The sequence below is a fragment of the Microbacterium timonense genome (genome assembly GCF_900292075.1).
Classification (GTDB): Bacteria; Actinomycetota; Actinomycetes; order Actinomycetales; family Microbacteriaceae; genus Microbacterium; species Microbacterium timonense.
This window is the reverse complement of record NZ_OLMV01000007.1, coordinates 115,344-173,014: the sequence shown is the minus strand read 5'-3', so window position 1 is coordinate 173,014 and position 57,671 is coordinate 115,344. Positions and strand designations below refer to the sequence as shown.

At 72.6% G+C, this 57,671-nt stretch carries 29 protein-coding genes (2 of these 29 cut by a window edge); 13 read left to right on the top strand and 16 right to left on the bottom strand.

Annotated features, from left to right (window positions below; genetic code table 11):
- Positions 1-378, top strand: the final stretch of a protein-coding gene (locus tag C9992_RS16550; protein WP_106816734.1) for an NCS2 family permease. Its footprint begins 1,128 nt before the window's first position; only the last 378 of its 1,506 coding nucleotides appear in the window; its start codon lies beyond the left edge, outside the window; its stop codon occupies positions 376-378.
- 557 nt (positions 379-935) lie between these two features.
- Here C9992_RS16550 and C9992_RS16545 read toward each other — a convergent pair.
- Positions 936-1,679 (bottom strand): formylglycine-generating enzyme family protein, encoded by a 744-nt coding sequence (locus C9992_RS16545; RefSeq protein WP_106816733.1) that lies wholly within the window; start codon positions 1,677-1,679, stop codon positions 936-938.
- Complete coding sequence (locus C9992_RS16540; protein WP_106816732.1) at positions 1,676-2,116, bottom strand: nitroreductase family deazaflavin-dependent oxidoreductase; 441 nt, start codon at positions 2,114-2,116, stop codon at positions 1,676-1,678. Before C9992_RS16540 ends, C9992_RS16545 begins: the two co-directional genes overlap by 4 nt.
- Before the next feature lie 57 nt (positions 2,117-2,173).
- Between C9992_RS16540 and C9992_RS16535 the strand changes: the two genes are divergently transcribed.
- Positions 2,174-2,410 carry a tautomerase family protein gene (locus C9992_RS16535; RefSeq protein ID WP_106816731.1) on the top strand — a complete coding sequence of 79 codons (237 nt, stop codon included), beginning with the start codon at positions 2,174-2,176 and terminating at the stop codon, positions 2,408-2,410.
- 103 nt (positions 2,411-2,513) lie between these two features.
- On the opposite strand, the gene C9992_RS18140 is transcribed toward C9992_RS16535, so the two are convergent.
- The 4 genes from C9992_RS18140 to C9992_RS16515 form a co-directional block, all read right to left on the bottom strand.
- A complete protein-coding gene (locus C9992_RS18140) occupies positions 2,514-32,786 on the bottom strand; it encodes a hypothetical protein (protein WP_160150916.1) in 30,273 nt (10,090 codons plus the stop codon).
- A 314-nt stretch (positions 32,787-33,100) separates the two neighbouring features.
- Positions 33,101-34,003, bottom strand: coding sequence for a succinate--CoA ligase subunit alpha (sucD, locus tag C9992_RS16525; RefSeq protein ID WP_106816729.1), 903 nt, complete (start codon positions 34,001-34,003; stop codon positions 33,101-33,103).
- A gap of 18 nt (positions 34,004-34,021) precedes the next feature.
- Positions 34,022-35,188, bottom strand: coding sequence for an ADP-forming succinate--CoA ligase subunit beta (gene sucC / locus C9992_RS16520; RefSeq protein ID WP_106816728.1), 1,167 nt, complete (start codon positions 35,186-35,188; stop codon positions 34,022-34,024).
- 171 nt (positions 35,189-35,359) lie between these two features.
- Entirely contained in the window at positions 35,360-36,940 is a 1,581-nt protein-coding gene (locus C9992_RS16515) for an FAD-dependent oxidoreductase (protein WP_106816727.1), read from the bottom strand.
- A gap of 117 nt (positions 36,941-37,057) precedes the next feature.
- Between C9992_RS16515 and C9992_RS16510 the strand changes: the two genes are divergently transcribed.
- Both C9992_RS16510 and C9992_RS16505 read left to right on the top strand, forming a co-directional pair.
- Positions 37,058-37,747, top strand: a complete 690-nt coding sequence (locus C9992_RS16510) for a TetR family transcriptional regulator (protein WP_106816726.1) — start codon at positions 37,058-37,060, stop codon at positions 37,745-37,747.
- Positions 37,748-37,821: 74 nt separating this feature from the next.
- A complete protein-coding gene (locus tag C9992_RS16505; RefSeq protein ID WP_106816725.1) occupies positions 37,822-38,211 on the top strand; it encodes an MmcQ/YjbR family DNA-binding protein in 390 nt (129 codons plus the stop codon).
- Between the two features lie 5 nt (positions 38,212-38,216).
- On the opposite strand, the gene C9992_RS18135 is transcribed toward C9992_RS16505, so the two are convergent.
- Together C9992_RS18135 and C9992_RS16500 are read right to left on the bottom strand one after the other, a co-directional pair.
- Positions 38,217-38,372 (bottom strand): hypothetical protein, encoded by a 156-nt coding sequence (locus C9992_RS18135; RefSeq protein ID WP_160150915.1) that lies wholly within the window; start codon positions 38,370-38,372, stop codon positions 38,217-38,219.
- Positions 38,373-38,416: 44 nt separating this feature from the next.
- Entirely contained in the window at positions 38,417-39,175 is a 759-nt protein-coding gene (locus C9992_RS16500; RefSeq protein ID WP_106816724.1) for an MBL fold metallo-hydrolase, read from the bottom strand.
- 190 nt (positions 39,176-39,365) lie between these two features.
- On the opposite strand from C9992_RS16500, the gene C9992_RS16495 reads away from it, so the two are divergent.
- The 3 genes from C9992_RS16495 (at position 39,366) to C9992_RS16485 (ending at position 44,121) form a co-directional block, all read left to right on the top strand.
- On the top strand, positions 39,366-40,601 hold the full coding sequence (locus tag C9992_RS16495; protein WP_106816766.1) for an acyl-CoA dehydrogenase family protein: 1,236 nt from the start codon (positions 39,366-39,368) through the stop codon (positions 40,599-40,601).
- Between the two features lie 166 nt (positions 40,602-40,767).
- Complete coding sequence (locus C9992_RS16490; protein WP_106816723.1) at positions 40,768-40,965, top strand: hypothetical protein; 198 nt, start codon at positions 40,768-40,770, stop codon at positions 40,963-40,965.
- 243 nt (positions 40,966-41,208) lie between these two features.
- A complete protein-coding gene (locus C9992_RS16485) occupies positions 41,209-44,121 on the top strand; it encodes a helix-turn-helix transcriptional regulator (RefSeq protein ID WP_106816722.1) in 2,913 nt (970 codons plus the stop codon).
- Positions 44,122-44,180: 59 nt separating this feature from the next.
- Here the strand turns inward: C9992_RS16485 and C9992_RS16480 are convergent, their stop codons facing one another.
- The gene (locus tag C9992_RS16480) at positions 44,181-44,813 is read right to left on the bottom strand and encodes a sugar O-acetyltransferase (protein WP_235008298.1); all 633 of its coding nucleotides are present in this window, start codon (positions 44,811-44,813) and stop codon (positions 44,181-44,183) included.
- A gap of 101 nt (positions 44,814-44,914) precedes the next feature.
- On the opposite strand from C9992_RS16480, the gene C9992_RS16475 reads away from it, so the two are divergent.
- Entirely contained in the window at positions 44,915-45,961 is a 1,047-nt protein-coding gene (locus C9992_RS16475; RefSeq protein WP_106816764.1) for an ATP-dependent DNA ligase, read from the top strand.
- A gap of 53 nt (positions 45,962-46,014) precedes the next feature.
- On the opposite strand, the gene C9992_RS16470 is transcribed toward C9992_RS16475, so the two are convergent.
- From C9992_RS16470 to C9992_RS16455, 4 genes are all read right to left on the bottom strand, one after another.
- The gene (locus C9992_RS16470) at positions 46,015-46,479 is read right to left on the bottom strand and encodes a nitroreductase family deazaflavin-dependent oxidoreductase (RefSeq protein ID WP_106816721.1); all 465 of its coding nucleotides are present in this window, start codon (positions 46,477-46,479) and stop codon (positions 46,015-46,017) included.
- Complete coding sequence (gene ligD, locus C9992_RS16465; RefSeq protein WP_106816720.1) at positions 46,472-47,515, bottom strand: non-homologous end-joining DNA ligase; 1,044 nt, start codon at positions 47,513-47,515, stop codon at positions 46,472-46,474. The genes C9992_RS16470 and ligD overlap by 8 nt, the downstream gene beginning before the upstream one ends.
- A gap of 237 nt (positions 47,516-47,752) precedes the next feature.
- Positions 47,753-48,985 (bottom strand): SseB family protein, encoded by a 1,233-nt coding sequence (locus tag C9992_RS16460; protein WP_106816719.1) that lies wholly within the window; start codon positions 48,983-48,985, stop codon positions 47,753-47,755.
- A gap of 264 nt (positions 48,986-49,249) precedes the next feature.
- On the bottom strand, positions 49,250-49,666 hold the full coding sequence (locus C9992_RS16455; RefSeq protein WP_106816763.1) for a hypothetical protein: 417 nt from the start codon (positions 49,664-49,666) through the stop codon (positions 49,250-49,252).
- A gap of 75 nt (positions 49,667-49,741) precedes the next feature.
- Here C9992_RS16455 and C9992_RS16450 point away from each other — a divergent pair, with 75 nt between their 5' ends.
- From C9992_RS16450 to C9992_RS16435, 4 genes are all read left to right on the top strand, one after another.
- The gene (locus C9992_RS16450) at positions 49,742-50,365 is read left to right on the top strand and encodes a MerR family transcriptional regulator (RefSeq protein WP_106816718.1); all 624 of its coding nucleotides are present in this window, start codon (positions 49,742-49,744) and stop codon (positions 50,363-50,365) included.
- Positions 50,366-50,443: 78 nt separating this feature from the next.
- Entirely contained in the window at positions 50,444-51,157 is a 714-nt protein-coding gene (locus C9992_RS16445; protein WP_106816717.1) for an RNA polymerase sigma factor, read from the top strand.
- A complete protein-coding gene (locus C9992_RS16440) occupies positions 51,154-51,666 on the top strand; it encodes a hypothetical protein (RefSeq protein WP_106816716.1) in 513 nt (170 codons plus the stop codon). The genes C9992_RS16445 and C9992_RS16440 overlap by 4 nt, the downstream gene beginning before the upstream one ends.
- Positions 51,667-51,830: 164 nt before the next feature.
- A complete protein-coding gene (locus tag C9992_RS16435) occupies positions 51,831-52,394 on the top strand; it encodes a hypothetical protein (RefSeq protein WP_106816715.1) in 564 nt (187 codons plus the stop codon).
- A 38-nt stretch (positions 52,395-52,432) separates the two neighbouring features.
- Here the strand turns inward: C9992_RS16435 and C9992_RS16430 are convergent, their stop codons facing one another.
- Genes C9992_RS16430 through C9992_RS16420 form a run of 3 tightly spaced genes read right to left on the bottom strand, consistent with a single transcriptional unit; the run spans position 52,433 to position 56,963 of the window.
- Positions 52,433-54,919, bottom strand: a complete 2,487-nt coding sequence (locus C9992_RS16430; RefSeq protein ID WP_106816714.1) for an ATP-dependent helicase — start codon at positions 54,917-54,919, stop codon at positions 52,433-52,435.
- A gap of 48 nt (positions 54,920-54,967) precedes the next feature.
- Positions 54,968-55,648, bottom strand: a complete 681-nt coding sequence (locus C9992_RS16425; RefSeq protein ID WP_106816713.1) for a LuxR C-terminal-related transcriptional regulator — start codon at positions 55,646-55,648, stop codon at positions 54,968-54,970.
- Positions 55,641-56,963 carry an ATP-binding protein gene (locus tag C9992_RS16420; protein ID WP_106816712.1) on the bottom strand — a complete coding sequence of 441 codons (1,323 nt, stop codon included), beginning with the start codon at positions 56,961-56,963 and terminating at the stop codon, positions 55,641-55,643. The genes C9992_RS16425 and C9992_RS16420 overlap by 8 nt, the downstream gene beginning before the upstream one ends.
- A gap of 114 nt (positions 56,964-57,077) precedes the next feature.
- Between C9992_RS16420 and C9992_RS16415 the strand changes: the two genes are divergently transcribed.
- Positions 57,078-57,671 carry the 5' portion of a PspC domain-containing protein gene (locus tag C9992_RS16415; RefSeq protein WP_106816711.1) on the top strand. It continues 1,029 nt past the right edge of the window, so the window shows 594 of its 1,623 coding nt (coding positions 1-594); it begins with the start codon at positions 57,078-57,080; its stop codon lies off the right edge, out of view.

The following is a 57,671-nucleotide window of genomic DNA, read 5'->3' as shown; positions in this document are numbered from 1 at the left end:
GAGGGTGCGCGGACGGGCTTCGCGAACGTGGTGACCGGAGTCCTCTTCCTCATCGCGATGTTCTTCACCCCGCTCGTGTCGATCGTCCCGAGCGAGGTGGCAGCTGCCGCCCTGGTCATCGTCGGGGCCCTGATGATGGCGCAGATCAAGAACATCGACTTCTCGGACTTCTCGGTGCTGCTGCCGGTCTTCCTCGCCGTCACCGTGATGCCGCTGACCTACTCGATCGCCAACGGCATCGGCGCGGGCTTCATCGCCTGGGTCGTCGTGCGCTCGCTCTCGGGCAAGGCGCGCCAGATCAGCCCCCTGCTGTGGATCGTCGCGGCTGGCTTCGTGCTCTACTTCGCCCGCGGTCCGCTCGAGGCGATGCTGGGCTGACCCGCTTCGTGGGGACGGATGCCGCAGCCCGCGGCATCCGTCCCCCTTGCGTTTCCGCAGCACATCGGCGTGGCCCGGCGGCGCCGGCGGCGCGCCGGCGGGTCCCCGGCGGCTCAGGTGGCGCGACACGCGGGAACGACACGGCCGATACGGCGTGTCGCGACACCTGAAGCGCGGGCGTGCCGGCGCGTCGGCGGGCCCCCGCGGCTCAGGTGGCACGACACGCGGGAACCGCACGGCCGATACGGCGTGTCGTGACACCCGAAGCTCGGGCGGGCCGGCGCGGGGGGCCGGAGGCGGCGCGGCATCCGTCGCCCCGCGCGGTTCTGCAGCCGGCGCGCCGGCGGACCCCCGCGGCTCAGGTGGCGCGACACGCGGTAACGACACGGCCGATACGGCGTGTCGCGACACCTGAAGCCGGCGCGCCGGCGGGTCCCCAGCGGCTCAGGTGGCGCGACACGCGGTAACGACACGGCCGATACGGCGTGTCGCGACACCTGAAGCTCGGCAAGGGCGGGCGCGGGATGCCGCGCCCGGCGTGACGGCGCCGGCGAGGGTCAGCGCAGCGGCGTCCACCCGGGCGGGGTGGGGCCGTCGTAGGCGGCGCGCTCGCGGTCCAGGGCAGCCGACCAGCCCTGTGCGGCGTCGACGGCGTCGAAACCGCCGCGCGCGACTCGGAAGCCGACGTCGTCGTGATGCATGCGGGGCGCGCCGCCGCGACGGGTCGAGGCCCGCACGCTGTGCGCGTCGTCGGCGAAACCGCCGCCGCGGAAGACGCGGTAGTCCCGGTAGCGGGCGGGGTCGAGGAGGTCCCAGCACCACTCCCACACGTTGCCGAGCGTGTCGAACAGGCCGTTGAGATTCGGCAGCTTGCCGCCGACCTCCTGCGGTGTCGTGACGCCGTCGGCGCTCGTCCAGGCGATCTCAGCGAGCGGCCCATAGTGCGCGCCCGTCGAACCGGCGCGGCACGCGAACTCCCATTCGGCCTCGGTGGGCAGCCGGTACCCGTCGGCGTCGACGTGCCAGGTGACCTCTTCGCCGTCGAACGTGTACGCGGGGTCGAGCCCCTCCCACTCCGAGGCGGCGTTGCAGAAGCGGATCGCGCGCAGCCAGCTGACGTCGGTGACCGGACGCCGGGGAGCGGATGCCGTCTCCCCGAGCAGCTCGCCCAGCTGCTCCTGCGTCACGGGGTACACGCCGATCTCGAACGGCTCGAGTTCGACGCTCCAGCGCACCTTGCGCCGTGCGTCGTGGAGAGTGACGCTGCCGGCCGCGATCCGGGCCAGTTCGATGTCGGTCACTCGGTGCGCGGTTCGAGCAGGAAGATGGCGATCTGACGGTCGGTGCGCTTCTGGTAATTGTCGTAGTCGGGCCAGACCTCGGCTGCCCGCGTCCACCACAGCGCCCGCTCGTCACCCGTCAGCTCGCGCGCGGTGTAGTCGCGCTTGGTCGCGCCGTCCTGCAGTTCGACGTGCGGGTGGCGTCGCATGTTCTCGGCCCACTTCGGCTCGTCGTGCGCGCCGCCCTTGGAGGCGACGACGAGGTAACGACCATCGTGCTCCACCCGCATGAGCGCGGTCTTCCGCAGCGCACCGCTCTTCGCGCCGACGGTCGTCAGCACGATGATCGGGACGCCGCGCAATGTGTTGGCCTTCGCGCCCTGGGACGCCTCGTACTCCTCGGCCTGCGTGCGGGCCCAGTCGGCGGTGGACGGCTTGTACTCTCCGGTCAGCGGCATGGGACCAGCGTAGAGGCGCCCGCGGGGCGAGGGCCCGTCAGCCCCTATCGTCGAGGTATGCCGAACATGAGAGTCGAACTCCTCCCCGGGCGCACGGTCGACCAGCGCCGCCGCTTCGCCGAACTGGTGACCGATGCCGCCGTCGAGGCGCTCGGCGCCCGCCGTCAGGACGTGCGCATCATGTTCGAGGAGGTCGCCGCCGACTTCGTGGCGAACGGCGGCGTGCTCGCCAGCGACGACGCCGACCGCGCCGGTCAGGTCGTACGCTTCGGCGGCTCAGCGGCCGCCGGCTGACCGACCCGCGAAGCGCCGGAACGGGATGCCGCGGGGACGCCCGGCCCCACAGCATCCGTCCGGTGGGACGCGGTCTCTGCCCGACGGCGCAGACGCGGTTGAGTCAGGCGCGACGGCGGCGTGAGAAGACGAGCACGAGGCCCAGCGCGAGAGCCAGGAGCCCCAGGCTCAGCGCGACGAGATCGGGGGCGCCTCCGGTGGCCGCAAGGCCGTCCCCGGCGCCGGCCGTGGCACCGCGCGTGTCAGAACCCCCGCCGTCCCCGCCGCTGACGGGACCGCCCGGATCTCCGGGATCGCCCGGGTCGCCCGGTCCGCCGGGCGCGAGAGGCGGTGGGAGGTTGATGTAGACGTTCGAGGCGGTCGCCGTGTCGAAGCGGGGATCGGCGCTGGAGACCACGTGGCTCATCGTCTGCACGATCATTCCGGGGCCGGGCTCCGCGGTCGGTACGAGGGCGAACAGTCCGATGCCGTGCGGTGCGATCGTCGGCACGAGGCGCACGACGATCTCGAACGGGCCGACGTCGCCCGGTTCGATGACGAGAACGGCGCCATCGGAGAACGTGAGGCCGCCGTCGAGCGACACCTCGCCGAAGAGTCTGCCGCCGGCGTACGCGCCGGAGATCGCGATGTACACGCGCTCGGTGGCGGGCACGGCGAGACGGATCGTGTAGCTGTCGACGATCTGGCTTCCGGTGATGAGCCTGGTGCTTCCGCCGGATTCCGAGATGATGACCAGGCCGGCCAGGCCGGGCGCGTGTACGGGCAGCGGCACCGTCAGCATGTCCCACGGCGACGGCTCCGAGTCCGCGGGCAGCACGATCGGCGCGGAGGGGGCGAAGGGCTGCGCGAGCACCGTCGCGCCGTCCATGAGGCGTGTCAGAATGTGCAGTCCGGCGCCGCGGACGAGGACCTCCTGTGCGAGGTAGCGCACCTCGATGTCACTGACAGCGCCGGCGGTGCGCACGATCAGGGTTTCGATCCCCGGCGCACCCGGGATGTTCGCGGTGCCCTCGAGCCAGAGTGCGCCGTTCCTCAGGAACTCCCCGCCGACGGTGCGCACCGCCCGCACGTCGTAGATGTCGTTCCCGATCGTTCCCTCGACCCGCAGCTCGGCCGAGTGGTGGTTGATCTGGAAGACGTCGTCGCCCGCGTGACCGTAGAGCACCAAGGCGAACGAGGCGCCTGCGCTCAGTCTGCCGAACTCCGTCTCGACGGTCGGGAACGCGTCGCCCGGCTGCACCGCGGGCTCCACCGCCGGCGCCGGGTGGAACTGGCCGACGATGAACGTGTCGGCACCGGCGCCGCCGTGCACCGTCGTCGCGGTGCTGTTGTCATCGAACGCGAATGTGTCGTCGCCGTCGTGCCCGACCACCGTCAGACGTGCCGTGCCGCGGTCGTAGACGATGCGCTCGGCCGTTCCGGCAGCCTCGTTGACCGCCGCCACGAATGCCGGGCGTGAGGCATCGGGGTGGCCCGCGACCGCCGCGAGCGCCCGGAAGAGGAACGTGTCGGCCTCGTCGGTGCCCTCGACCGTGAGGGTGTCGAACCCGGGCACTCCGCCGCCGCGCACGATGATCTGGTAGTCATGACCGAGCGGGTCGGTGTCGGCGCCGCCCCAGGTCTGGACCGTGACGTCGTCGTCGCCGTCGAAGCCGTACAGCACGAGCGAGTGGCGCAGGGCGCGCCCGGCGAACCACTCGACGGGCTCAGGGGCGACGACCGGCGGCGCCGGGACGCTCGGCGGCTCCTCGCCGGTCGGCGGCTCGAGCGGAACGGCCGGGATGATCGGGGTGCCCGACATCAGGTGCGTGCCGGTCATCGTCTGCAGACGGATCACCTGGAAGCTGTCGTCGCCGGTCGGCAGCTCGCCGGTCTCTTCGACACCGCCGTAGACGAGCGTGTGCCCGACGAGCAGCGTGCCGTCGAAGACGAACTCGTCGTCGCCCAGACCGCCGTACACGGCGATCGGCAGAGCGGCGATCGTGCCGCCGAAGTACAGCAGCGAACCACCGTCGGCGGCCGTCTGCTTGCCGAACGACGCCCGGATGGTGACGGTCTCACCCTGGATCAGCGTGCCGGCGGGCGCGACGACGTCCTGACCGACGAGCAGGGTCACAGCCCCGGTCGCGACGAGGCGTCCTTCGGTGAGTGCCTCGGCGCCGTCGATCGTCTGGCCCGCCGTCATCAGGTACAGGCTGGCCGGCTCCTGGCTCGCGACGAACGGCGCGGTGAGGCGCACGTCGCCGTCATCGGTCTCGGCGCGCAGCACCACCAGCGTGCCCGTCGCCTCGGTCACGAAGATGCCGCCGAGGCCGGGAAGCGGCGCAGGCTCGGACTCCTGACCGGGGTCGGGCTCCTGACCTGGGTCGGGCTCGGGCTCCTGACCTGGGTCGGGCTCGGGGCCCGGCTCGGGGTCGGGCACGGTGTCGCTCACGGCGTACAGTCGCCCGAAGGCACCGGTGTCGACCACGAGGTCGCCGGAGCGGTCGGGACTGTCGGTGCCGATCCGCCCGCCGACGGCGATGAGGTCGATCGAGCCGTCGCCGACACCTCCGTCCGCGATGACCCGCCCGTCGGCCGGCGCGGCGAGGATGGAACCGCTGCGCGTGCGGATCGCGACATCCCCCACCGTCGACTGGACGTAGTCGACCGACAGCGCTCCCGCCACCTGTTCGAGCAGCGTGTCTCCTCCGGCGAACGATGTGACGTGAACCCGCGCGTCGATCTCGAGGAAGTCGCGCACCTCGGGCGCGGAAGCCTCCGCGCCGCCGACGCGACCGGAGGCCGCATCGGCGACGAGCTGGACGATGCCGCCGGCCACGCGCGCCGAACCGTCGTCGATCGTGCCGTCGTCGAAGATCGACGCCCCCGCGTCGAGCGCCCACAGCCGCACGTCGTCGGCGGTCGATGTGATCGTGCCGACGCGCAGATCGCCGACGGTCTCGACGACCTGCAGCAGGCCGTTCGTGAGCATCGTGATCTCGCCGTCGCCGTTCGTCGTCGAGTACGGCACCGTCCAGTCCCGCATGGCGACGAGCGTCGCGTCGACATCGGTGAAGGCGAGGATCGACAGCGTCGTCGCCGTCTCGCTGTGCCGCACCTGGATGTCGTCACCGGCTGCGAGACTGAACATGTACGCGGAGTCGGCAGGGGTGTTCGCGGTCCCCCACGCGATCAGCACGGGGTCGTCGAAGCCGGGCCAGGCCTGATCCGGGTAGTAGTAGACCTCGAAGTCGCCGTCGGCGGCGCCGGGATCCTGCGCTTCCACGTGGATGCTGAACGCGGTGAACGGGGCGGCGTCGGCGCCCGTGAGCGAGTCGTGGACGACGATGTCGATGTCGCGGCCGGCGTGGATCGGGCCGAGCTGCGGCGCGAACGCGGTGGCGATGTACGGCGAGTCGGGCCGCATGCGCGCGATGTAGGTGATGTCGATCACGACGTCCTCGGCTGCGTCGGCGATGAGCGCGACCGGTCGCGTCGGGTCGACCTCGTCGACGAGGTAGTCCGACTGGATCAGCGTGATGTCGATCTTCTCCCGCGTGAGGAACTCGCCGCTGCCGGTCCAGCGGCCGATGGTGCCGCGCGGTGCGTCGAGGCGTGCGATGTTGGTGCGGATCGCGCCGGTGTCGGCCGAGAGGATGTCGCCCTGGTCGTTGACGATGAGCGTCGTGCCGATCGGGTTGTCGATCAGGCCCTCGAGGACCAGGTCGCGGTCGCCCGGCGTACCGAGGTTCGCGATGTCGATGAGCGTCGGTAGGAAGATCGGCTTGGCGATGCGGAATCGGAAGCCCTCGCTGTCGGGCGAGACGATGTCGACGTTCGCCGCGGGGTCGGCGTCGAGGTTCACCACCGAGATGCGATCGGTGTGCAGCTCCCGATCGGAGTGATTGCGGATCGTCACGGAGTCGAACGTGCTCTGGATGCGCCACGTGCCGTCGTGCGCGACGCCGTCGTAGACGACCCTTTGCACGACCGCCGGGTGCGAGCTGTGGTTGGCGACGAAACGCGCCTCGCCGCCGCCGTTGTTCTCGATGGGCGCCACCTGGATGACGGCGCCCGAGGCCAGGACCGAGCCCACGGCCAGGGTCGACCCGTTCGCCGAGGCGGTGAGGCCGTGCAGCTCCACGATGCGCCCGTCCTCGTCGATCACCAGCAGCGGGGTCGGCGCGTGCAGGATCACGTCGGCGCTCCACTGGATCGTCCGCGTCGTCGACGCACTCTCGGGCGAGCTCTGACTGCCGCCGTCGAAGGCGGCACCGGAGCGGGACGACGTGGCGTTGACGTTGACGGCGCTCTGCAGCGCCTGCACGAGCAGCGAGGCCGTCTTGACCATCGCGAAGCGGTGCGCCGTGACCCGCGAGTCGCCGTTGAACGTCACGCGCGAGTCGGCGTCGGTGTCGCCGCCGAGGCAGCCGCAGCTCGCGCGTGCGTGCGCCCGCAGGTCGACGGTGCCCTCGCCGCCCTGGTCGGCCGTGAGGGTGACGCTCTGACGGCCGATGATCTTCGCGCCGCTGAAGATCTCGACGGCGCTCGCCGAGTCGACGCGCACCTGACCGCGCGCGTCGGCGTCCTGACCGACGCCCTCGCCGCGCGAGTAGCCCTCGTCGCGCATGCTCGTTCCGGCGAGCGCGGCGCGCAGCGACACGTCGTCGCCCTCGAGCCAGGCGCCGCCGCCGACGTTGATGACGTTCGCGGAGCGACCGTAGGTGTGGCAGCCCGTGTTCCGGCCGCCGTTGACCTGGATGTCGCACTCGCCACCCGAGGCCGCACCGCCGACCGATGCGCTGTTGGCGTTCATCCACGCGTCCGCGAAGAAGGCGGACTGGTTGTTCACGCGGATGTCGTCTCCCACGGTGATGCGGCCGTTCAGCGACACCGTCGACACCGCGATGAGAGACAGCCGCGTCCAGGCGCTCACGCCCGTTCCGAAGCCGCCCGCCTTGGTGTCGGCCTTGCCCTTGCCGCTGGCGCGGGTGAGCGAGAGCACGGTCACCGAACCATCCGCCGTGACGATGCTGCCCCCGCCGAACACGATGTCGGTGGTCGCCTCGGCGTCGACGCGCGCTCGCGACGCGCTGATGTCGATGGCGCCGCCCGACCGCGAGCGCGCCTCGGCGTTGCCCGCGACGTGCGACGAGACCAGCACATCGATGTCACCGCCGGCGGCGAGCTTCGCGCCGTCCCCGATTATCACGTCGACGTCGGCCGAGACGGTCGTGCTCGGCTCGGTCTCGCCGGTCGAGATGAACCCGCCGCCTCCGCCGTCGACGAACGACTCGCTGAACTCGCCGCCGCCGGCCAGGGCCAGCTCCGCCGTGCCCGGGATGAGCTGCTGCGTCCCGGTGCCGTCCGCGGTGAGGTCGATCGTGAGGCGCTGCTTGTCGCCGAGACCGATCGCCGCGTCGCCGAGGTCGACGACCGCCGGCCGGAACGAGCTCGTGCCCCCGCCCGCGCCGAGCACGATGGCGGCGCCGCCCGGCGACGCCGAGACGCTGAAGCCGGCATCGTCGCGCGCCACGACGTAGTAGCGCTGCCCGTTGCGCAGTCCGAGCACCGGCTTGGCGGTGGGGTCGTAGAGGGTGTGGACGGTGTCGGCGCCGTACTGCGCGGCCAGTGCGAGCGGCGTGACCTCGATCGGGACGTTCTCGTAGACCGGGTTGCCGTCGCCGTCGACGCCCGTCTGCACGGTCTGGAAGCACGTGCTGTCGCCGACGAACCCGACGGCTTCGCAGTACGAGTCGGCGAGGCGGATGCGGTTGCCGTCGACGGCGATGACCCAGTACGACCGCTCGTTCGACAGCCCGCCGATGACCGACGACGTCGCCTGGTACCAGACCTCGCGCCCCGTGACGAGTCCGTGCCCGCGGATCGCGATCGAGTCGTCATCCGTGCCGAAGTACTGGATGTTGCCGTCGATGACCATGAGCTGGCCGGCCTCGCGGTCGTTCGCGGAGTCGTCGGCTGTCCACTGCCGCGCCTCGACGAACGCTCCGGCGAAGCGCGCCGCCGGGTCCGGCGCCACGTACTCGAGCGCGGCGCCGATGTCGTAGCCGTTCGCCGCGAGGATCCGCAGCCCGTCCCCGCTGATGGACGAGCTGGGGAACGTGACCGGCAGCGCCGGCGTCGATGCGTCGATGAGCTGGACGCGGAACTCGTCGACGATCTTCACCGTGTACGCCTTGCCCGAGACGAGGCCGGGCACCGTGCCCGACGGCGCCTTGTAGATGACCCGCTGGCCTTCGCGCAGGCCGTGCTCGCGGGGCTGCGACAGCTGGAAGAAGCCGCCGATGTCGAGGTACCAGCCGAACCAGAGGGTGTCGTCGGCCCCGGTCGCGCGGCCGCCGGCGAGCAGCGCACCGAGCTCGATGCGGTTCGGGTCGATGACGATGATGCGATACGCATCGCCCGGGTTGAGGCCGCCCACGGGCGTCTGGCCCTGGGCATCGTACGTCACGAGCGCCAGATCGCTCAGGCCGTGGCCCGACAGCACGATCTGCTCGGTGTCGGTGTCGACGCCCTCCACCGCGTCGAACGACAGTCCGCTCGGGCCCGGCTGCTCGACGGTGTTCTGGCGGGCAACCAGGGTGATCGTGCCGCCCGCGGCGAGCGGGGTGCCGTCCGCGATGTCGAGCACGACGGTCGTGCGGTTCGTCGCGGTCGCGGCGTTGTGCGCGACGCGCACGCCGCCGCCGGAGCTCGACTGCGTGTCGCTCAGCGCGCGGGGCTGCGAATCGACGACGACGTCGGCGTCGCCCCGGACGATGATCGGCGCGTTCGCTCCCCCGCCGACCTCCGTCGTCACGTCGGTGTCCACGTTCGCCACGGCGACCCCGTCGCCGACCTCTATGAGACCGCCGCTGCGGCTCTCGAGCGACGCGAGCGCGACGTCGGCGCTGCGGGCTTCGACACGAAGGCTCGCTGCGAACGGGATGCCGGCCGCCATCTGCGCGCGCGTGGCCCCGAGCACCTCGGCCCGAGGATCGGAGTGGCCGACGTTCACGATCACTCCGACGCCCACGGCTCCGGCGCCGGCGTCGGCCCGGTTCGTGGCGACGGCTTCGACGACCACAGCGGCGTCAGGCGCGTGGATGACCGCGCCGGGGACGATGAGCGCCTCGGTGCGCGCCGCCGCGCCGACGCGGGCGGTCGCGACGAGCGATGATCCGCCGCCGAGCGACACGCCCACCTGGCCACCGAAGGCGGTGACGGTCCGGTTCGCGGTCGCGCGCACCGACGTACCGGTGCCGAACGTCTGGCGCGCGGCCGTCGAGGCCTGCGCCGCGGCGTCGATCGTCGCGGTCGCGGTGCTGTCGCGGAAGCTCACCGCGCCGCCGCCGTTGCTGTCCGTGGTGGCGTTCGCGGTGGCCGTCTGCGCGGCAGCGACGGTCACCGCGCCGGTCACCACGAGCACACCCGAGCCGTACCGGGCGACCGTCGTCGCTGTCGAGCCGACCGCCGCCGACGCGGACGCCGTGGAGACGTCGATCGCGCCGCCGGAGGCCGCGCGCATCGTCGCGGTCACCGCCTCGGATGCCGTCGCCTGGACGAGCAGGCTCGCCGAGCCGTAGGTCGAGCCGTCGAACGCCGCCAGCGCGCCCGCGGCCTGTGTCGCCACGACTCCGAAGAAGGAGATGCTCGCGACGAGGCCGACGGCCGTGCCGTTCATCGATGCCGACACCGCGGTGCCCTCGCGCTGCGTCGCCTCGACCGAGACGGCGCCCGTGGCCACGAGGCGGGCTCCGGCAGCGACGGTCGCGCTCGTCGTGGCGCCCTCGAGGATCTGCGCCGTCGACGAGACCCCGTTGCCGCCGATCGCCGAGATCGAGGTGAGCGAGAGCGTCGTGGCGGCCGAGTTCTGCGACGAGGCCGAGACGGCGAACGACGACGATGTGTAATCGGCGGATCCGAGCCGCGCGATGGTCGCGGCGGCGATGCTGCTGCGCGGGGCGACGATCGACAGGTCCAGGCCGCCCCCCCCGCCGCGCGACACGTCGAGCTTCGCCGCGTTGAGCGCCCACGCCGTCACCGCCAGCGCGCCGGTGCGGGCGTGCACCGGGCGCCCGCCGGATGCGATCTCGGCGCGCGTCTCGGCGGCCGCGGTGACCTCGGCGAACGATTCGCCCGAGAGGCTGACGCTGCCGAGGATGCCGACCATGAGCATGTCCAGCGCGACGGTGGCGCGGTTGGTCGCCGACGCGTCGACGGTGAGCCCGCGACCCTCGAGGCCGGCCGCGAACAGCGCCTCGGTGGCGGCGGCGATGCGGGCGCCGGGCAGCGTGGCCGCACCGCCGGCGAGGGAGATGGCGGCTGTGTCGGTGTCGACGGTCGCCGTGTTCGTCGCCGTTGCCCGCACCGTGCTCATGCCGCTCGCGTACACGTTCTGCCGCACGCGGGCGCGCGTGGCCGCGCTGTCGAAGACGGATGCCTCGGCCACGAGCAGTTCGACCGTGAAGAGGCCCAGCGCGGCAGAGAACGTGTCGGCGTCGGCGGTGTTCGTCGCGGTGGCCACGACCTGCACCCCGTTCGACGAGGACACCGTGCTGTCGAGGGACGCCGTGGTCGCGCCGCGCAGCTCGGCGCGGGCGCCGTACGCGGACCCGCTGAAGAGCGCGCCGCTCACCGCGGTGAGGGAGGCCCGCGCGAGGTTGCCACCGGCGAGGCCGCCGCTGCCGCCGTCGGTCGCGATGGTCGCGGTCACCGCCACGACGCCGAGACTGTGGATGAGGGGCCCCGAGGCGGTGGCACGCACGGCGGCGTTCTCGGTCACGATCGCGGTGACCAGCGCCCCCGAGATCGTCGCGGCGCCGAGGGCGAGCAGCACGCCGTTGGCGATCGCGCGGTTCTCGCCGGTCGCCGTCACCGCCACCGACCCGGACTGCTCCACGGTCGACCGCAGGAGCGCCTCGGTGAGACCCGAGACCGTCGCGCTCTGCACCTGGGCGGCGGCGCCGAAGAAGCCCGAGAACGACCCCGACGCGATCGAGGCGTCGGCATGGTTGCGCGAATCCGCGGCGACGGTCACGGCGCCCGCCGCGCGGATGACGGTGCCGGCCGCGGCCGAGGCCAGCGTGTCGCGGCTCACGACCGCCTCGGTGATGAAGGCGCCGATGGTCGCACCGCCACTCCCCTGGACCGCGGCGATGAGGGTGGTGACGGTGTTGCGGGCGACGGCGCGGATCGTGACCGACCCGAAGGACACGACCGACCCGGCGAACGTCGCCGCCGTGCGACCGGGGATCTCGAGATCGGCTCCAGCGCCCGTCGCCGAGAACGCGACGCCGACCGACAGGGCGAGCGCCGAGGCATCCATCCGGATGTCGGAGTCTGCGAGCACGCGCAGACCGCCCACCGGACTCTCCGCCCCGATCTGGACCGTGCCGACGCGGGCGATCGTGTCGCTCGTCGAGCCGTCACCCGAGAGGCTCACCAGCGCCACCGAGCCGCCGACCGCGACACCGGCGATCTGCAGGCCGATCGTGTGCGCCTCGAGCGTGCGGTCCGCGATGGCCTCGACCGCGACGGTGCCGTAAGCGGCCGGGATGGAGGCGCCGTCGTCGATGTGCGCTTCCTGGTCGACGACGCTCGAGATGACGACGAACTGGCCGCCGACGCCGACGGCGCCGACCTGACCGGCGAACGCGAGACCGTAGGTGTCTTCGGTATAGCGCGAGCGGACCGTGATGTCGCCCCCGGAACGCAGCACCGCGCCGGTCGAGACGCCGGCCTCGATCGTCGGGCGGAGTGTTGCGACGAGCACCGCGGCGCCGATCCCCGCGATGCCGGCGGACGCGGATCCGGCGAGGCCGAAGTACGTGTCGTCGGCCTCTGCGAGCACGGCGATGCCACGGCCTGTCGCGACCAGGGCGTTCGCGCCGATCCGACTCGAGGTGCCGCGCATCGGAGCGCCGGCGAACGAGTCGGCGACGAGGGAATCACCGGTCTCGGCCGACTGCACCGCGCTGTTCGCCGCGGCGACGCCGTTCTGGCGGTGCATGGCGGCGACGTTCTGCGAGGCGCCGTCCTCATCCTGGGCGCCGCTCAGGATGTCGCGGAAGCCGCCGAGTCCGTTGCCGCTGTCGCCGTTGCCCGACACCATCGTGTCGGCCTGCTGCTGCGGGCTGCCGCCGGTGGAGCTGAGCGCGTCGCGCGGGCCGTTGTCGCCGCCGTCGTCGTACGTGCCGCTGGGCGCGCCGCCGACCGTCCAGACCGAGACGGACGCTCCGACGCCCACCGCCCCGCCGGCGATGTTGGCGACGAAGGTCTGGATCTCGCGGACCGAGGTCGACCTCATCGTGAGGGAGTGGGCGGCCCACAGCTGAGCGAAGTCGCCGATGGACGTCGTCACGGCGATGTCGGCGATCCCGATGTCGACCGCGCCCGACACCCCCACCGCACCTACTGCCAGCGCGGCGCCGATCGTGAGCGTCTCGGTCGTGTCGTGCGCGGCGATGAGCACGCTCTGCCAGGCGCCGGCGCCGCCCTGATCGGGGTTGATGCGCGTGCGCGCCGCCGCGGAGCTGTCGATCGACGCGTTGGTCGTGACGTCGAGCAGCGTGACGCCGACACCGCCGGCCGCGCCGACGAATCCGCCGCCCGCGCCGATGACGAGGCCGAACAGGCGCTGCGAGGACTGGGCGGTCACAGCGAGGCCGAGCACGCCCTTGCCCAGATAGTCGGCGCCGGCGATCGAGCCGAAGGCGCCGTGGAGCGCGCGCGCGTCGACGGTCGCGCCGGCGCCGATGCGGGCGTCCGTGCTCTTCGTGGTGGTGACGACCGAGACGCCGACGCCGACACCCACGAAGCCGACGCCGATGCCGCCCGTGACGGTGGTGTAGGTGCTGTCGTCGATCGCCGAGACGATGACGTTGTTGCCGGCGTCGACGACGGCTCCCCCGGCCACCAGCGCGTGCGTGTGCGCCTTCACGACGGCGACGGTGACGGCTGCCGCGACGCCGACGAAGCCGCCGCCGAGCGCCGCCGAGGCCGCGGTCACGTCCTCGCCGCCCATCGCCGCGACGACCACGTCATGCTGCGCGCGCACGATGGCGCCGGAGCGGATCTGCGCATCCTGCGCGAGGTTCACGACGTCGACGGCGGCGCTCACCCCCACGCCGACCGTGCCCGCCCCGAGCGCGGCCGACACCATCAGCTGACGGAACGACCCGCCCGCCTGAACCGCCACGGACTGGAACGGGGATGCCTCGTCGTTGTCGAGGTCGTTGACCCTGGCGAGCCGGCCGATGAAGGCGTCGGTGTCGACGTTCACGATGTTGACGTTGCCGGCCACGCCGACGCCGGCGGTGCCGCCGACCGCGCCCGCTCCGCCGACCGCGAGGATCTCGTCGCTGTTGTTGGCGATCACCGCGACCCCGCGGATGGCTCCCATGCGCGGCGACAGCACACGGATGCCCGTCGTCAGTGCGGGGTCTCCTGGAGGCTGCGTGTCCTGGCGCACGAGGCTGTGCGCCCGGCCGGTGGCCTGGGCGGCGTCGAGCACGATCGCGGGTCCCCCCTGCGTGCGGGCGAGCTGCAGGCTGTTGCCGGACCGGCCGACGACGTAGTACGACTCGCCGTCGACGAGCCCGCCGATCGCCTTTCCGCCGTTGGCGGTGTAGATGACGACCTCGCCGTCGACCGCCGCGAGGTCGTACGGGAGGGTGATGGTGCTGCCGCTGACGTCTCCCGGGATGAAGTAGGGCTGGAAGGCTGCCGGCACCGTCGCCTCGTCGAGCGGAACGATGCGGTGGGAGCGCCCCGGGCGCGACGGCAGCGAGAGCGCGACCGGCGCACCGCCCTGCGTGAGCGAGAGCCGGATCTTGGTCGGTGCACTCGGGTCGACCAGGGCGTAGTACTCGAGCCCGTTGCCGAGGCCCACCAGGGCCTGGCCGCCCCCGGAGAAGTAGGTGACGACCTCGCCGTCGTCGATACCGTGCGCGTAGCCGAGATCGATCGTGTAGCCGTCCGGGTCGAGCGCGAACTGGGGGTCGAAGCGCGTGTCGATGTAGGAGATGTCGAATCCGCCGAGCGTGCCGAGCACGCCGTCCGTGAGCGCCAGGGCGGTGACGATCGACAGATCGCCGATGAACGCCCGCGTCGTCTTCGTGACCACGGGCACCGCCGCGCCGACGCCGACGCCGGCAGTCCCCCCGATGGCGATCGAGCCCGCGATGAGGTCCATGGTGAGGACCTCGTTGGCCGTGATGCGCACGCTGCCGCCGGCGAGCACGATGCTGCGCGACGGCGCGCACGCCGCCTCGCTCGCGACCGCCGCGGCGCACTCCTCACCGATGAACGCCAGGGTCGTGATGTCGTACACCGGCACGGCGGCGTTCACCGAGACGCCGGCGGTGCCGCCGACCGCGGCACCTGCCGAGACGCTCGTGACGTCCTCGCTCGACGCGGCGTCGATCGTGATGTCGCCCGGCACCGTCGCGAGCACCTGCGTCGCCATCGACGCCTCGGTGTGCTTGTTCATCACCTGCACGTCCGACCCGATGCCGACGCCCGCGGTGCCGCCCGCCGCCGCCTGACCCGCGATGCCGCGAAGCACGGTGTGGTCGGTCGCGCGCAGGCGTGCGCCGGCTTCACCGTCGGCGGAGGTGCCGTCGAGCGTCACGCCGCGGCCGAGGTGCGCGCGGGTCTCGTGGTCGTAGACACCGGTCGTGACGGCACCGGCGACGCCCGCGGTGCCCGCCCCGCCGCCCGCGACCGCGACCATCCAGAGGTCCTGGCTCTGGTCGGCCGTGAGCACCAGGCCGAGTCCGCCCGCGGCCCGCAGCCACGCGGCCTCGCCGACCGTCGCCTCGACGATGGCGTCGCGCACGAAGACCACGGTCGCGACGCCGACCCCGGCTGTTCCGGTCGAGACGCCGACGGCGCCCGCGAAGAGCGTCGAGGCGCTCACCGGATCCGCGGCGGTGATCGTCATGCCTCCCTCGGCGAGAACCTCCGTCGGGTTCTGCGCGGAGCTCTCGATGCGCGCCCGGGTCCCTGGGTCGCCGTCGCCCTTGTTCACGACGAGAACAAGGAACGACCCGGCGATGCCCGCGCTGCTCGCGGCCGCACCGCCCGCGACGACCTCGGTCCAGCTCTCGCCCGCCTGCGCGTCGAGCCACACCGAGCCGCCCAGTCGCGCGGCGACTCCTTCACCGATCGTCGCGCGCACGTCCTTGTCGTGCACCCCGACGATGAGCGCGAAGCCCACGCCCGCGCTGCCGGTCGTGAGTCCGAGCGCCCCGGCGAGGTCCACGAACTCGGTCTGGTCGCTCGCCGAGAACGAGAGGTGCTGGTTCGAGTCGGTCGCGCCGATCGTCTGGTTCACCTGTGCGCCGTCACCGAGCCACGATCCAGTGTTCCGGTTCGTCACCGTGACGATGACCGAACCGCCGACGCCCGCGTCGCCGCCCCCCAGGGCGGCGCCGAGTGCCACGCCGGTGAAGGCGGGGATGTCGACGACCTCGATCCCGAGGTCGGGCGCGGCGAGGGCGTGCAGGTGCGCGGCCGCGCGGCCGATGATCGCGCCGCCGGCGTCGATCACGGTCGGGCGCGCCAGCGACGAGTCGATGTGCGCGAGCGTGTCGGCGTCGATGAACTGCACGACGATGCCCGCACCCACGCCGCTGCCCGACATCGACGCCGCCGCCGATACCGCCATCGCCTGCAGGCCCATGGGGTTCGTGGCGTGCAGGGTGAGGTCGTGGGCGACCTGCAGTGTCGAGCCCTCGCCGATCACTGCCTCGTTGCGCAGCTGCAGCACCTGCACGGCGACCGAGCCCGCTACCGCGGCGCCGCCCGACCCGCCGCCGGACCCGCTCGTGGGATCCGGGGCCGCGACCGCGACGGAACGCGCCTCGAAGTCGTTCTGCTCTCCCTCCGGCGTGCGCGCCGTGAGCGCCATCTCGCCCGCCATCACATCGGCACCTGCACCGAGCGAGGCGAGGTCGTCGACGGTCGCGACGTTGAGAGAGACACCCGCACCGACCGCCGTCGAGCCGCTCGGGAACGCCTTGCCGCTCGCGTGCGCCTTGGCATCGACGTGCGCCGACGACAGCAGTGCGAACATGCCCGTGACACGGATCGCGCGGTCCGCCGGAACGATCGAGCGACTCTCGACCGTCACCCAGTTGACCGAGACCGCGGCGCCCACGCCCACGCCGTCGCTCGACTTCCCGGACTGGCTGCCTGCCGTGCTGTTGCCCTGACCGACCGCGCTCTGCGAGCCGGGCAGGCTGATGCCGAGACCCGAGGTCGCCTGGTTGCCGTCGACTTCCTGCTGCGCCTGCTGGTCGGCATCCTGCGCCTCGCCGGTCTGGGGCTTCTTGGCGCCGGACGCACTCGCGGCAGTCACGGCGGAGGAGCTGACGGTCGCGCTCGACACCAGCCACAGCGAGCCCGCGGTGACGTCCTGGAACAGCTGTGCGTTGACGGCGACGTCGACGACGTTGATCGCGATGATCGCGCCCACCGCGGTGCCGCTGCCGGCCGCCTCCGCGTCACCGTTGGCCTCCACGGTCGTGGTGGAGGTGGCCCGGACCAGCACCTGACCGGTCGCCGCGAACGGACGCGGGCCCGCGGTGCCGATGCGCGCGAGTACGACCGGGAGCACGACGTCGATGCCGACCGCCGGCGCGACCGCGGCGCCGCCGCCGGTCGCCGCGGATCCGGCCTTCACCTCGTTCACCACGGCGTCGGAGTGGTCCGCGCGGACCGTGACGTTGCCGCCGCCGGTGATGTCCGCGCCGTCGTGGATCTCGGCACGGGTGACGTCGGTCGCCAGCACGTTCAGGGCGACGGAGGCGCCGACGCCCACGCTGCCGCCTCCCGCCTTCGCGTCGCTCACGGCACGCGCGGTGTCGGTGCGGAAGTTCTCGGCCGCGACGGTGACGTCCCCCGTGCCGAAGGTGACCACGGCGCTCGATGGAATCCAGGCCTCGGTGCGGTCGGTCACGATGTTGAGGCCCAGCGCGCCCGCCACCCCGGTGCCCGAGGGCGAGCCGGCCCCCGACTTGGCGACCGCCGCGAAGTCGTGGGTGCCGTCGCCCGGCAGCGGGGTCATCGTGGCAGAGACCGCGAACCCGTTCGCGTCGACCTCGGTCCGCTCCCCGAGCCAGGCACGGTTCTCGACCGACGCGAGGTTGAGGGCGACCGCCGCCCCGACCGCCGTGCTGGAAGAGCCGGAGCCGCCGGACCCCGAGCCGCCCGAGCCCGAACCGCTCGCGACGACCGTGGCCGAGGCATCCGCCTCCGCCTTCGAGTCGAGCTGCGCACGCGAGAGGAACCAGACGTGGCCGTCGGCGGTGATCGAGAGGTCGTCGGGCAGGTGCGAGGTGAAGCGCGCCTCGGCGAGGGAGAGCGCGATGGCCGCGGCCACCGAGACGCTGCCCCCGCTCGTCGACGCCGACGGCGACGAGGCCGACGACATGCCGGAGCCGCGGTTCGCCGCGGTCTGCTGGTCGGCGTACGAGCGCTGCTGCGCGACCTGGCCGTCCACGCCGCCGGCGCCCGCGCCGCCCTCCTGGTTCTGGCCCGGGGCGCCGTTGGACGAGGCCTTCGCGGTTGCGCCCGCGAGCGCCGAACCCGTCACGGTGAAGACGGCGGAGCCGCCGGCGACGATGTCGCGCCGCGTCTGGGCGGACGCGACATCGAAGGCGAAGTTCAGCGCGAGGGAGACGCCCACGGCGGTGGCGGCCTCGCCGGCCGTCGCATCGGTCGTGGTGTGTGCGGTGGTCGCGTGCTCGACGATCACATACACGTCGCCCGTCGCCTCGAGGGCGTCGGCGAGGGTGCCGATGACGGCCGTCGTCGAGACCTCCGAGACCGTGATGCCGATCGCCGGCGTGATGGTGACCTTGCCACCCTTCGCGCCCATCTCAGCCTGGGTCACGGTACGGCTCTCGGCGGCCGCGGCCACGGTGACGTCGTCGACCCCGGTCACCTCGACGCCGTCCGCGATCAGGGCGTGCGTCTCGCTGAAGACGAGAGCGAGCGCGAAGGATGCGCCGACGCCGACGTTGCCGCTCGACGCGACGCCGTCGCCGCTGGGCAGCGCCTTCGCCGAGGTGCTCAGGGCGTCGGTCGCCATGATCACGACGTCGGCGTCGGCGCCGGTGAGGAGGACGTCGCCGTAGACCGCGGCGAGCGTGTCGGCGTTCACCTGAGCGATCGCGACCGAGCCGGCGACCGAGATCTTGCCTCCACCCGCACCCGACGCGGCGTCCGCCGTCACGGTGGACGTGCGGTCGCCGTCGTCGTCAGCCGTCGTGGTCGCGCCGACGACGAGCCCGCCCGCGTGGATGGTCAGCCAGTCCGGCACGATCGCGTGGTTGACGATGTCGACCCAGCTGATCGCGACACCGGCGCCGATCGTCGCCGACGCGGCCGGCGACACCGACGACCCGTCTCCGCGGGTGGCGACATCGGTGTTGTGCGACGAGAGGATGCGGACCGGGCCGCCCGCCGTCAGCTCGGTCACCTCCTCGGTGACGCGAGCCATCGGCTGGATGGTCGCGACGACGATCCCGACCGCTGCGGCCACCGCCACCGGCCCCGCGCTCGTCTCGGCCTTCGGTGTGCCGGCAGTGCCCGATCCTGCACCCCCGGATGCCGTGGAGCGCTGGTCGGCGTAGTTCCGCTGCTGCGTCGCGAACTGGTCGACGCCGGTTCCGGCCGCGCCGCCCTGGTTGTCGGGGTCGGACGAGCCGCTGTCGGCCTCGTTCTCCGGTGCGCCCGCAGCCGAGGCGATGGCCTTCGCGCTGGAGGCCGAGCGGCTGTAGGCCTGGAGCGTGAGCGCTCCGCCGGCGTCGATCGTGCGCGCGAGCTCGGCGAGGACGTCGTGGTTGGGGATGGTGAGGGCGAACGAGATTCCCACCGCGGCGTCCGAGCCGGCGATCGCAGCGGGCGTCGTCTCATTGAGCGCCGAGGCGGTCTGCGTCGCCCGGATCCACACGTCGCCGGTCGTCTCGAGCGATCCGATGCCGACACGGGCCGTCGTCGTGACGTTCGAGAGCACGACCGAGACCGCCGGTGCGATGGCCACGCCGCCGCCCTTGGCGCCCATCTTCGCCTCGGCTGTCACGGTGTCGGTCGCCTCGGCGGAGGCGATGACGTCCTGCGCGCCGGAGATGACGACCTCGTCCCCGACGAGGGCGCTCGTGCGGTCGGTGTCGAGCACGAGGACGAACGATGCGCCGAGGCCGAAGTCGCCCTCCGTCGAGACGCCGCCGACGAAGTCCTCGCCGCCCGCGCCCTCGACCTCGCCGTCGCCGTCGTCGTCGCCCTCCTTGTGCGGCAGCGCGGTCACGGTGCCGGCGACGGCGCTGCGCGCCACGACGGCCACATCGCCCGACGTCAGCACCAGCGTGCCGAGCACGTTCGCGAGCGTGTCGGTGGTGACGATCGCGATCGCGACCGACCCCGCGACCGAGATGTTGCCGCCGCCCGCTCCCGAGGCGGCCGCCGCGCCGTAGCTGCCGGTGACGTCGTCGCCGTCGGCGGCGACCGTCGCCGAAACGACGATGTCGCCCGCCGTGGCTGTCAGCGTGGCCGGCAGCACGGACTGGTTCACCGTGGTGGCGAGGGTCAGCGCGACCCCGGCGCCGACGTTGGCATCGCCGCCGGACGAGACGGACGACCCGTCGCCGCCCGAGCGCGCGTCGGTGTTCGCCGCCGACTCGATGCGGAGCTGGTCGCCGGCCGTGATGGTCGAGACCTGCGGCAGGATCAGCGACTCCGCGTGCACATCGGCCACGACGATGCCGATGGCCGCAGCGACCGCCACGCCGCCCTGGCTCGTCTCGGCCTTCGGGTTGGCGGTGTCGCCGGAGCCGCGGCCGCCGTTCTTCGCAGCCTGCTCGTCGGCGAACACCCGCTGCTGGTTCGCGAGCTGGTCCACGCCGGTGCCGGGCTGGCCGCCCGGGTTCGCGGGGTCGCCCGACGCCTGGTTCTCGGGAGCACCGGCTGCCGATGCCTCGGCGACGGCGCTGGACTCGGAGACGTTCGAAGCCCGCAGCAGCACGTGCTGCCCGGCGACCGCGGCACGACCGAGCACCGTCATCGACTCGTGGTTCGCGTAGGTGAGGGCGAGCCCGAAGCCGATGGCGGCGTCGGCCGCGTCCAGGGCCGCGGCCGAGGCGACGCTGTCGGCGACGGCCTTCTGCGTCGCGGTGAGTGCGAGCGTGCCGGTGAGCTGCTGCGTCGCGCCGGTGCCCAGCCGCGCGAGCGTCGACACGTTCGACAGCGCGATGCCGATCGACGGCGTGATCGCGACGCCGCCGCGCGCGCCCATCTTGGCCTCGACCGTGGTGGCGTCCTTGGCGTCGGCGGTGAGGACGAGGTTGCGGATGCCCGTGATGACGACGCCGTCGACCACCTCGGCGACGGTGTCGTGGGTGACGATCGCGAGCGCGACGGCGACGCCGAGTCCGAGCGAAGTCGCCGGATCCTGCTCCTCGCCGTGCGGCAGCGCCTTCGCCGTGGTGTCGACGTCGCTCTTGGCGGTCACCGCCGTGTCTCCGCCCGTGAGCTCGACCGTTCCCTCGACCGCGGCACGCGTGAGGTGGTTGACGACCGCGAGCCCGAGCGAGCCCGCACCGGCGAAGTCGCCGCCGCCCGCTCCCGACGAGCCGATCGCGCTGATGGTCGAGGTCGTGTCGTCGCCGTCGGCCGCGGCATCCGCCGTCACGAGAAGGTCGTGCGCGCGCACCGTGAGGTGTGCGGGAACGACGGCCGTGTTCACGACCTCCATGAGGGTCAGTCCGACGCCCACGCCGATGTTGGCCGTTCCCCCGTCGACGGCGGAGCCGTCTCCCGCCGACGAGGAGTCCGTGTTGGCGGAGGTCAGGAACGCCACGGTTCCGGCCGCGGTGAGCGTGCCGACCTCGGCCGTGACGCCCGCGCGGACGACGGGATTCGACAGGCTCACGCCGACCGCGGCTGCCGCGTTGACGCCGCCCTGGCTCGACTCCGCCTGCGGGGCGCGCTGCGCGTCGCCGCCCGACGTCTCCAGTCCGTTCTGGGCGGCCTGTCCGTCAGCGTGGTCCTGCTCGCGGTTGATGAGTTCGTTGACGCCGGTGTTGTCGGGATCGCTGTCGGGGGCGCTGGTGTCCTCCTCGGGAGCACCGGCGGCGGACGCGGTCGCCGACGCGGTGGACGCCGACACCGCCGACGCCCGGACCACGATGTCGCCGCCCGCCTGGACCACGCGCGCGAGATCGCTCGTCGCCGCGTGGTTCGCGATCGTGAGGCCCAGTGAGACGCCGATCGCGGCGTCTCCGCCCGAGACGGCGGACGCCGACGCGGTGCTCGCGACCGCGGACTTCAGCGCCGACGCCAGCTGCAGCGATCCCGCGAGCGCCAGCGAGCCGGTGCCCAGGCGCGTCGCGGCCGTGACGTTCGAGAGGGTCGTCGCGACCGCGGGGGCGATCGACACGCCGCCCCCCGCCGCGCCCATGCGCGCCTCGGTCGTCGCCGCATCGGCGACCGTCGACTGCAGAGTGACATCGTCGGCTCCCGAGATGACGACCCCGTCGGCGATCTCGGCCACCGTGCGGTGCGTGACCAGATCGAGGGCGACGGATGCCCCGAACCCGAGGTCGGCCGCTTCGGTGACGCCTTCGCCCGCCGGCAGCGCCTCCACGGTGCTGCTCAGATCGCTCGCCGCCGTCACCCACAGGTCGCCGCCCGTGAGGGCGACGGTGCCGTCGATGGCGGCGCGCGTCTGGTGGTCGACCACGGCGAGCGCGAAGGAGCCGGCGACCGAGACGTCTCCGCCTCCGGCCCCGGAGGTGGCCGCGGCCGAGACGGTCGCCGTGTGGTCGTCGCCGTCGACAGCCGTCTGCGCGCGGACCACGAGGTCTCGGGCGGTGATCGTCAGGGCGGCAGGGACGACGGCGGCGTTGCGCACGTCGGCCAGCGCGATGGCGACCGCGGCGCCGATGGTCGCGGTGCCGCCGGCGGGCTGCGTGGCGGAGCCGTCGGCCGTCGCCGCGGCGTCGGTGTTGGCCTCGGTCTGCAGCGTCGCGATGCCGCCGGAGGTGACATGCCCGACGGTGACGACGACTTCCGAGATCACCGTCGCGAGCGCGACGGCGATCGCGGCCGCCGCCTGTACGCCGCCCTGGCTCGTCTCGGCGGCGGGAGCCGCGGCGCCGCCGGTGCCGCTGCCGGTCTCGGCCGCGCCGACCTGGTCGGCAAAGGCGAGCTGACCCCCGATCTGCTGGTCGACGCCGCTGGGCTCGCCCGCCGCGGGGGCGTCAGCGGATTCCGGCGCACCGGCCGCCGAGGCGGACGCCGAGGCGGTGGTGCGCGAGACGCCGGCCGTGCGGAGTGTGACGTCGCCGCCTGCGACGACCTCGCGCTCGACGCGGGTCGTGACGGTGTGGTTGGCGATCGGCAGGCCGAGGCTGATGCCGATGCCCGCGTCGGCTGCGTCGGTGACCGACGACGTCCCGGAGGCCGACGCCTCGGCCTCCTGGGTGGCGTGCATCGCCAGGGCGCCGCTCAGCGTGAGGGCGGCCGGTCCGGTGCCCAGGCGCGTGGTCGTCGTGATGTTCGACAGCGCGATCGCCACGGCCGGTGCGAGTGCGACGCCGCCGCCCTGCGCGCCCATCTTCGCCTCCACCGTCGCGGTGTCGGCGGCGGTCGCGATCAGGGTGACGTCGGTAGCGCCGGTCAGCGTCGCCCCGTCAGCGAGCTCGGCGAGCGTGTCGTGGCGGATGATCGCCAGACCGACGGACGCCCCGAATCCGACTCCGTCGCCCTGCGCCTCGGCGCCGACACCGTGCGGCAGTGCCTTCACGGTCGTCGTCGCCGCGCTGCGAGCGGCGATCGTCGCCGCGCCCGTGAGCGTCGCGGAGCCCGCGAGGCGGGCGATGCTCTCCCGGTGCACCACCACGAGGGCGAGCGATCCCGCGACGGAGACCTTGCCGCCGCCCGCGCCGGCCATCGAGGTCGCGTCGGCGGTGGATGCCGCGTCCGCGCCGTTCGCGAGGGCCGCCGTGGTGAGCACCAGGGTCGTGGCGTGCACGGTGGCTCCCGCAGACACGTGCGCACGGGTGGTGACGTCGGCATCGGTGATCGCGACGGCGGCGCCGATCGTGGCGCTCGAGCCCTGCGAGGCCGAGCCGTCGGCCGTGGCGGTCTGGTCGACGTTGTCGAGCGCGGCGAGCCGCACCGTGCCGGCCGTCACCGTGGCGTCCGGCGCGATCACCGTCTCGCTCCGCAGCGTCGCCAGGGTGAGGGCGATCGCGGCGGCCGCGTTGACCGTGCCCTCGCTCGTCTCGGCGCTCGCAGCGTCGGCACTGCCCGAGGGCGCTCCGCCGTTCTCGGTGGCGACACCGTCGGCGTGGGCGCGCTGGGCGGCGAGCTGCTGGTCGACGCCGGCCGCGGCATCCGGATCTGCGCCCGCCGGGGTCTCGTCCTGCGGCGCGCCGGCGGCGGAGGCGACGGCCTTCGTCGCGGAGCCGCTCGTGAGGAACGTGGCGAGCAGGGCGTCGGCGGCCGAGACGCTGCGCTGGACGCGGGCGAGCGCGGAGTGGTTCGGCATCGCGAGAGCGAGCGCCACGCCGATGCCGGCGTCTCCCGCGCCCTCGACCTCGGCGGTCGCCGTGGCGTTGGCGGTCGCGCCCAGCACGGCGTCCATGCGCAGCGTGCCCGTGAGGGCGAGCGCCGGTGCGAGGAGCGCTTGTGCCGTCTCGGTGGACAGAGCCGTCGCGACGACCGGCGTGAGCGCCACGCCGCCTCCTGCCGCGCCCATCCTGGCCTCGACCGTCGTGGTGCTGCGGCCGTTCGCGGTGAGGGTGAGGTTCGCGGCACCGGTCAGCGTCGCGCCGTCGGCGACCGTCGCCGTCGTCTGGCCGGTCACGATGGCCAGGGCGAACGCCGCCCCGATGCCGAGGGTGCCGGCGCCGCCGACGCCGTCGCCGTGCGGCAGTGCCTTGGCAGTGGTCTCGAGACTGCTCGACGCCGCCACGACGGCGTCACCGATGAGCTGCACCGTCCCCGCGAGCTCGGCGGTGGACCGGTGCGTGGTCAGCGCGATGGCCACGGATCCGGCGACGGAGATCTTGCCGTCTCCCGCGCCAGCCATCGATTGCGCGACGAGCGTCGACGCACCACCCGCGAGCGCGGCCGTGAGCACCTGAAGGCTGGCGGCGCGCACGGTCGCCCCCGCCGAGACCGACGCGCGTGTGCCGCCGTCGCCCTTCGCAAGGGCCACGGCCGCGCCGATCGTGCCGGAGCCCCCGTCGGCGGCCGATCCGTCGGCGGTCGCCTGACGGTCGACATCGTCCTGAGCCGCGAGCGACGCGGCGGCGCTGGCCACGACGGTGGCACCGGCGAGGATGCGCGCCTCGCTCACCGTGGTCGCCAAGGTCAGCGCGATGGCGGCCGCAGCATTGACGCCGCCCGCGCTCGTCTCGGCGCTCGGCGCACTGGCGCCGGGGGCCGAGGCTGCGCCGCCGTTCTCGGCGGCGACGCCGTCGGCGTGCGCGCGCTCCGCCTGCAGCTGCTGGTCGACACCGTCGCCGGCGGCACCGCCCGGGTTGCCCGCGTCGCCGGAGTCCGCGCCGTTCTCCGGTGCACCCGCCGCCGAGGCGACCGCGTGCGACAGCGACGACGAGGTGAGGAACGAGGCGAGGGAGACGTCGGTCGCCGTCGCATCCCCCGCGATCTCCGCGACCGCGCGGTGCTGCGGCATGGCGAGGGCGAGCGCGACGCCGATGCCGGCGTCGCCCGCCCCCTCGACGGGTGCGGTGGCGGTTGCGGTTGCGGTGGCGTGGAGGACGGCATCCATCCGGATCGCCCCGCCGACGTTCAGCTGAGCGCCCGTGCCGATCCGGGCGAGTGAGGTCTCGGTCGACAGCGCTGTCGCGACGACCGGGGTGAGGGCGACCCCGCCGCCCGTGGCGCCCATGCGCGCCTCGACCGTCGTGGTGCTGCGGCCGTTCGCGAACACGGTGAGCGCGTCGGCATCGGTGAGCGCGGCGCCGTCCGCCACCTCCGCGGTGGTCACGCCGGTCGTGATCGCGAGGGCGATCGACGCGCCGATGCCGAGGGTCGCGGCTCCGCTCACGCCGTCGCCGTGCGGCAGGGCCTTCGCGACGACGTCGGCGGTGTTCGATGCCGAGATCAGCGCCGCGCCGGCGATCGTGGCCGATCCTCGCAGCGAGGCGAGCGACGTGTGGTTCAGGATGGCGAGGGCGACCGACCCGGCGACCGAGATCTTGCCGCCCCCGGCGCCCGCCGCCGACTCGGCGCTCGTGCGGGAGACCGTGTCGTCGCCGTTCGCGAGGGTCGCGGTCGACAGCTGGAGCGAGCCGGCGGTGACGGTGGCGCCGGCGAGCACGAGAGCCTCGGTCGCCACGTCCGCGCGGGTGAGCGCGACGCCGGCGCCGATCGTGGCGGTGGTGCCGCTCGCAGCGGAGCCGTCGGCCGTGGCGGACTGGTCCGCGTTCTCGAGCGCGGCGACACGCGCCTGGCCGCCGGCGGTGACCGCGGCATCGATGATCGCCCGGCTGACCGCCGTTGCCAGGGTCAGTGCCACGGCGGCTGCGGCATTCACCTTGCCGCCGCTCGTCTCCGCGCTCGGCGCCGCGCCCTGCGACGCCGACCCGCCGGCGCTCGTCGCGACGCCATCGGCGTGCGTGCGCTCCTGCGTGAGCTGCTGGTCGACGGCGTCGCCGCCGTCACCTCCGCTGCCGGCGTTCTCGGGCGCCCCGGCAGCGGAGGCGACGGCGGTAGTCGTGGCCTTCGAGGTGAGGAAGGAGTGCGCGAGGACGTCGCCGCCCGCCTGGACGTCCCGGGCGACGGTGGCCAGGGCGCGGTGGTTCGGCATCGCGAGAGCGAGCGCGACGCCGACGCCGGCGGTCGTCGTGTTCGTCACGTCCGCGGTCGCGTTCACGATGCCCGAGGCATCCAGGATCGCGTCCAGACGGAGGGTGCCGGTGAGCTCGAGCGTGCCGTCGCCCATGATGCGCGCCTCGGCCGTCTCGGTCGTGAGCGCGGTTGCGACGACGGGAGTCAGTGCGACCGATCCGCCCTTGGCGCCCATCTTGGCGTCGGCCGTCGTCGCACTCGCACTATTGGCGTAGAGGGTGACGTCGGCGGCGCCCGTGATCGTCCCGCCGGTGGACAGCTTGGCGAGGGTCGTGCCCGTGACGACGGCGAGCGCGAAGGATGCGCCGATGCCGAGCGACTGCGCCCCCGAGACGCCGCCCTCGTGCGGGAAGGCATTGGCGGTCGTGGTGAGGTCGCTCGTCGCCGCAGCGGTCACCGCTCCCCCGCCGGTGATCGCGACCGATCCGTCCACCCCCGCTCGTGTCACGTGGTTGGCGAGCGCGAGGGCGACCGAGCCGGCGACCGACAGCTTGCCGCCGCCGGCTCCGGCGAGAGACTCCGCGCCGAGGGCGGACGTCGCATCGCCGTCGTCGACGAGTGCCCGTGCGAACAGCTGCAGGCCGCCCGCGGTGATGACGACCCCGGCCGGCACGACCGCGGTCGTCGAGATGTCGGCGCGCGTCAGGGCGACCGCCGCGCCGATGGTCGCGTCGGTCCCCTGCGACGCGGACCCGTCAGCGCGCGAACGCACGTCGGAGTGCGTGCCGGCGTCGATGACGACGGAGCCGCTCGCGGTCAGATCCCCACCGAGAAGGACGTCCGCGGCCAGCTCGGCGAGCGTGACGGCGACGGCCGCGGCGACCGCGACCTTGCCCTGCGACGTCTGTGCGGACGGGGTGTCGGTGCCCGGCAGGGCGGGCGTGCCCGCGGTGGCGTCGGCGTGCTCGCGCTGCCGCTGCACGGCCTCGTCGACGCCATCCCCCGCGGCACCCCCGGGGTTCGCCGGGTCGGTCGAGTCGGTGGCGTTCTCGGGTGCGCCCCCTGCCGAGGCCGTCGCGTTCGAGGTCGCCTCCGAGACGGCGTGGGCGGTGAGCGCCGCGCTGTCGGCCGACACGTCGCGCGCCAGCTGCACCCGCGCGGCGTGCTCGGCGAGCGTCAGCGCGAGCGAGGCGCCGACGGCGGCCGTGCCGGTCGAGACCGAGATCGCGCCGGCGGTCGCCCCGGCGGTCGCGTCCTGCACAGCCGCGAGGCGAAGGGCGCCCGTGAGCGCAAGAGCCGCCCCGGACCCGAGCCGTGCCGCGGTCCGGATGCTGGACACGGTCGTCGCGACGGCGGGCGCGACCGACACGCCTCCGCCCGCGGCACCCATGCGCGCCTCGGTCGTCGTCGTGGCGGTCGAGCGCGCGTCGACAGTGAGCGCGGACACGCCCGCGAGCGTCGCACCGTCGGTGACCTCGGCGAGGATCTCGGCGCGGACGATCGCCAAGGCGAAGGCGGCGCCGACGCCCAGGTCGCCGGCGGCGGTGACCCCCGCGCCCGCGGGAAGGGCCTTCACCGTCGTGGCGCTCGTCCCGTTCGCGGCGATCGTGAGGGACCCGCCGCCGGCCGAACCGTCGAGCGCGGCACGGAGTGTGCGCTCCACGAGCGCGATGGCGACCGATCCCGCGACGGACACGTCCCCTCCCCCTGCCCCGGCGATGGACTCCGCTCCCGAGGAAGACGCCGCGTCAGCGCCGTCGGCGACGGACCGGACGTGTACGGCCGTGGTCGGCGAGGTGATCGACGCGCCGGCCGCGACGACTGCGGTGGCCACGAGGTCGGAGTCGGTGATGGCGACGGCGGCGCCGATGGTCGCGTCCGTGCCCTGCGCGGCGCGCCCGTCCGCCTTCGAGGTGGCGTCGGTGTGCTCGCCCGCGACGACCGTCACCGTGTCGGCAGTGACGACGCTCTCGATGGCGACCGACACCGTGGCGTCGGCGGACGTCACGGCGACCGCCGCGGCGGCGTTCACGCCACCCTCGCTGGTCGCGGCGCTCGGGGGCGTGCTCGTGTTGCCGCTGCCGCCCGCTTCGCCGACCGTGGCGTTCGCGGCGCTCTGGGCGGCCGCGACCTGCGCGTCGACCCCGCCGCCCGCACCGCCGGCCGAGGAACTGCCGGGCGCACCCGAGGCGGAGGCCGCGGCATCCGACGTCGCCTTCGAAACGCCGGTCGCGCCGACCGAGACGTCGGCGGAGCCGTCTGCGGCAGCCGCCGCCGTGACATCCCGCGCAAGCCGGGCTTCGACCGAGTGGTCGGCGAGCGTCAGTGCGAGCCCGACCCCGATCGCTGCAGTGCCGGCAGGAGCGACGGCTGCTTTCGCGACCGAAGCGGTCTCGGCACGCTGCACCGCCGTGACGGTGAGGTTCTGCACCGAGAGGCTGCCATCGCCGCCGATGAGGCCGACCGTGCGCGCGGTGCCCATCGCCACGGCGGTGAACGGCGCGACCGCCAGGTCGGCTCCGGCGGCCGACCCGCTCGCCTCGGCGCGCACGACGTCGGTGCCGCTCGCCACGACGGCGATCTCGCCGGTGCCGGCGATGCCGGTCGCCGCGCCGCTGAGCCTCGCGGTGGTGACGGTCTCGCTCGCCGCGAGAGCGAACGACGCCCCGACCCCGGTGGTGGCGCCGGTGCCGCCGTCGGTGGCGAGGATCGCGCGGGCGGTGGTGTCCGCGACGCCCGTCGCGGCGACGGTGAGGCTCGGGCCGTCGAAGCTGCCCTCGAGAGCGGAGGAGGTCTCGACGCTCGAGAGGGCCAGGGCCACGGAGCCGGCGACCGAGAGGTCGCCGCCCGATCCCGCGCCGCCGGTGGCAGTGGCGGTGATGCGGTGGGCCGGATCGCTCACGCCGCTCGCGGAGAGCGGGGCGACTCCGGCGGTGAGGGTGAGGCCCGCAGCGACGACGGTGGCGTCGGCGGCGAGCGCGGTGCGGACGCGGGCGTCCGCGAGGGTGATCGCGACGGCTGCCGCGATCGTGGTGGCAGCGGGTTCGCTTCCCTCGGCCGGAGGCCCGCGGTCCGCCGGGGCGCCGGTGGCAGTCGCGTCGGCCTGCAGGTTGCCCAGCGCGGTGAACGATACGTTCGCCGCCTGGATCGACACGCCGCCGACGACGACGTCGCTGGTGAGGTCATGGATGCCGAGGGCCACGGCCGCAGCCGCGGCGACGGTGCCCTGCGGGGTCGCGGGGGTGGGCGCGGCGGGCACCGATCCTGTGCCGCCGCCCGCCGGCGCGGCCGCACCCGCCCGGCCGCGGGCGCCGGCGATCTGGGCCGACGGGCCGGCCGCCGCGACCCCGGACGTCACGCCCGCCGATCCGGTGGCGGAGGCGCTCGCGTCGGTGTCGGACGATCCGCGCGCGTCGGCGGCGAGGACGACGTCGCCGGTCGCGAGGACGTCACGCACGAGGCTGATCGTCGCGGAGTGGTCGGCGAACGAGAGCGCCAGCACCACGCCGACGGCGGCGCCGTCGCCTGCGGTGATGTCGCCGCGCGCCGTCGTCGTGCCGGGGGCGACCAGGGTCGCACGCAGCGTGAGGTCGCCCGCGAGCGAGAGCGGCTCGGGAGCGGCGCCGACGCCCGACGTGGCCGAGGCGTTCGACACCGACGTGGCGAGGACCGTCGAGAGGGCGCCGGACGCTGCGCCGCCGACCGCGCTCACCGTGTGCGGCGCGACAGTGGTGGAGAAGAGGGTGAGGTCGCCGATGCCCGTTGCCGCAGCGCTCGTGAGCTCGGCCGTGGTGTCATCGTTCACGATGCCCAGGGCGACATGTGCGCCGAGACCCGTCGCGACGCCGGCCGTCGTCCCGGGTGCGGCCGCCGCGAAAGTCGCCGCCGACGAGAAAGCTTCGAACCGGACGTCGGTCGGCTGCGGTCCCAGGAAGCCGACAGGGCCGCCGCCGAGCAGGGCGTGGGTGGTGCGGGTGGTGAGCGCGATGGCGAGCGCACCGGCTGCACCGAAGCTGTCAGCCGCCCCCGCCCCGGACTTCGCGCGTGCGCGGTACTCGCTGGCGGGCGCCCCTTGCGGCGATGCAGCGATCGCGTACACGGCGAGCGACGGCGCGGTGAGTGTCACGTCTCCGACGGCGGCACGCGTGTCGACGTCGACGGCGTTCACCGCGACGGCGACGCCCACGCCGCTCGCGTCCTCCGTGACAGCGGAAGCGTCTGCGTCCGCCACGGCCGAGCCGTGCGCCCGGGCGACGACGATCGCGCCGCCGTCTGCGGTGTACGCGGCCGTCGGAGCCGCGCCGAGCGTCACGAGCGTCACGACGTCGAGGTCGGTGAAGGCCAGCGCCCCGGCGACATCGACGGTGCCCTCCGGCGTCGTCGCGTTGCCGTCGGTCGACACGTTCGGGTCCGTGCCGTTCTGGGTCGCGCCGCCGGCGCTCGCTGTCGCCGTGGTGTCGACGGCGTACACGCTGTCTGCCTCGACGTGCAGCACGCCCCCGGCATCCACCGCGCCCGATGATGTGACCGCCGCGCGCGTGTCGATCGCCACGCGGCTCACGGCGATCGCGCCACCGGCCTGCTGGGCGGTCGCCATCGTGTCGACGTCGGCGTCCGAGCGGGCGAGGAGCGTGATGTCGCCGGTCGCGGAGATCGCGGCGTGACCCTCGACCTGCACCACGGCCGTGGCCGACGCGTCGGAGTAGGCCGCCGCCGCGTCGACGTCGTCGGTGCCCGTACCGGTCGAGGTGACATCGAGGTCGAGCTCGGACGTCGCTGACAGGTGCACGTCCCCGCCGGCGCCGTTGGCGGTGATCGAGCCGTCGTGCACGATGACCCGGGCCGTCGCGTTCGCCTCGCCCAGTGCCGAGGTGACCGCGTCGTCGGACTGCTCGGTCACCGCGTGGGCGACGATGGCGTGAGCGCGGGCGACGAGGTCCGCCCCGGTGACGGTCGCGCCGGTGAGCAGCACCTGGGCCGTCGCGTCCTCCCCGACGGTGGCGGCCGCCGCCTGGATGCCGACGTAGCCCGTGGCGGTGATGGTCGAATCGGTCACCCGGATGGTGGCGGTGGCCGACTCGTCCGTCCCGTTGTTCGCGTGGGCCACGATGACGACGTTCTCCCCGGTGATGACCGAGCCGCCGTCGATGACGACCTCGGCCTCGACGGGCGCAGGAGTCGTCGGCGCCGGCGGCTCCTCGCAGGGCTCGGTCTCGCAGGGTGCGGGCTCCTCGGCCTCGAGCAGCTCGGCGATCGCGGTGAGGAGGATGTCGCCGCCCGTGAGCGACGCGCCGTTCATGAGGATGCGGGCCGCGCGGAGGTCGAAGTCGATGCCCGAGAAGATGAGAGCGCCGATGATCCGGATGATGGCGCGGGCGCCGCTCGTGTGGATCCGGACCGACGAAGCCGGCACGACCGTCGTGTCACCGTCGTTGGTCGTGATGACGAGGTCGCCGGCGGCGTTCTGCGAGATCCAGATGATCTCGTCGTCGACGTCGCGGTCGACCTCGATGTCCCCCGCCGGCGCGTCCGGCGTCTCGGTGGCCGGGTCGGCGGGGTCCTCGGGGTCGGGAACCGTCGGGGCATCCCCAGGCGTCCCCGGGTCACCGGGCTCCGCCGGCACCTCGGGCGCCTCTCCCCCGGGCTCGGTGCCGTCTGCAGGCGGTTCCGGGGAGGCCGGCGGCTCGGTCGGCTCGGGCACCTCGGGTGCCGGCACGGCCGGAGGCTCCGTGTCCTCGGGCGCCGCCGGGTCCTCGACGGGCTCCGGGTCGCCCTCGGCGAACGGCGTGACGCCGGCCGCCGAGTCCTGCCCATTCAGCGCCGCGTCTGCGTCGGCGGCCTCGTCGGCCACGAACGGACGGACGTTGAGGAACGCCGGCGAGCCGGTGACGTCGGGCGCACCGGGGGCGGTGGGCTGATCGGGAACGTTCGGCACCGGCGGCTCTTCGGGGACCTCGGGAGGTTCCGGGGCGCCCGGGTTCTGCGGCGTCCCGGGAGCCGGCTGTGGAGCAGGCGGCTCGGGCACCTCGGGCGTCGGCGGACCGGGCACGCCCGGGGTCGGAATCCCGGGCAGACCGCTGGGCGGCTCGGGTGCTGTCGGCGGCGCCGGGGGTTGCGGCGGGGTCGGCAAGCCGGGCATCGCGGGGATCGCGGGCGCCTGGGGTCCGTTGCCGTCGCCGGGTCCGTTGCTCGGACCGCAGACGAGCGTCGTGCTTGTCGAACCCGATCCGTCGTTGGTCGTCACCTCGCGGCAGTTGGGTCCGAAGGGATTCCCAGGTGCCGCCGGAGCGGTACGGCGCGGGTCGGCCGGCAGAACGATCACGAGCGAGTAGTCACGCGGGTTCGTGACCGGCGGCACGAGCAGTTCCGGCTCGTCCGCGTCCAGACCATCGGCGCCGAGGTTCGAGCCGTCGCCCGGGAGCTGCTCGCCGGCCCCGGTCCAGCGGTCCGGGTCGAGCGCCCACGGCGCCGCCCCGGAGTCCTGGCCTGCGTGAGCGCCCGGCACGCCGACGGCGCCGTCCCAGACGAACTGGCCCAGCACGAGCGAAGACGCGACAAGCGCCACGACCGCGGTCCGCCGCCGGCCGTGCACTCTGCGCAGCGCCGTGTCATCGACACGCCGCTGCACACGCGAAACCCCGAAAACGGGGGATCTCCGACTCATGGGGCCCCTTCTGCCCATTCGTCCTACAGAAATCCCCACCCCCCGCACGGAAGACGAGCTTCCATACGCTCCGGTTGGAATGTAGACCCTGAATGAGACCATCCACAAGGGAGAGTCGGATTCCCGTTTCGGAATACATGCCTCCGACGCACAGAATGAGCCCCGCCGAAGCGGGGCTCATCCGAGGCTCTAGACGGCGTGAATCCGCCTCCGGGTCAGAGCGACTGGACGATCTCGCGCATGAGGGCCGCCGTCTCGGACGGCGTCTTGCCGACCTTGACGCCGGCGGCCTCGAGGGCCTCCTTCTTGGCCTGCGCCGTGCCGGCCGAGCCGGACACGATCGCGCCGGCGTGACCCATGGTCTTCCCCTCGGGAGCAGTGAAGCCCGCCACGTAGCCCACGACCGGCTTGGTCACGTTGGCCTTGATGAAGTCGGCCGCGCGCTCCTCGGCGTCGCCGCCGATCTCACCGATCATGACGATCGCCTTGGTCTCGGGGTCTGCCTCGAAGGCGGCGAGCGCGTCGATGTGGGTGGTGCCGATGATCGGGTCGCCGCCGATGCCGATGGCGGTCGAGAAGCCGATGTCACGCAGCTCGAACATCATCTGGTACGTCAGGGTCCCCGACTTCGAGACCAGGCCGATCGGGCCCTTGCCGGTGATGTTGGCCGGCGTGATCCCCACGAGCGACTCGTCCGGAGTGATGATGCCGGGGCAGTTGGGCCCGATGATGCGGGTCTTGTTGCCCTTCTCGGTGGCGTACGCCCATGCCTCGGCGGTGTCTCCGACCGGGACACCCTCGGTGATGACCACGAGCAGGGGGATCTCGGCGTCGATGGCCTCGATCATCGCGTCCTTGGTGAAAGCGGCCGGGACGAACGCGATGGAGACGTCCGCACCGGTCTTCTCGATGGCTTCGGCGACGGAGCCGAACACGGGCAGCTCCACGTCGGCGCCGTCCTTGTCCTTGTGCAGGACCGTCGTTCCGGCCTTGCGGGCGTTCACGCCGCCGACGACGTTGGTGCCCGCCTTGAGCATGAGCGCGGTGTGCTTGGTGCCCTCGCCGCCCGTGATGCCCTGGACGATGACCTTGGAGTCCTTGTTGAGGAAGATCGACATTTCTGTTTCCTATCCGGGTCAGGCGTTGGCGAGTTCGGCTGCCTTGTCGGCGCCCTCGTCCATGGTGGCGGCCAGGGTCACGAGCGGGTGGTTGGCGTCCTGGAGGATCTTGCGGCCCTCCTCGACGCGGTTCCCGTCGAGGCGGACGACCAGCGGCTTGGATGCCGTGGCTCCGAGTTCCGCGAGCGCTCCGACGATGCCCTTGGCGACCGCGTCGCACGCGGTGATGCCGCCGAAGACGTTGACGAACACGGACTTGACCTGCGGGTCGCCCAGGATCACGTCCAGGCCCGCGGCCATGACCTCGGCCGAGGCGCCCCCGCCGATGTCGAGGAAGTTCGCGGGCTTGACGCCGCCGTGGTTCTCGCCGGCGTAGGCGACCACGTCCAGGGTCGACATGACCAGGCCCGCGCCGTTGCCGATGATGCCGACCTCGCCGTCCAGCTTCACGTAGTTGAGGTCGTTCTCCTTGGCCTTGGCCTCCAGCGGGTCGGCGGCCGCCTTGTCCTCGAGGAGCGCGTGGCCGGGGTGGCGGAACTCGGCGTTGTCGTCGAGGGTCACCTTGCCGTCCAGGGCGATGATGTCGCCGTCCTCGGACAGGATGAGCGGGTTCACCTCGACGAGCGTGGCGTCCTCGCCCTTGTACACGTTGAAGAGCTTGACGAAGACGTCTGCGACCTTCGGGGCCAGCTCGGCGTCGAAGCCGGCGGCCTCGGCGATCTCGAGGGCCTTGGCGTGATCGATGCCGGTGCCGGGGTTGACCTCGACGCGCGCGAGAGCCTCGGGCTTCTCGACGGCGAGCTGTTCGATCTCCATGCCGCCCTCGACGCTCGCCAGCGACAGGTACGAGCGGTTGGCGCGGTCCAGCAGCACGGAGAAGTAGTACTCCTTGGCGATGCGGGCGCCCGCGGCGACCATCACACGCTTGACGACGTGGCCCTTGATGTCCAGGCCCAGGATGGCCTTCGCGGCCTCGTAGGCCTCATCCGGAGTCTTGGCGACCTTGACGCCGCCCGCCTTGCCGCGGCCCCCGGTCTTGACCTGAGCCTTCACGACGACGACGCCGCCACCCAGCTTCTCCGCGGCGGCCTTCGCCTCCTCGGGGGTGTCGGCGATGATGCCCGGGAGCACCGGCACCTCGTACTTCTCGAAAAGGTCTCGTGCCTGGTACTCGTACAGATCCACAGTGCAGTCCTTCGCTGTAGCGAATGAGGTGGGAACGACGCGGAAAGCGTCTCGACGTCGAGATATCGACCAGTCCCCCAGCCTACTACCGCTTGCTGAACGTCCCTGACCGCAGCGACGCGCCGACGCCCTCCTCACCGCCTGCGCGACCCGCCGGGCCGAGCGCGCCGGTCACCGGACGGCCGTGGCCGGGGCAGCCGCGGCATCCTCCGGCTCTTCGGTCTCCTCACCCGGCACCCGTGGCAGCCGTGTGAGATCGCACAGGGCGGGTCCCTCGATGCGGCGACCCTCGGCGGTGAAACGAGACGCGTGCAGCGGGCAGTCCCACGTGAGCTCCGCGTCGTTCCACCGCAGCACCCCGTGCAGGTGCGGGCAGACGGCGCTGACGGCGCGGGTGGTGCCGTCCACCGTGGAGATCCCGACGGGGTGCCCGGCGCGGTTGGCGACCACCGCCTGACCCTCGGCCGGGCGGCGGACCGGAGTGGGCACCGCCTGTGCGCCCATCCATCCCGATGCGGCCTGCCATCCCACACGCAGATTCTCGACGCCGCCGCGCGCGAGGTCGGCGGGCACGGTGAAGCGCGTGGCGATGACGTTCATCCAATCGGGACGTTGACGTCGCGGTATGCGGCACACCTCGGCGGTGAGCCGCAGCGCCGCGGCCGGCGCGTTGGACAGACCCCACTTCGCGTAGCCGGTCGCGAAGCGGAGGTGCCCGAGCCCGCGCGGCATGGCGCCGACGAACGGGATGAGGTCGTGCGACTCGTAGTCCTGGGCCGACCACGCCGTCACGGGCTGCGCGCCGGGGAAGTGCTGCTGGGTCCACTCCACCAGCCCGTCCACCGCCGCACGCGGCGACACCGCACGCCCCGTCGGGAACCCGTTGCCTCCGACGATCAGCTGGGCGGCCTCGACGGGACCGTCGCCCGGGGTGATCGATCGCACGGACTTCGTCTCGCCATCCACCGCGAGGTAGAGCCCTTCGGGCAACGGCGCGTCCGTCGTGAAGGCGACGCACGACGAGCGCAGCCCGCGGATCTTCGCGAAATAGAGACCGCGATCGGTGATGGGCGTGGCGGTCGCCAGCACCACCTGGTCCGCTTCGGCGTACCCGGCCGTGGTCTCCACTCCGGCGCGCGGAACCGCATGCACCCGGGTGACCCGCACACCGGTGTGCAGCACGCCACCTTCCCGGAGGAACGCCTTCGCGAGGGCGACCACCATCCGCATCGGGTCGATGGCCACCTGGTTGTCGAGGGCGACGGCGTCCACGATCGGGAACGGTGACTGCGCGAGCTGATCGGGCTCGACGCGCCGCACCGGAAGACCCGCCTGGGCCGCCGCCTCCGACTCCGCTTCGATGCACTCGACGCCCTCGGCGCTCTGTGCGTAGGAGTAGGCGGTGCGGTGGGTGTACGGCACGCCCAGGGCGTCGGCCGTCGTCATGAGCCAGCGCATGCCGTCCTGATTCGCGTCGACGTAGGCGCGCACGAGGCGCGCGGGGTGATGCCGGCGCAGGGTCGACAGCACGGATCCCTGCAGCAGCGTGAGCTTCCCGGTGTTGGCACCGGAGGCGAGTTCGCCGACGTCACCGGCCTCGATGACGGCGACGTCCTTGCCCTCGCGCACCAGCATCAGCGCCGTCGACAGCCCGGTGAGCCCTGCGCCCACGACGATGACGTCGCGGCGACGGCCGGGTTCGAAGGGTGTTCCGGCGACCGCCTCCGCGTCTTGCTTCCAGATGGGCCTCATCTGCCCAGTGAACCGCTCGAACGCCGCCGCGTCGATGGCCTTGACAGCGCGCAGGAGCGGTACGACGGCGGGGATGCCGCAACCGCCGGCCGCGCGCGCATTAGGCTCTCCCCCGAGATGTCCGACACCGCCGCCGCCTCCACCACCCAGGCCGCCTCCCGTGCGACCGTAGTCGCCGCTGCGCTGGAGCTCTTCGCCGAGCAGGGGTTCGACCAGACCTCGGTGGAGCAGATCGCCCAGGCGGCCGGGGTGTCGCGGTCGACCTTCTTCCGGCAGTTCGGCGGCAAGGAGGACGTGGTCTTCACCGACCATGAGGTTCTGCTGGGCCGCCTGCGGGATTTTCTGGCCCAGCCGCACGAGGATCCGTGGGCGGCGGTGTGCGAAGCATCCCTCCTCGTCTATGCGCACTTCGCCGCCGATCCCGAGCTCGCCCGCCGCCGCTATGAGGTCGTGCGTGGAGTGCCGGCGCTGCGCGACCGTGAGATCGTGACGGTGTTCCGGTACGAGCGGCTGTTCGACGAGTACCTCCGAGCGTCCCTGCCGGGCCTGGACCCGCTCGACGCGGTCGGCTTCTCCGCCCTGGTGACGGCGGTCCACAATCACGTGCTGCGCCGCCTGATCCGCGGACCCAAGAAGGTGCCGGCCTCGGTGCTGCGCGCGGCGCTGGACGACGCGCGCCGCCGGTTCGGGGTGCTGCCCGACACCGCACGCGAGCCGGATGCCGACGATGTGGTCGTGGCGGTGTTCCGCCGGGGAACCCCGACGGCCGAACTCGCCCGCAGGCTGCGCGAACACCTCGACGGCTGACCCGCTCCCGCGGCGGCCTCGTTCGCCCGTTCACATCGCCCGTTGATGTCGGAGGCCGTTCATACGCTCGTCTCGTGGCCACCCTCGACGACGTCCGACGCACCGCCGCGGAGCTGCCGGGGAGCGAGGAGCGCGCCACGACCGGCGGAGCCGCGTGGTTCGTGCGGGGCAAGCTCTACGCGTGGGAGTGCCATCCGTGGCCCAGCATTCCCGACGACATGCGGGAGGTCATCGCGAGCGAGCTGGTCGTCGGCGTGAAGGTCGCCGACCCCCTCGACGCCCTCGCGCTGGTCGAGATGCAGCCCGAGATCTTCCTCCGCACGACCACACCGTGGGGCGAGCCGAAAGTCGCCTTCCGCATGGCGGCGATCCCCGAGGACCACCTCGCCGAGCTCGTCACCGAGGCATGGCGCGTGCAGGCTCCGAAGTATCTCCGGCGCGAGCTCGAGCAGGCCGAGAGATGACCGCGTCAGTGCGGCAAGCTTCGGCGGTGTTCGGCAAGAGTGGCACGCCAGGTGGCACGACGGCGCCGCGGCTGGCCGATCATGACGCGATACTGCTCGGTCCAGGAGCGACCCCCGAACGCGTGGCTGAGCCACGCGAACGGCTTGCCGGTGGAGGTCATGTGCGACTCCTCTCGTGTGCGATCGATTCGGGATGCATGGGTTCTCACGCGATCCCCGCGCGGCGCGCCTGATCCACGGCCCGACGGATGCCGCCCTCATCGGGAGCCCCGTGGCCGGGAAGCACGAGGCGGGCTCCCGTGTCGGCGAGCCGGTCCAGGCTCAGCAGGTTCGTCTCCGCATCCGCGGTCGCGGCCCGGGCGACCATGCGGGGCCCCGTTCTGCCGGTGTAGGGATCCAGGGTCACGAGCGCGTCGCCGGTGAAGAGGACCCCCTTGTCGGCGAGCAGGAACCCGCAGTGCCCGTTGGTGTGCCCCGGTGACCACACCGGCACCGGGCGGCCGGGAACGTCCATCGCGATACCGGGCGTCACGCCGTCGCGAGTCTTGGTGCCTTCCACCCACAGCGCCCCCGCGGCGACCATGGCCAGCAGCAGCGGGTTCGCTGCCGGGAAGCGGAACGGGTAGCGCCACCGGGGAGCCTGGTGGTCGTACCGGTACGGGTGCCGTGCGAGCTCGCTGTCGGCGGGATGGATGTGCGAGGCCACGTGGTGTTCGGCCTTCAGCCGGTCGCACAGGCCGACGTGGTCGAAATGTCCGTGGGTGAGGACGACCGCGCGAATGTCGTCCGGGGTGGCGCCGAGGCCGTCGAGGGCGTGACGCAGCGTCCGCCACATACCGGGAAGCCCCGCGTCGACGAGGGTGAGGCCGTCGGCGGCCGCGATGAGATAGCAGTTGACGCCGGCGCGATGGATGCGCAGCACGCCGTCCGCCACGGCGGTCACGCCTTCTCGTTCGCGGGTCATGCCGACACCTTCACCCGCAAGACGCCGCGGAAAGATGGGGCTTGTCAGGGAGACGGCGAGGGTGATACAGACAACGGATCTCGACGGCCCATCGCATCCGGGAAGCGGCGACGGGCGCACTCACCCTGAGACTCAGTACTATGACTGATGGGATTCAGTCCCACCGTTCCCAAGCCCAGGAGTCTTGATCGTGACCGACTTCCAGCCCCGCCCCGGTCAGAGGGTCGCCGGCTATGACGTGACCGCCCGCCGCGACACCGACTACTACGCGGTGTTCGCCGACATCCCCGCAGCGGATCGGGAGGTGTGGGACCGCGCGAAGGCCTACATCGACGAGGTGGGCACCCGGATGCTGGATGCGTGGGACACCGCCGCCTACCCGCTCGATCTCGCGATGCGGGCCGGCGAGCTGGACCTCTTCAATGACGGCATCGTGCACCCCGACCTCACCCGTTTCTCACCACTGGCGGCGGGCCTGGTCAACATGGAGATCTCCCGAGGTGACGGGTCGCTCGGCACCGTGCTGGCCGTGCAGGGCGGACTGGCCCTGCGCACACTCGCCCTGTTCGGCAGCGACGAACAGCAGGCGCGCTGGCTCGTACCGATCGCGCGGGGCGAGGTCCCGGCATCCTTCGCCCTCACCGAACCCGACCACGGTTCCGACTCGGTCTCGCTCGAGACGGTCGCCCGGCGCGACGCCACCACGGGAGAGTGGGTGCTGGACGGCGCGAAGAAGTGGATCGGCAACGGGGCCTCCGGGGGCATCACGTTCGTGTGGGCACGCGTCGAGGCCGAGGACGAATTCCACGGTGCCGTGCGCTGCTTCCTCGTCGAGCAGGACACCCCGGGCTACACCGGCACCGTGATCACGGGCAAGGCGTCGCTGCGCGGCATCCACCAGGCGCATATCGTGCTGGACGGCGTGCGCGTGGCGGCCGACGCCGTGCTGCCGGGCGCCCAGAGCTTCAAGGATGCCTCGACGGTGCTCTACTCGACCCGCTCGGGTGTCGCGTGGTCGGCGCTCGGTCACGCGACCGCCTGCTACGAGTCGGCACTGGCCTATTCGCAGCAGCGCGTGCAGTTCGGCAAGCCGCTGGCGAAATTCCAGATGGTGCAGGAGCGGCTCGCGCAGATGCTCGAGGAGCTCACCGCGATGCAGCTGTACTGCCGCTGGATGGCCGATCTCGAGGAGCGCGGGCAGCTGCGCCCGACCCAGGCGTCGCTGGCGAAATACCACAACACCCGCGCCGCGCGCCGCATCGCGGCAGTCGCCCGCGACATGCTCGGCGGCAACGGCATCCTTCTCGAGAACGGGGTGATGCAGCACATGGCCGACATCGAGGCGATCCACACGTACGAGGGCACGGAGAGCGTGCAGGCGCTGCTCATCGGCCGCGACATCACCGGTATGAGCGCGTTCGCCTGAGGCATCAGGTGAGGCGCCTTAGTCACCGGGACCGGCCGACTAAGGCACCGCCGGGCCGCAAGACAAGACGATCGCCCGATGGGGAGGGACCCCCTTAGCGAGGATCGTCGTACCTGTCAGCCGAACCGGAACCGCACCGAGGTTCCGCCGCAGACAGGAGCGACCCATGAACGACACGACCTACACCGGCTACATGCTCGACGCCCACCGCGCAGAAGACCTCGCCCGCGAGAACGCGATGCTCATCGCCCAGCGCGAGCGCGGCGCCTCGCTCACGCCTCCGCACGGCCGCCCGCTCACCGCCTGGCTGCACGTGGGCGCGCGGCGCGGCGCCCGCACCGCGGCGATCGCGTCCAGCCACTGATCCCCCCTTCGCGCGAGTCGCGAGGGGATGCGCATCCCGGACCTGTGCCCCGCAATGCGCCCGAGGGCGAAGCCGCAAGGCTTCGCCCTCTTTCCTGCCAGGACCCATGGCCGGACTAAGGCATCCGCCCGATGGACGGGGAAGGGTCTTAGAGAGCAGCGTGGACGGTACGCGGGAAGCATCCAGGGAGGGAGCAAGGATGGACACGGTACGGGCGTCGGGGGCGGGTGCCACGATATGACCATGCCCGCACTCGCCTCGACCCCGCGCATGGTCGGCCGGCACACCGAGCTGGCCACCCTGCTCGAGGCGTTCGACGACGGCGAGAACGGCGTGCCGCGCACCGTCATCGTGCGCGGCGAGGCCGGAGTCGGCAAGACCCGCCTGGTGCAGGAGTTCCTCGCGGTGATCGCGCCCGGATCGCTCGCCACCGCGACGCCGGCCGGCGAGGGGCTCGTCATCGCGTTCGGCCAATGCGTCGACCTCGGTCCGATCGGTGCGCCGTTCGGCCCGGTGCGGCGTGTGCTGCGCGACCTGCACGCCGCCGTCGGCACCGAGGCGCTGCGCGAGGCGGCAGGCTCCGCAGCCGCCATCGCGAGTCTCGCGGCACTGGTTCCGGGCATCGCCGACGAGACCCCCGAGTCCGATGAACCGGCCGGCGCCTTCGCCGAGGCGATCGAGGTGCTCCTCGAACGCCTGTCGCAGCGACGGCACCTCGTGGTGATCCTCGAAGACCTGCAGTGGGCGGATGCCGCCACCATGGCGCTCCTCAAGACCCTTGCCAGCACGCTCCGCGGCCGTCGGCTGACGCTCGTGGCGACGTACCGCTCCGACGACATCGACCGTTTCCACCCGCTGCGCCCGGTGCTCGCCGAACTGGACCGCACCCGGTCCGTTGTCCGAGTCGAGGTGTCGCCGCTCACCCCCGACGAGGTGGCCGAGCAGGTCGCGCAGCTGGCGCCCGGGTTCGACCCCCGCATGATCGAGGCTCTCGCCGAGCGCAGTGGCGGCATCCCGTTCCTGGTCGAGGAGCTCGTCGACCTGGGGGATCGCGCCCTTCCCGACACCCTGCGCGAGCTCGTGCTGGCCCGCTACGCCCGGCTCGGCGACGACGCCCAGCAGATCGTACGCGCCATGGCCGCCGGCGGCATGCACGTCGACGACGACGTGCTGGCGGCGGTCACCGCGATCGATGAGCAGGCACGCGACCAGGCCGTGCGCGAGGCGATCGATACGCGCGTGATCCTCTCGGACGGGGCCGGTTACGCGTTCCGGCACGCACTGACCCGCGAAGCGGTCGAGGCTGAGATGCTGCCCAGCGAGCGCGTGCGCGTGCACCGTCGCTACGCCGAGCACCTGCAGCAGCATCACGGCGACTCCCCCGACGACGCCTCGGCGATCGCCGAGCACTGGCTGGCCGCTCGCGATCTGACCGCCGCGTTCGACGCGACCGTCACGGCGTTGCGCCAGTCGCGCTCGCGGTTCTCCCCCGCCACCTCGGCGAAGCTCACCGAGCGTCTCACCGAACTGTGGGAGCAGGTGCCGGACGCCGAGACCCGCTCGGGCACCACGCTCGCCGCTTTGCACCTCGATGCCGCGCAGGCGTGGCACGACCTGGGCGAGTCGGAGCGCGCCCTGCGCTCGGCGAACGAGGGCCTCGCCGCCTGTCCCGACGACCCGATCACCCGCGCAGCCCTGCTGCGGCAGCGGTTCGTGCAGGCGTTCAACTTCGAGCACCGCGCCGCGCCCGACGATCTGGCCGAGGCAGCGTCGCTCCTGGAAGGCCTCGAGGACCGCCGTGCCCGCATCCTGCTCTCGCGCGTGCTCACGAACATCGCCCTGGACGAGCACGGGACGGATGCCGCAGAGCACGCCGCCCGCGCGATCGCTCTGGCGGAAGAGGCCGGCGACGACGCCGCCCTGGCGGTGGCACTGACAGTGGAGGCATGGCGGATCGCGGGCGACGAGGACGACGAGCCGGCTGCCCTGGCTCCCCTGGAGCGGGCGATGACGCTGCGGCTCGAGCCGCCGCTGCGGGCCTACGCGGGCGCCGCGCTCACCGACATGCTGCTGCGCGTGGGGCGCTTCGCGGACGCGGCAGTGGTGGGTGCCCAGCTCTACGACGATGTCGTGCGCGCGGGCATCGAACGGGGATCCGGCGGCGGCATTGCCCATTCCCTGGCGTTCGCGCTGTTCGCGGCAGGACGACCGGATGCGGCCCGCCGATATGCCCAGCGGGCGCGTCGACTGCTGAGCCCGGCCGAGGGCGCGTCGGTGCTCCGGCTTCTCGCTTCCCACCTCTCGTGGGACGACCGCGCCGCCGAGCGCGACGACCTGCTGGTCACCGAGCGCGCGACGATCGACGACGCCTTCCGCCGGTACCCCGACAAGGAGGGGTGGTGGCAGATCGAGCGTGCCGAGGCGGTCCTCTCCCTGCGGGGCGGCGGCACCGAGACCGAGGCCGCCCGCGCCGTGCTGACCGTCGCCGAGAACGACGAGGGCCCGCCGGCCGTGCGGCGCTACGGCCTCGTGACGGCTGCGCTGCTCGGGATCACTCCGGGCCTGCGCGTTGCGTCCGACGTACGATCGAGCATCGAGCGCGCCCTGGATGCCTGGCCCGATCACGGCGCCACCCGCATCCACGCGTCCTTCATCCGCGCCGTGCTGACCGATGCGGAAGGGGATGCCGCGGCACGCCTCGCGGCGTGGCGCGGGATCGTCGAGGTCCTGGCCGATGGCGGCATGCCGGTATGGCACACGCAGGCCGCGCGCGTGCGCCTGGCATGGGCCCTGATCGACACCGGTGCACGCGACGACGCTTCGGCGCTGCTCGCCGAGGTCGCCGCAGAGGCGCCGAGGCTCGGAGTATCGCGCGTCGGCCGGTGGGCGACGGACCTCGCCACACAGGCGGGCCTCGTCTCAGCCGGCACCGGCGTTCCCACCGGCGCCGTCGCCACCCTCACCCCCCGCGAGCTGCAGGTGCTGCAGCTCGTGGCCGAAGGCCTGACCAACCCGCAGATCGGCAAGCGCCTGTTCATCAGCCCCAAGACGGCTTCGGTGCACGTCTCGGCGATCCTCGCCAAGATCGGCGCCGCCAACCGCGCCGAGGCCGCCGCGCTCTACACCGCCGCGGCATCCGCCTCTTCTTCTGCCTGACGGGGCACCGGCTTCGTTGTCGCTGCACCCTGTGACGGGTGAGTCGGCGCGCGATCGGATCACCTCATGCCGTCGAGGTCACCGAGCGCGGTGAGTTCCCGGCGCCTCACGTAGCCGGCGCTGCTGACGACGCAGTTCGGCGGCACATCCTTGGCGATGACGGCGCCCGCGGCGACCACCGACCCGGCGCCGATCCGCACACCCGGTGTGACGGTCACATTCGCACCGATCCAGACATCCGCTTCGATGAGGACCCGTGCGACGGTGATCCCGTCGAACCGGCGGGCTGGCTCGACCGGGTGACCAGCGGTGAGGATGGTCACCCCCGGCCCGATCATGGCCCGATCCCCGATCGTGATTCCGCCCAAGTCGTAGAACGAGCAGTTCTGGTTGACGAAGACGCCGTCACCGAAGTCGAGGTTGAACCCGTAGTCACAGAAGAACGGCGGGTAGAGCGTCAGCGTCTCGGGCGCCGGTCTTCCCAGGATCTCGCCGAGGATGGCCATGCGCGTTTCGATGTCGTTGTGACGCAGCACGTTGAGCCGCGACGTCAGGTCCATCACGATCTGGACACGCTCGCTGACCGCTCGGGACTCCGGTGTGCGCCTGGGGATGAGCCGTTCGTTCTGCATCATCGACCATGCTGGCAGGTCGGCATCACCGCCGTCCTCGGCGCGCCATGACCAGCTCATTCGGTGGAGACTCGCCTCGCGCCCGCATTCGCGGTCGGCTGCGCCACGCGGGTGACACGTGAGGCTGTCGGGTGTCGGCACTGCAGGGCAGGATGGACGCCATGCCGTACGAGATCCCCGCGCCGATGCTCGCCAAGTCCGTGCCCGACATCCCGGACCCGGCGAAGACGCCGGGCGGGCTCAGTTACGAGCCGAAGTGGGACGGGTTCCGGGCCCTCGTCTCGTGGGACGGCGAAGATGTCGAGATCGGCTCGCGCGGGGCGAAGCCTCTGACCAGGTACTTCCCCGAGCTCGTCGAGGCGTTCTCCCGCATCCTTCCCCAACCGTGTCTGCTCGACGGCGAGATCGTCGTGCCGATCGACCGCGACGGCCGGCGCCGGCTGGATTGGGAATCGCTGTCGCAGCGCATCCACCCCGCGGCATCCCGCGTGAACATGCTCGCCGAGCAGACCCCGGCGATGTTCATCGCCTTCGATGCCCTGGCCATCGGTGACCGCGATCTGCAGAGCGAGCCGTTCGCTGCGCGGCGCGAAGCGCTCGTCGGTCTGCTGCGGGACGTACCCGATCCCGTCCATGTCACGCGCACCACCGCCGATCCCGAGCTCGCGCGCCGCTGGCTCGCCGAGTTCGAGGGGGCAGGCCTGGATGGCGTGGTCGCCAAGCCGCTGGACCAGCCGTACGCACCGGGCAAACGCACGATGTTCAAGATCAAGCACGCGCGCACCGCCGACGTCGTGGCCATGGGCTACCGCATCCACAAGTCGGGTCAGGGGGTCGGCTCGCTGCTGGTCGGGCTCTACGGCGAGGACGGCACGCTGTACCCGGTCGGTGGCGTGGCGGCGTGGAGCAACGCCCGCCGGCTGGAGCTCATCGACGAGCTCGCCCCGCTGGTCGAGCGGGATGCCTCGGGCGAGGTGGTGCGCGGCGAAGGGGAGCCGTCGCGGTTCCAAGCGGGCCGTGCCGACTCCTCGTTCGTGCGGCTGCGCCCCGAGCGCGTGCTGGAAGTCCGCTACGACCAGCTCGAAGGCTGGCGGTTCCGGCACACGGTGCAGTTCGAGCGCTGGCGCCCCGACCGTGACCCGCAGTCGTGCACGTACGAACAGCTCGAAGTGGTCGCCGCATACGACCTCGCCGACGTCCTCGTCTGAACGGCCGCCTTCCTCGGGCCGAAGGCGCGGCGTTGGGCCAGTGGACGGCCGGATCACCGCGGTGGGGTGAATTCGACGATCCGGATGTCGGTGTCGCCTCTGGCGGCGTATTCCATGGCCGCGCTCAGATGCTTCCACGCGTCGGGGTGCTCGGCGGCGTACGTCTTCAGCAGGCACGACGAATCCTCGGCGTCGAGCAGCCGGACGGCTGCCGGAACCCGCCGAACCCTCCCCGTACTGAGGTAGGCGACACCGTTGGCCCGGAGGTTCCGGTACCACTGCGACCGGACGCCGAATCCGGACGCCACACGGATCACGTTGCGCTCCCGTTGCACAACCTCGACCACGACGAACCGCGGTTCGTGCGAACGGCGGCCGAGATGCTCGACCATCACCAGTCGCCGGCCGAAGATCCACCCGAGCCCCGCCCGGTACAGCGGAATCGGCATCCGCATCAACCGCGGCGTCGCCAGGAGTCGTGCCATCGCCCGATCGACGACCGAGGTGCGTTCAGGCATCGTCCTTCGGCCAGTTCTCGGGGTTGATCCGGCTCGGCTGCACGCGCGGCGGTTCCCCCGGCATCTTCGGGAAGTCCGGCGGGAACGGCAGCTCACCCAACCCGTTGTCCAGGTCGCGCTGCCACCACTCGAGCAGCGTGTCGATGCGACCCGGCTTGGCGAGCAGGTCTGCCCAGGGGTCGCCCACCTCCGCGATACGCTGCGGCACCGTGCGGACCGTGAACGCCATGGGGTCCACGCCCGCCTCGAGCTCGTCCCAGGTCAGCGGCGTCGACACCGTGGCGGCGGGCAGGGCTCGGGGGCTGTAGGCCCCCGCCATGGTGCGATCGCGGTTGGCCTGGTTGAAGTCGATGAAGATGCGCTCGCCGCGCTCCTCCTTCCACCAGTTCATCGTCACCTTGTCGGGCAGCCGCCGCTCGAGTTCGCGCCCTGCCGCGATGACGGCGTGCCGCACGTCGAGGAACTCCCACTCCGGCTCGATGGGGCAGAAAACATGGATGCCGCGGTTGCCGCTCGTCTTGAGGAACGCCGTCAGGCCGGCCTCGGCGAGCACGTCGCGCATCGCGGGCGCGACGGCTGCGGCATCCGCGAAATCCGTCCCGGGCTGCGGGTCGAGGTCGATGCGCAGCTCGACCGGGTTGTCGGTGTTGCCCGTCAGCGACGCCCACGGGTGGAAGACGATCGTGTTCATCTGCACGGCCCACACGGCCGCTGCGATCTCGGTGAGGATGATCTGCGGATGCCGGCGCCCGCTGTTGTAGGTGACGGTGCGGGACTCGACGAACGAAGGCGCACCCTTGGGCGGGTTCTTGGAGTAGAAGCGCTCGCCCTCCACGCCCTCGGGGAACCGCTCGAGCGAGACCGGCCGGTCGCCGTTGGCACCGAGGAACGGCCGGCTCACCGCGATGAGGTACTCGGCCAGCTCCTGCTTGGTGATGCCGACCTGCGGCCAGATCACCCGGTTGGGGTTGGAGATGCCGACCTCGCGGTCGCCATCGGGCCCAGGAACGGTGAGGGTGATGCGTTCGGACGCCATGGTCCGACGCTATCGGGATGCCGCGACATCCGGCACCCCGCGGTCAGGCGGGAGCCGCGAGGGCAGGCGGGCGCGCGGCTCGGGAACCGGCCGGCCAGAACTCCTCACATGCTGCGCGCTTCCCCGTCGATACGGCGAGAGATGGCCGCTCACGCCCCGTTCTTGAGGAGTTCGTGTCGCTCGTCCAGCGACATAGACACGGACGCGATGGTCTCGACCCCACGCTCAGGATGCGGGTCAGCCGGCGAGCGCGAGCACCGGTGCGAGGTCCTCGCGCGTGAGCCGCAGCCATGGCCCGGCCGGGTCGACGACCACGCCTGAGATGCCTTCGTCGGCGCGCAGGGCCCGCGCGAGCTGGTCGCCGGTGATCGGCGCAGCGTTGTCGCCTCGGCGCATGACCGCGACCTCGAGAGGGTGGGAGTAGATCTCGAGGTAGCGGGACCCGTCGGGGGTGCGGCCCTCGGCAAGCCCCCGCGCACCGCCTTCGGCGGTGCCCACGGCCACCCACAGGGGAGCATGCGTCAGCGCCTGGGCGACGTCGGCCGTGACCTGCGGCGTCCGCTCGGCCGCGAGCAGCGTCTTGATCGTGAGCTGGGGATCGGCCTGCTCCACGGCGCGCTGCAGCAGCTCCTTCGGCAGTACGGCGCGGGATGGGGCGGAAGCGGGGTCGAGGATGATGCCGTCGTACGAGCTGCCGAACACGTGCCGCAGCACAGTCAGCACCGGCTGGGCCATGGCCGATGTGTCGGCGTCGCCATCGGCTTGGAGGCTCGCCTGCAGGGCGGCGCCGCTGGAGTACACGAGGGCGAAGGTGCGCTCCCCCGCGGTGGCGACCGCGAGCGGCAGACCCTTGCCCTCGGCAAGAAGCGTTTTCGCGTCGCCCTTGACCCGGAGGAAGACGTGCCCCTGCAGCAGCTGCCGGGCCACATCCAGCAGCGCTTGATTGGGTGGCGCGTCGCCGACACGACCGAGCGCGGCGCGCAGCAGGACGTTGTCGCGCAATCCGGGGAGCGTCTCCGTCTGCGCGGGGGCGGTGCGCATCCACTCGCGCACACCGAGGCGGGGCTGCGGACCTGGCGGCACGGCTTCAGGTTCAGCGCGGGGCGAGGATGCCGGGGCCTGCGTGGACGGCGACACCCCCAGCCCTCCGAAGGAGGAGACCGAGATCGAGACGTCGGGCACCGCCTCCGCGCCGGTCGGAGCAGCGTCCGCCTCGCTCTCGCCGGCCGCGGATGACTCGGATCGGGCCGCAGGCGACGCTGCTGCGGCATCCGTCGCCTCCGGCGCTGCGGCGTTCGTAGCCAGAGGCGTCTCACCCGGAGCGGCGCCGCCTGCGGTGATGGGCGGCTCTGTTCTGCCGACCGGCTCCTCCCCCGCGGGCTGGGCAGCCTCGCGGCCGAGGTCGGTGCCGGGCTCTGGCGTGGGCGGGGTCGGCTCGGGCTTCTTCGGTCGGCGCGAGAACAAGGCCATTATGCGAGCCTAACCCTGGCCGCTCAGGCCGCCGTGCGTGCGGTGTCCGCGCGAGCGGGCATCCACACCGAATCGACACGCCCCGCACGCGTCCCCTCGCGCCCGTGCACAAACTCCGCAAGAACGGGCCGTATCCGGGCGCCTGACCGCCGAATCCCGCGCCCAGCCCTCGGATCCGAGGAGTTTGTGCACTGACGCGGTCGGCCCGGCATCCCGGCCGCACCGCCAAGGCGGCCGGCACCGCCCCGGCGCCCGGGAGCCGCCTTACCCCAGCGCGGCGACGCCGGCGGCGATGACCCCGATGCCCACGGCGAGGAGGGATGCCGCCAGCACCACGGCGCCGGCCCACAGCAGGGCGATCGCGCGCCCGGGCCGCTGGGGATCGCGCCCCAGGACGGACAGGAAGAACCCGGCCGGGATCAGGATCGCGCTCGCCAGCACGCCGACGGCCGCCCACTGCCAGACCACCGCAGCGCCGGCGGCCGACGTGAGGAGCAGGCTCACCAGTCCCAGCAGCACGAGCACGCCCGCGTGCGCGTGCCCCGCGCGGAAGAACGTCTTCTGCAGGCCGTTGAACGGCAGGCCGCGCGAGGCGATGCGCAACAGGAACGTTCCGCCCGACATGATGCCGATGACGGTGAGGATCGTCGCGCCCGCGACGATCGTGAGGATCGGGTCCATCGTGACCTCCATTAGATAGTGACGCTCACCAATATTAGATAGCTATAGTATCCAATACAAGCGAGAGGAGGCGGCATGAAGATCTCCGAGCTGTCCGAGAGCAGCGGCGTGCCCGTCGCGACGGTGAAGTTCTACATCCGCGAGGGCATGCTCCCCCGCGGCGAGGCGACATCGGCCACCCGCGCCGAGTACGGGGAGGAGCACCTCGCTCGGCTCCGGCTGATCGCCGCCCTCGCCGATGTGCGCGGGCTGCCGCTCTCGCGGGTCCGCGACATCCTCACCCTCATCGACAAGCCCGAGGACGACCCGGTCGAAACCCTCGGCCGCGCGGTCGGGGCGCTCCCGCCGTATGTCGAGACCGCACACGACGACTTTCCCCGGGCGCGCGCCGCCATCGGCACGCTCGGATTCACCTACGACCCCGGCTTCACGGCGGTGGCTCAGCTCGAAGAGGCGTTGCGGGCGCTGGACGGGGCGGGACTGGATGCCTCCACGGCCGCCCTCCGGCGGTACGGTGACGCCATGCGCGAGGTGGCGGCCGCCGAGATCGCCCCGATGGCCGATATGCCCCTCGACGAAGCGGTCGCGTATGCCATCCTCGGCACCGCCCTATACGAGCCCGTGCTCCTCGCTCTCCGCCGCTTGGCTCACCATCACCTGCTTGTCACGCGCGGCGCCCCGGGGTCGCAAGACTCGTGACCGGCGCGCAGCCGGGCGTCGTGCTCACGCGATGGGCGGGGAGCCGGTTCTCGCAGGCGGCACGCTTATGATGCCCTGGTGACTTCGGCGCAGGACTTCGACGATGCGGCGCCGCCCGCACCGAAGAGGCATCCGGGCCCCACTCCGATGAGCCCGCCGGGCGGCGCGTCGTCGGCGGATTCCCGCCCCGAGCCGGCCACGCCGGCGAGGCTCGATCACGCCGTCTCGGACGGCGAGCTGCTGTTCCAGCTCGAGCACGGCGACGCGTCGGCGTACCGTCAGCTGTTCCGCCGGCACGAACGCGCCGCCTACCGTGTCGCGCTGGTGCTGACCCGCTCCCCGTGGGATGCCGAGGACGTCGTGGCGACGGCGTTCCTCGAGCTGTGGCGCAAGCGCGACGCCGTTCGGCTCGTCGACGGCTCGGTGCGGCCGTGGCTGCTGACCGTCGTGTCGTTCGCGGCGAAGAACCATCTGCGTTCCGCCCTCCGCTACCGCCGCCTGCTCGCGAAGCTGCCGCACACCGACGAGGCGCCGGACCATGCCGATGAGATCGCGCGGACGATGGACGCGCTTCCCATGTCTGCGGAGGTGCGCGCCGCGCTGCGCGAACTCGCCCCTGGTGACGCCAGCGTGCTCCTGTTGTGCGTGGTCGAAGAACTGAGCGTGAAGGATGCCGCGGCCGTGCTCGGCATCCCGGAGTCCACCGTCCGCTCGCGCCTGTCTCGCCTCAAGGCTCGCTTGCGCCGACGCCTGGAGAAGTACTCGCCCGAGGCGGAAGGATCCGAGGCATGACCAGGGAGCGCGGCCGCATGCCGCACAGCGCTGCGGTGGAGGATCTGCTCGTCGAACGGATGCGGCGAGACCTCACCAAGCCGAAGTGGTGGCGGACAGTCTGGGGCCGTGTCACGATCGCGGCCGGCGCCGTCGTCGTCGCCGGCACCGCCGTCGCGGCCGTCGTGCTGCTCGAAGCCCGACCGGTCAGCGACACCGCGATCGTCCAGTGCATGGAGTCGGCCAGCCGCAACCTCGACGGCACGCTGTCGGGCTCGGCGGTCAGCATCGCGGCGCCCGACGGCGTGCTCCCGATCGATGACGCGGTCGGCATCTGCGAGCAGATGTGGGCATCCGGTGCCTTCGAGAACACCGACCCGCTGGATCCGTCTCCGACTCCCGGCACGGTTCCGTCGGAGTTCACCACGTGCGTCACCGACGAGGGCACCGCCGCCGTCGTGCCAGGGCGGATCGAGTGCTCGGCCCTCCAGCTGCACCCTTACGATCCCGAAGCGCCCGTCGCCCCATAGCGTCGCGGATCGCCTCCTGTGCGGGCGCTCGCGCCGCCCCACACCCGCGCCGTCACCGCCCCGCGCCGCGGCGGTAACCGCCCCCGCGCCACACCGCGGCCACGCGTCGATTCTGCGGTATCCGGACATCACAGAGCAGCAGCCTCACCCGAAGGAGATGGCCGATGGCTCTGCGCATGCCGTTCGCGGCGGTCCTCACCGCCCTCATGTTCCTCGTTCCGCCTGCCCCTGCCGTCGCGGACGAACCCCGGCCGGCCGAGGTCTGCACCGCCGGCGCCGCGGCGGTTCCCCTCGGACAGGACCCGCCGACGGACCTGCCCCTGGTCATGTCGTGCTTCGACTCAGAAGCCGAGGCGCTCGCGTTCATCCGCGCCGGCGCTCCGGGCGACTTCGAACAGCTCGCTCCGGAGGCGGCCGCCCGCGATGCCGTGGCGACCGTGATGCTCGGGAAGAGCTGGACGGGCCTCGCGCGTGGCGGCGCGCAGCTCATCCATTGGGGTACGGGATCGGGGTGCTTCGGCGTGACGTACGGGTTCCCCACCCTGGCGTCCGGGTGGAACAACACCATCCGCTCCGCCGAGGGCTTCAGCAATTGCTGGGCGTCGCACTACGACGGCTCCTCGTACTCCGGCGCCGTGCTCACATGCGCGCCGTACTGCTCCTCGCTGGGCGCTCTGGACGCCAAGACCTCGTCGATCGTGTACCGGCCGACCGGCACCTTCGGCTGACGCCGGTTGACCGCCGGCGCCTACCGATCCTCGGGAGGTCAGAGCTTCTCGATCGGCGCGATCTTGATCAGCAGCTTCTTCGGGCCGGCAGCGTCGAACCGGACGTGCGCCACACGCTTGGCGCCTTCGCCGGTGACGGCATCCACGCGCCCTTCACCGAAGTCATCGTGACGGATGCGGTCGCCCGGGGCGAGCTGCATGTCGCCGTTGTCACGGACCTTCGCGGGGATCTTGTTGGCGAAGCGCTCGAGCCCAGCGCCCGGCGACGCCGAGGGTTCGCGGCGCGCAAGCGGCACGAGGTCATCGCCGTATCGCTTGCCCGAACCGCCGAACCCGCGACCTCTCGCGTTGAGCGCCCGGGACTGTGTGCCGCCGCGCGAATTGACGTCGCCGGGCGATTGACGCCAGTGCAGCAGCTCGACGGGGATCTCTTGCAGGAAGCGGCTGGGCATCGCGACCGAGACCTCGCCGAACTGGGCGCGCGTCATCGCGAGCGAAAGGTACAGGCGCTTGCGTGCGCGCGTGATGCCCACGTAGAAGAGGCGTCGCTCCTCCTGCGGCCCGCCCGGCTCCCCCGCCGAGATGCGGTGCGGGATGAGGTCCTCCTCGACGCCCGTGACGAACACGGCGTCGTACTCGAGACCCTTCGCGGTGTGCAGTGTCATCAGCGACACGGAGCCTGAGGCGTCCTCGAGGTCGTCGGCATCCGAGACGAGGGCGACCTCGGTGAGGAAGTCGAGCAGCGTGCCCTCGGGATTGTTGCGTGCGAACTCGCGGGCGACCGCGACCAGCTCGTCGAGGTTCTCGATGCGGGCTTCGTCCTGCGCGTCCTTGCTCGCCCGCAGCGCGTCGTAATAGCCGCTCTTGTTCAGGAGCAGCTGGAGTCCCTCGGCGACGGCGGTCGGTGGCGCCAGTTCACCCGAGGACGGCAGCATGATCTCGGATGCCTCGGCCAGGACTGCGTCCAGCTGCGCGATGGCCGCCTGGATCTTGGGTCCGACGCCCAGCGCCGACGAGTTGGCCAGCGCGTCGCGGAACGTGATCCCCTCGTCCTGCGCGTACCGGGCGATGGTCTCGATCGTGACGTCGCCGATGCCGCGACGTGGCCTGTTGATGATGCGGCGCATCGCCATCTCATCGGCCGGATTGGCGACGGCGACGAGGTAGGCCAGCGCGTCTTTGATCTCGGCGCGCTCATAGAATTTCGTGCCGCCCATGATCTTGTAGGGCAGGGCCGAGCGGATGAAGATCTCTTCCAGCGCACGCGACTGCGAGTTGGTGCGGTAGAAGACGGCCATCTGCGAGTAGTCGACGCCGGCGCGCCGAAGGGTCTCGATCTCGTCGGCGACGAACTGGGCCTCGTCGTGCTGCGAGTAGCCGGTGAAGCCGATGATCTTCTCGCCCTCGCCGACGTCGGTCCATAGGCGCTTGTCTTTGCGGTCGAAGTTGTGGCTGATAACGGCGTTCGCGGCCGAGAGGATGTTCTGCGTGGAGCGGTAGTTCTGTTCGAGGAGCACCACTTTGGCGCCCGGGAAGTCCTTCTCGAATTCACTGATGTTGCGGATGTCGGCGCCGCGGAACGCGTAGATCGACTGGTCGGAGTCGCCGACGACGGTGAGTGACGCGCCCGCCCTGTCGGGGTCGTCGGCGGGGTCGGGCTCGAAGATCATCATGCCGCCCGAGCCGGCCATCGGCGCCGCGTCGGAGCCGATCGGCCGCGTCAGCTCATGGATCAGCGCGTACTGCGCGTGGTTGGTGTCCTGGTATTCGTCGACGAGCACGTGCCGGAACCGCCGCCGATACACATCGGCGACGTGCGGGAAGGCGCGGAAGAGGAAGACCGTCTGCGCGATGAGGTCGTCGAAGTCGAACGCGTTGGCCCGCTGCAGCTCACGCTGATACGCGGCGAACAGCTCCACGAACACCCGCTCGGCGGGGTCGTTCATGTTGGCTTGCCGGGCGTAGGACTCGGCATCCGCCAGCTCGTTCTTCAGCCGCGAGATCTTCGACTGCGTGGCCGCGGGCGTGAGCCCGAAGGCGTCGGCCTCATGCTCCTTCACGAGCCGCTTGATGAGGGCACGCGAGTCGCCGGAGTCGTAGATGGTGAACGACTTCGTGAACCCGAACTGCTCCGCCTCGCGCCGCAGGATGCGCACGCACGCCGAGTGGAACGTCGAGATCCACATGCCGCGCGCCGAGTCGCCCACGAGCGCCTCGACCCGCTCGCGCATCTCGCCGGCGGCCTTGTTGGTGAAGGTGATCGCAAGGATCTGACTCGGCCACGCCTCGCGGCTGCGCAGCAGCGAGGCGATGCGCCGCGTCAGCACGCTGGTCTTGCCCGAACCGGCGCCCGCGACGATGAGCAGCGCCTGCCCCCGGTAGGTCACGGCCTCGCGCTGCTGCGGATTCAGTCCCGCGAGCAGGTCTTCGTCGGGACGGGCGCCGGGGTGCGGTTCGGCCCTGCCATCGAGGATGATGGGGCGAACGGGTGCCGCGCCCGGCGCGGTGGGGATGGCGTCGGTCATGTCCCACCAAGTCTAGGTCGCCCCGCCGACACCCGCCCCCGACCACCGCTAGAGCAGACGCCGCGCCGACGCCCACGCGGTCAGCTCGTACCGCGAGGACAGCTGCAGCTTGCGCAGCACCGCTGACACGTGCGTCTCGACGGTCTTCATCGAGATGAAGAGCTCGGCGGCGACCTCCTTGTAGGCGTAGCCGCGCGCGATGAGCCGCATCACCTCCTGCTCGCGCGCCGACAGGCGGTCGAGCTCATCGCTGGTCGCCGCGGTCTCCCCGACCGCCGCGCCGAACGCGTCCAGCACGAAGCCGGCCAGGCGCGGAGAGAACACGGCGTCGCCGTCCGCCACGGCATGCACGGCACGGCTGACCTCGGCACCCGACGAGCCTTTCGTGATGTACCCGCGCGCGCCGGCGCGGATGACCCGCACGACGTCTTCGGCGGCATCCGAGACGCTCAACGCGAGGAACCGCGTCGCCGGAACCACGGGTCCGGCCGCACGGATCACCGCCTCGCCGCCCGCCGCCTCGGGAGCGGATGCCGCACCCGGCCCGGCAGGCAGGTGCACGTCGAGGAGCACGACGTCGGGCCGGGACTGCTCGATGACCTCCACGGCCGACGCCGTGTCGGCCGCCTCGCCGACCACCCCGATCGAGGCGTCGAGGTCGGCGCGCAGCCCTGACCGGAAGATGGAGTGGTCGTCGACGATGACGACGCGCACCAGTGCATCAGCCACGGCGGCCGGCCTCTTCGTCCGGCGACGCGTCCGCGGCGCGAACGGCTGCTCCGCCCGACTCCGCTGCGGTCGCGGTCGGGGCGGTGTACCGCAGGTGCACCTCGGTGCCGCCGCCGGCCCCGCGCCGTACGGTCGCCGACCCGCCGGCACGGCGCATGCGGCCCAGGATGGATTGGCGGATGCCGAGCCGATCGGTCGGCACGGCGTCGAGGTCGAAGCCGGGGCCGCGGTCGCGCACGAAGACGTCCACCGCGTTCGCGTTGCCCTCGATGTACACCGACACGTCACCTCCGGCGTGGCGGGCGGCGTTCAGCATCGCCTCGCGGGATGCCGCGGCCACCTCACCGCTGGCCTGCTCGGCAGGAAGGCCGGCCGAGACGACGTCGATGCGCACCGGGTAGTCGAGTTCCAGCGCTGCGGCGTAGTCGCGGAGGTCGGTCACCAGGTCGCCGTCGCCCGGCGCGTCGCCGTCGTACAGCCAGGCGCGCAGCTCCCGCTCCTGAGCTCTCGCCAGTCGCGCCACCTCGCTGGATGCCCCCGAGCGGTTCTGGATGAGCGCGAGCGTCTGGAGCACGGAGTCGTGCAGGTGCGCCGCCATCTCGGCACGCTGCTCTTCCCGGATGCGCCGCACGCGCTCGCCCGACAGCTCCCGCCACCGGTCGATGAGGATCGAGGAGTACACGAGCACGATGCCGATGAGCGGGACCAGCGCGTACACGAACCCCGCGACGCCGGTGTGCCGCAGCATCGACAGCTGGGCGACCAGCAGGACGACGAGCACCACCGTGACGACGACGCGCACGACGTTCTCGTGACGCGGCCCCCGGACGGGGTCCCGGCGGTCGACGAGGGTCGCCCAGGCGCCGGCCGATACGGCGAGCCCCGTGGCGATCACCACGCCACCCACCCACCCGGGCATCGAGACGCCGACCACGCCGTTCGCACCGAAGGGGGCGATCGCCGCGACGGTCAGGAGGGAGGCGCCGATCGAGAGCGCCGTGAGCACCCACGCCACCGGGACCCGTCGCGTCGGCAGCTCACCAATGCCCGCAGCTCGAGTCGGCTGCTCGTCCCACGGCACGAACGCCCACAGCCAGGCGTACAGCAGCGCTCCCCCGCCCCACACGAGGGTCAGCACGATGAAGGCCGCACGCACGACCCACAGCGGCCATCCGAGATGCCGCGCGAGACCGGCCGAGACGCCCGACATCGCGCAGTCCCGCGGGCGCCGGAGGGCGGGGCGCTGGCGGGCGCGCGCGACGGACGGGTCCGCGGGGCGCGGGTGCGCGGCATCCGTCGCGGCGGTGGAAGACATGCCGACATCCAATCATCGCGGGAGCACCCGGACCACACCGGGCGACGAGGATCAGGGTCGTCTCAGGGGATCACCCCATAGCGGGCCCGAGCCGGCGGCCACCAGGGTGGAACCATGACCGACACCGCCTCCGCTCCGCCCGCAGATCCCGGCCCGCCGCCGACCGCTCCTCCCGAGCTGCCGACGGGGGCCGAGCGGTTCTTCTCCTGGGTGCAGGGGCTCGGCGTCGTCCGGGCGGACGGGTGGCTCGGCGGGGTGTGCGGCGGCATCGCCGCGCGCCTGCGGATCGACCCGCTCATCGTGCGCGGGATCTTCGTGGTGGTGGCGCTGTTCGGGTTCCCCGCGCTGCTCGTGTACGCGATCGCGTGGGCGCTGCTGCCCGACGCCGAGGGCCGCATCCACCTGCGGGAGCTGTTCCGCGGCCGGTACGACGCCGCCGTGACCGGAATCATCATCCTCGCGGTCGTGGGCTTCGTGCCGGTGGTGCCGTGGCTGCGCAACGTGCTGCTGTGGCCGCTGTGGGGGCTCACCGGGTTCGCCCCCTGGGCGTGGGACGACTCCACCGCGTTCTGGGATCTCACCTCGCCGCTCGGCGGCATCGGCGTGCTTCTCGCCCTCGCGCTCATCGGCACCGCCGTCTACTTCATCGTCCGGTCGGCCCGCGCCGACCGGTCCCCGCGGGCGGATGCGCAGACGGCTTCCGCGCAG

Coding starts and splice junctions, on each gene's coding strand:
- C9992_RS16430 (WP_106816714.1), bottom strand. CDS start 54,919: ATGACCGACGCCATCCCCACCGCGCCGGGCGCGGCACCCGTTCGCCCC.
- C9992_RS16490 (WP_106816723.1), top strand. CDS start 40,768: ATGAACGACACGACCTACACCGGCTACATGCTCGACGCCCACCGCGCA.
- C9992_RS16540 (WP_106816732.1), bottom strand. CDS start 2,116: ATGCCGCTGACCGGAGAGTACAAGCCGTCCACCGCCGACTGGGCCCGC.
- C9992_RS16535 (WP_106816731.1), top strand. CDS start 2,174: ATGCCGAACATGAGAGTCGAACTCCTCCCCGGGCGCACGGTCGACCAG.
- C9992_RS16515 (WP_106816727.1), bottom strand. CDS start 36,940: ATGAGGCCCATCTGGAAGCAAGACGCGGAGGCGGTCGCCGGAACACCC.
- C9992_RS16460 (WP_106816719.1), bottom strand. CDS start 48,985: ATGGCCTTGTTCTCGCGCCGACCGAAGAAGCCCGAGCCGACCCCGCCC.
- C9992_RS16435 (WP_106816715.1), top strand. CDS start 51,831: ATGGCTCTGCGCATGCCGTTCGCGGCGGTCCTCACCGCCCTCATGTTC.
- sucD (WP_106816729.1), bottom strand. CDS start 34,003: ATGTCGATCTTCCTCAACAAGGACTCCAAGGTCATCGTCCAGGGCATC.
- C9992_RS16480 (WP_235008298.1), bottom strand. CDS start 44,813: ATGAGCTGGTCATGGCGCGCCGAGGACGGCGGTGATGCCGACCTGCCA.
- C9992_RS16440 (WP_106816716.1), top strand. CDS start 51,154: ATGACCAGGGAGCGCGGCCGCATGCCGCACAGCGCTGCGGTGGAGGAT.
- C9992_RS16470 (WP_106816721.1), bottom strand. CDS start 46,479: ATGCCTGAACGCACCTCGGTCGTCGATCGGGCGATGGCACGACTCCTG.
- C9992_RS16450 (WP_106816718.1), top strand. CDS start 49,742: ATGAAGATCTCCGAGCTGTCCGAGAGCAGCGGCGTGCCCGTCGCGACG.
- C9992_RS16510 (WP_106816726.1), top strand. CDS start 37,058: ATGTCCGACACCGCCGCCGCCTCCACCACCCAGGCCGCCTCCCGTGCG.
- C9992_RS16485 (WP_106816722.1), top strand. CDS start 41,209: ATGCCCGCACTCGCCTCGACCCCGCGCATGGTCGGCCGGCACACCGAG.
- C9992_RS16500 (WP_106816724.1), bottom strand. CDS start 39,175: ATGACCCGCGAACGAGAAGGCGTGACCGCCGTGGCGGACGGCGTGCTG.
- C9992_RS16455 (WP_106816763.1), bottom strand. CDS start 49,666: ATGGACCCGATCCTCACGATCGTCGCGGGCGCGACGATCCTCACCGTC.
- C9992_RS16420 (WP_106816712.1), bottom strand. CDS start 56,963: ATGTCTTCCACCGCCGCGACGGATGCCGCGCACCCGCGCCCCGCGGAC.
- ligD (WP_106816720.1), bottom strand. CDS start 47,515: ATGGCGTCCGAACGCATCACCCTCACCGTTCCTGGGCCCGATGGCGAC.
- C9992_RS16475 (WP_106816764.1), top strand. CDS start 44,915: ATGCCGTACGAGATCCCCGCGCCGATGCTCGCCAAGTCCGTGCCCGAC.
- C9992_RS18135 (WP_160150915.1), bottom strand. CDS start 38,372: ATGACCTCCACCGGCAAGCCGTTCGCGTGGCTCAGCCACGCGTTCGGG.